59 protein-coding genes (1 of these 59 only partly in view) are annotated in these 53955 nt (G+C 71.0%); 23 read left to right on the top strand and 36 right to left on the bottom strand.

What is annotated here, in order from left to right; translation table 11 throughout:
- Together mqnE and ACGFYQ_RS22800 are read right to left on the bottom strand one after the other, a co-directional pair.
- Positions 1 to 242, bottom strand: partial view of an aminofutalosine synthase MqnE gene (gene mqnE / locus ACGFYQ_RS22805; RefSeq protein ID WP_393746672.1) — the start only. It extends 937 nt beyond the left edge of the window; the window shows 242 of its 1179 coding nt (coding positions 1-242); the start codon lies at positions 240 to 242; its stop codon lies beyond the left edge, outside the window.
- A gap of 52 nt (positions 243 to 294) precedes the next feature.
- On the bottom strand, positions 295 to 750 hold the full coding sequence (locus ACGFYQ_RS22800) for an Lrp/AsnC family transcriptional regulator (protein WP_031145086.1): 456 nt from the start codon (positions 748 to 750) through the stop codon (positions 295 to 297).
- 121 nt (positions 751 to 871) lie between these two features.
- On the opposite strand from ACGFYQ_RS22800, the gene ACGFYQ_RS22795 reads away from it, so the two are divergent.
- Positions 872 to 1006, top strand: coding sequence for a hypothetical protein (locus ACGFYQ_RS22795; protein ID WP_388564679.1), 135 nt, complete (start codon positions 872 to 874; stop codon positions 1004 to 1006).
- Here the strand turns inward: ACGFYQ_RS22795 and ACGFYQ_RS22790 are convergent.
- The gene (locus ACGFYQ_RS22790; RefSeq protein ID WP_393746670.1) at positions 1003 to 1671 is read right to left on the bottom strand and encodes a UbiX family flavin prenyltransferase; all 669 of its coding nucleotides are present in this window, start codon (positions 1669 to 1671) and stop codon (positions 1003 to 1005) included. The two genes, ACGFYQ_RS22795 and ACGFYQ_RS22790, sit on opposite strands and share 4 nt — an antisense overlap.
- A 90-nt stretch (positions 1672 to 1761) precedes the next feature.
- Between ACGFYQ_RS22790 and ACGFYQ_RS22785 the strand changes: the two genes are divergently transcribed.
- The gene (locus tag ACGFYQ_RS22785) at positions 1762 to 2373 is read left to right on the top strand and encodes a rhomboid family intramembrane serine protease (protein ID WP_393746668.1); all 612 of its coding nucleotides are present in this window, start codon (positions 1762 to 1764) and stop codon (positions 2371 to 2373) included.
- Here ACGFYQ_RS22785 and mqnP read toward each other — a convergent pair.
- The 3 genes from mqnP to ACGFYQ_RS22770 are packed head-to-tail and all read right to left on the bottom strand — an operon-like array spanning position 2370 to position 5214.
- Positions 2370 to 3290: a menaquinone biosynthesis prenyltransferase MqnP gene (mqnP, locus tag ACGFYQ_RS22780; protein WP_393747123.1), complete on the bottom strand. Its 921-nt coding sequence runs from the start codon at positions 3288 to 3290 to the stop codon at positions 2370 to 2372. The genes ACGFYQ_RS22785 and mqnP overlap by 4 nt on opposite strands.
- Positions 3290 to 3760, bottom strand: a complete 471-nt coding sequence (locus tag ACGFYQ_RS22775; RefSeq protein WP_393746666.1) for a hypothetical protein — start codon at positions 3758 to 3760, stop codon at positions 3290 to 3292. The genes mqnP and ACGFYQ_RS22775 overlap by 1 nt, the downstream gene beginning before the upstream one ends.
- Complete coding sequence (locus tag ACGFYQ_RS22770) at positions 3757 to 5214, bottom strand: menaquinone biosynthesis decarboxylase (RefSeq protein WP_393746664.1); 1458 nt, start codon at positions 5212 to 5214, stop codon at positions 3757 to 3759. The genes ACGFYQ_RS22775 and ACGFYQ_RS22770 overlap by 4 nt, the downstream gene beginning before the upstream one ends.
- 90 nt (positions 5215 to 5304) lie before the next feature.
- On the opposite strand from ACGFYQ_RS22770, the gene ACGFYQ_RS22765 reads away from it, so the two are divergent.
- Positions 5305 to 5607 carry a PLD nuclease N-terminal domain-containing protein gene (locus ACGFYQ_RS22765; RefSeq protein WP_393746662.1) on the top strand — a complete coding sequence of 101 codons (303 nt, stop codon included), beginning with the start codon at positions 5305 to 5307 and terminating at the stop codon, positions 5605 to 5607.
- A 78-nt stretch (positions 5608 to 5685) separates the two neighbouring features.
- Here ACGFYQ_RS22765 and ACGFYQ_RS22760 read toward each other — a convergent pair whose 3' ends face one another.
- The 8 genes from ACGFYQ_RS22760 to hemL all read right to left on the bottom strand — a co-directional run bounded on the left by ACGFYQ_RS22760 (position 5686) and on the right by hemL (position 13955).
- A complete protein-coding gene (locus tag ACGFYQ_RS22760; RefSeq protein ID WP_393746660.1) occupies positions 5686 to 6225 on the bottom strand; it encodes a hypothetical protein in 540 nt (179 codons plus the stop codon).
- Between the two features lie 25 nt (positions 6226 to 6250).
- The gene (ccsB, locus tag ACGFYQ_RS22755; protein ID WP_393746658.1) at positions 6251 to 7333 is read right to left on the bottom strand and encodes a c-type cytochrome biogenesis protein CcsB; all 1083 of its coding nucleotides are present in this window, start codon (positions 7331 to 7333) and stop codon (positions 6251 to 6253) included.
- Positions 7330 to 9054, bottom strand: a complete 1725-nt coding sequence (locus tag ACGFYQ_RS22750; RefSeq protein ID WP_393746656.1) for a cytochrome c biogenesis protein ResB — start codon at positions 9052 to 9054, stop codon at positions 7330 to 7332. Before ACGFYQ_RS22750 ends, ccsB begins: the two co-directional genes overlap by 4 nt.
- 12 nt (positions 9055 to 9066) lie before the next feature.
- Positions 9067 to 9840, bottom strand: coding sequence for a cytochrome c biogenesis CcdA family protein (locus ACGFYQ_RS22745; RefSeq protein ID WP_393746654.1), 774 nt, complete (start codon positions 9838 to 9840; stop codon positions 9067 to 9069).
- A gap of 4 nt (positions 9841 to 9844) precedes the next feature.
- The gene (locus ACGFYQ_RS22740) at positions 9845 to 10486 is read right to left on the bottom strand and encodes a TlpA family protein disulfide reductase (RefSeq protein WP_393746652.1); all 642 of its coding nucleotides are present in this window, start codon (positions 10484 to 10486) and stop codon (positions 9845 to 9847) included.
- A 66-nt stretch (positions 10487 to 10552) separates the two neighbouring features.
- Positions 10553 to 11797 (bottom strand): hypothetical protein, encoded by a 1245-nt coding sequence (locus ACGFYQ_RS22735; protein WP_393746650.1) that lies wholly within the window; start codon positions 11795 to 11797, stop codon positions 10553 to 10555.
- 158 nt (positions 11798 to 11955) lie between these two features.
- Positions 11956 to 12636, bottom strand: coding sequence for a histidine phosphatase family protein (locus tag ACGFYQ_RS22730; RefSeq protein WP_393746648.1), 681 nt, complete (start codon positions 12634 to 12636; stop codon positions 11956 to 11958).
- The gene (gene hemL / locus ACGFYQ_RS22725; protein ID WP_393746646.1) at positions 12633 to 13955 is read right to left on the bottom strand and encodes a glutamate-1-semialdehyde 2,1-aminomutase; all 1323 of its coding nucleotides are present in this window, start codon (positions 13953 to 13955) and stop codon (positions 12633 to 12635) included. The genes ACGFYQ_RS22730 and hemL overlap by 4 nt, the downstream gene beginning before the upstream one ends.
- A 304-nt stretch (positions 13956 to 14259) precedes the next feature.
- Between hemL and ACGFYQ_RS22720 the strand changes: the two genes are divergently transcribed.
- Positions 14260 to 14697 (top strand): hypothetical protein, encoded by a 438-nt coding sequence (locus ACGFYQ_RS22720; RefSeq protein ID WP_362401995.1) that lies wholly within the window; start codon positions 14260 to 14262, stop codon positions 14695 to 14697.
- 53 nt (positions 14698 to 14750) lie between these two features.
- Here ACGFYQ_RS22720 and ACGFYQ_RS22715 read toward each other — a convergent pair whose 3' ends face one another.
- Complete coding sequence (locus ACGFYQ_RS22715; protein WP_393746644.1) at positions 14751 to 15149, bottom strand: VOC family protein; 399 nt, start codon at positions 15147 to 15149, stop codon at positions 14751 to 14753.
- A gap of 92 nt (positions 15150 to 15241) precedes the next feature.
- Here ACGFYQ_RS22715 and ACGFYQ_RS22710 point away from each other — a divergent pair, with 92 nt between their 5' ends.
- Positions 15242 to 15742, top strand: a complete 501-nt coding sequence (locus tag ACGFYQ_RS22710) for a GNAT family N-acetyltransferase (protein WP_393746642.1) — start codon at positions 15242 to 15244, stop codon at positions 15740 to 15742.
- A 70-nt stretch (positions 15743 to 15812) separates the two neighbouring features.
- Here ACGFYQ_RS22710 and ACGFYQ_RS22705 read toward each other — a convergent pair whose 3' ends face one another.
- Positions 15813 to 16709 (bottom strand): NADP-dependent oxidoreductase, encoded by an 897-nt coding sequence (locus tag ACGFYQ_RS22705; RefSeq protein ID WP_393747121.1) that lies wholly within the window; start codon positions 16707 to 16709, stop codon positions 15813 to 15815.
- Positions 16710 to 16848: 139 nt separating this feature from the next.
- Between ACGFYQ_RS22705 and ACGFYQ_RS22700 the strand changes: the two genes are divergently transcribed.
- The 3 genes from ACGFYQ_RS22700 (at position 16849) to ACGFYQ_RS22690 (ending at position 19732) form a co-directional block, all read left to right on the top strand.
- Entirely contained in the window at positions 16849 to 17265 is a 417-nt protein-coding gene (locus tag ACGFYQ_RS22700) for a winged helix-turn-helix transcriptional regulator (RefSeq protein ID WP_393746640.1), read from the top strand.
- Between the two features lie 109 nt (positions 17266 to 17374).
- Positions 17375 to 18118 carry a Mut7-C RNAse domain-containing protein gene (locus ACGFYQ_RS22695; RefSeq protein WP_393746638.1) on the top strand — a complete coding sequence of 248 codons (744 nt, stop codon included), beginning with the start codon at positions 17375 to 17377 and terminating at the stop codon, positions 18116 to 18118.
- Positions 18119 to 18166: 48 nt separating this feature from the next.
- Positions 18167 to 19732 carry an FAD-dependent oxidoreductase gene (locus tag ACGFYQ_RS22690; RefSeq protein ID WP_393746636.1) on the top strand — a complete coding sequence of 522 codons (1566 nt, stop codon included), beginning with the start codon at positions 18167 to 18169 and terminating at the stop codon, positions 19730 to 19732.
- Here the strand turns inward: ACGFYQ_RS22690 and ACGFYQ_RS22685 are convergent.
- Complete coding sequence (locus tag ACGFYQ_RS22685) at positions 19720 to 20196, bottom strand: hypothetical protein (RefSeq protein ID WP_393746634.1); 477 nt, start codon at positions 20194 to 20196, stop codon at positions 19720 to 19722. The genes ACGFYQ_RS22690 and ACGFYQ_RS22685 overlap by 13 nt on opposite strands.
- A gap of 208 nt (positions 20197 to 20404) precedes the next feature.
- Here ACGFYQ_RS22685 and ACGFYQ_RS22680 point away from each other — a divergent pair, with 208 nt between their 5' ends.
- The 3 genes from ACGFYQ_RS22680 (at position 20405) to ACGFYQ_RS22670 (ending at position 22702) form a co-directional block, all read left to right on the top strand.
- Positions 20405 to 20740 (top strand): YnfA family protein, encoded by a 336-nt coding sequence (locus ACGFYQ_RS22680; RefSeq protein WP_393746632.1) that lies wholly within the window; start codon positions 20405 to 20407, stop codon positions 20738 to 20740.
- Between the two features lie 73 nt (positions 20741 to 20813).
- Positions 20814 to 21584: an SDR family NAD(P)-dependent oxidoreductase gene (locus ACGFYQ_RS22675; RefSeq protein ID WP_393746630.1), complete on the top strand. Its 771-nt coding sequence runs from the start codon at positions 20814 to 20816 to the stop codon at positions 21582 to 21584.
- Positions 21585 to 22117: 533 nt separating this feature from the next.
- Positions 22118 to 22702, top strand: a complete 585-nt coding sequence (locus tag ACGFYQ_RS22670; protein WP_393746628.1) for a Uma2 family endonuclease — start codon at positions 22118 to 22120, stop codon at positions 22700 to 22702.
- A gap of 70 nt (positions 22703 to 22772) precedes the next feature.
- Here ACGFYQ_RS22670 and ACGFYQ_RS22665 read toward each other — a convergent pair whose 3' ends face one another.
- A complete protein-coding gene (locus ACGFYQ_RS22665; RefSeq protein WP_393746626.1) occupies positions 22773 to 23966 on the bottom strand; it encodes an RtcB family protein in 1194 nt (397 codons plus the stop codon).
- 191 nt (positions 23967 to 24157) lie between these two features.
- On the opposite strand from ACGFYQ_RS22665, the gene ACGFYQ_RS22660 reads away from it, so the two are divergent.
- From ACGFYQ_RS22660 to ACGFYQ_RS22650, 3 genes are all read left to right on the top strand, one after another.
- Entirely contained in the window at positions 24158 to 25036 is an 879-nt protein-coding gene (locus ACGFYQ_RS22660; RefSeq protein ID WP_393746624.1) for a DUF3558 domain-containing protein, read from the top strand.
- 114 nt (positions 25037 to 25150) lie between these two features.
- Positions 25151 to 25930 carry a DUF3558 family protein gene (locus tag ACGFYQ_RS22655; RefSeq protein ID WP_393746622.1) on the top strand — a complete coding sequence of 260 codons (780 nt, stop codon included), beginning with the start codon at positions 25151 to 25153 and terminating at the stop codon, positions 25928 to 25930.
- A 167-nt stretch (positions 25931 to 26097) separates the two neighbouring features.
- Positions 26098 to 27372 carry a DUF2637 domain-containing protein gene (locus ACGFYQ_RS22650; protein ID WP_393746620.1) on the top strand — a complete coding sequence of 425 codons (1275 nt, stop codon included), beginning with the start codon at positions 26098 to 26100 and terminating at the stop codon, positions 27370 to 27372.
- 72 nt (positions 27373 to 27444) lie between these two features.
- Here ACGFYQ_RS22650 and lysS read toward each other — a convergent pair whose 3' ends face one another.
- Entirely contained in the window at positions 27445 to 29172 is a 1728-nt protein-coding gene (gene lysS / locus ACGFYQ_RS22645) for a lysine--tRNA ligase (protein ID WP_393746618.1), read from the bottom strand.
- Positions 29173 to 29352: 180 nt separating this feature from the next.
- On the opposite strand from lysS, the gene argS reads away from it, so the two are divergent.
- Positions 29353 to 31113, top strand: a complete 1761-nt coding sequence (gene argS / locus ACGFYQ_RS22640; RefSeq protein WP_393746616.1) for an arginine--tRNA ligase — start codon at positions 29353 to 29355, stop codon at positions 31111 to 31113.
- Between the two features lie 321 nt (positions 31114 to 31434).
- Here argS and ACGFYQ_RS22635 read toward each other — a convergent pair whose 3' ends face one another.
- Positions 31435 to 31818: an ATP-binding protein gene (locus tag ACGFYQ_RS22635; RefSeq protein ID WP_393746614.1), complete on the bottom strand. Its 384-nt coding sequence runs from the start codon at positions 31816 to 31818 to the stop codon at positions 31435 to 31437.
- 152 nt (positions 31819 to 31970) lie between these two features.
- Here ACGFYQ_RS22635 and ACGFYQ_RS22630 point away from each other — a divergent pair, with 152 nt between their 5' ends.
- Together ACGFYQ_RS22630 and ACGFYQ_RS22625 are read left to right on the top strand one after the other, a co-directional pair.
- Entirely contained in the window at positions 31971 to 32756 is a 786-nt protein-coding gene (locus ACGFYQ_RS22630) for a Scr1 family TA system antitoxin-like transcriptional regulator (protein ID WP_393746612.1), read from the top strand.
- On the top strand, positions 32753 to 32932 hold the full coding sequence (locus tag ACGFYQ_RS22625; RefSeq protein ID WP_393746610.1) for a DUF397 domain-containing protein: 180 nt from the start codon (positions 32753 to 32755) through the stop codon (positions 32930 to 32932). Before ACGFYQ_RS22630 ends, ACGFYQ_RS22625 begins: the two co-directional genes overlap by 4 nt.
- Here ACGFYQ_RS22625 and ACGFYQ_RS22620 read toward each other — a convergent pair.
- On the bottom strand, positions 32910 to 33677 hold the full coding sequence (locus ACGFYQ_RS22620; protein WP_393746608.1) for a TetR/AcrR family transcriptional regulator: 768 nt from the start codon (positions 33675 to 33677) through the stop codon (positions 32910 to 32912). The two genes, ACGFYQ_RS22625 and ACGFYQ_RS22620, sit on opposite strands and share 23 nt — an antisense overlap.
- Positions 33678 to 33789: 112 nt before the next feature.
- Here ACGFYQ_RS22620 and ACGFYQ_RS22615 point away from each other — a divergent pair, with 112 nt between their 5' ends.
- Positions 33790 to 34716 (top strand): ATP-binding cassette domain-containing protein, encoded by a 927-nt coding sequence (locus tag ACGFYQ_RS22615; RefSeq protein ID WP_393746606.1) that lies wholly within the window; start codon positions 33790 to 33792, stop codon positions 34714 to 34716.
- Positions 34713 to 35465: an ABC transporter permease gene (locus tag ACGFYQ_RS22610; protein WP_393746604.1), complete on the top strand. Its 753-nt coding sequence runs from the start codon at positions 34713 to 34715 to the stop codon at positions 35463 to 35465. Before ACGFYQ_RS22615 ends, ACGFYQ_RS22610 begins: the two co-directional genes overlap by 4 nt.
- A gap of 132 nt (positions 35466 to 35597) precedes the next feature.
- On the opposite strand, the gene ACGFYQ_RS22605 is transcribed toward ACGFYQ_RS22610, so the two are convergent.
- Complete coding sequence (locus tag ACGFYQ_RS22605; protein WP_393746602.1) at positions 35598 to 35870, bottom strand: DUF1876 domain-containing protein; 273 nt, start codon at positions 35868 to 35870, stop codon at positions 35598 to 35600.
- 175 nt (positions 35871 to 36045) lie between these two features.
- On the opposite strand from ACGFYQ_RS22605, the gene ACGFYQ_RS22600 reads away from it, so the two are divergent.
- Entirely contained in the window at positions 36046 to 36414 is a 369-nt protein-coding gene (locus ACGFYQ_RS22600) for a hypothetical protein (RefSeq protein ID WP_393746600.1), read from the top strand.
- 29 nt (positions 36415 to 36443) lie between these two features.
- On the opposite strand, the gene hemB is transcribed toward ACGFYQ_RS22600, so the two are convergent.
- The 6 genes from hemB to ACGFYQ_RS22570 form a co-directional block, all read right to left on the bottom strand.
- Positions 36444 to 37442, bottom strand: a complete 999-nt coding sequence (gene hemB / locus ACGFYQ_RS22595) for a porphobilinogen synthase (protein ID WP_393746598.1) — start codon at positions 37440 to 37442, stop codon at positions 36444 to 36446.
- Between the two features lie 209 nt (positions 37443 to 37651).
- On the bottom strand, positions 37652 to 39325 hold the full coding sequence (locus tag ACGFYQ_RS22590) for a uroporphyrinogen-III synthase (RefSeq protein WP_393746596.1): 1674 nt from the start codon (positions 39323 to 39325) through the stop codon (positions 37652 to 37654).
- Positions 39322 to 40290 carry a hydroxymethylbilane synthase gene (hemC, locus tag ACGFYQ_RS22585; RefSeq protein WP_393746594.1) on the bottom strand — a complete coding sequence of 323 codons (969 nt, stop codon included), beginning with the start codon at positions 40288 to 40290 and terminating at the stop codon, positions 39322 to 39324. The genes ACGFYQ_RS22590 and hemC overlap by 4 nt, the downstream gene beginning before the upstream one ends.
- Positions 40287 to 41999 carry a glutamyl-tRNA reductase gene (locus ACGFYQ_RS22580; protein WP_393746592.1) on the bottom strand — a complete coding sequence of 571 codons (1713 nt, stop codon included), beginning with the start codon at positions 41997 to 41999 and terminating at the stop codon, positions 40287 to 40289. The genes hemC and ACGFYQ_RS22580 overlap by 4 nt, the downstream gene beginning before the upstream one ends.
- On the bottom strand, positions 41996 to 42805 hold the full coding sequence (locus tag ACGFYQ_RS22575; protein ID WP_393746590.1) for a redox-sensing transcriptional repressor Rex: 810 nt from the start codon (positions 42803 to 42805) through the stop codon (positions 41996 to 41998). The genes ACGFYQ_RS22580 and ACGFYQ_RS22575 overlap by 4 nt, the downstream gene beginning before the upstream one ends.
- Positions 42806 to 43078: 273 nt before the next feature.
- A complete protein-coding gene (locus tag ACGFYQ_RS22570) occupies positions 43079 to 43357 on the bottom strand; it encodes a glutaredoxin family protein (protein WP_393746588.1) in 279 nt (92 codons plus the stop codon).
- Positions 43358 to 43464: 107 nt separating this feature from the next.
- Between ACGFYQ_RS22570 and ACGFYQ_RS22565 the strand changes: the two genes are divergently transcribed.
- From ACGFYQ_RS22565 to ACGFYQ_RS22555, 3 genes are all read left to right on the top strand, one after another.
- The gene (locus ACGFYQ_RS22565) at positions 43465 to 44451 is read left to right on the top strand and encodes an HAD family hydrolase (RefSeq protein WP_393746586.1); all 987 of its coding nucleotides are present in this window, start codon (positions 43465 to 43467) and stop codon (positions 44449 to 44451) included.
- Between the two features lie 361 nt (positions 44452 to 44812).
- On the top strand, positions 44813 to 45631 hold the full coding sequence (locus ACGFYQ_RS22560) for an ECF subfamily RNA polymerase sigma factor, BldN family (protein WP_393746584.1): 819 nt from the start codon (positions 44813 to 44815) through the stop codon (positions 45629 to 45631).
- 235 nt (positions 45632 to 45866) lie between these two features.
- Positions 45867 to 47075, top strand: a complete 1209-nt coding sequence (locus ACGFYQ_RS22555) for a DUF5667 domain-containing protein (RefSeq protein ID WP_393746582.1) — start codon at positions 45867 to 45869, stop codon at positions 47073 to 47075.
- A gap of 81 nt (positions 47076 to 47156) precedes the next feature.
- On the opposite strand, the gene ACGFYQ_RS22550 is transcribed toward ACGFYQ_RS22555, so the two are convergent.
- The 8 genes from ACGFYQ_RS22550 to ACGFYQ_RS22515 all read right to left on the bottom strand — a co-directional run bounded on the left by ACGFYQ_RS22550 (position 47157) and on the right by ACGFYQ_RS22515 (position 53787).
- The gene (locus tag ACGFYQ_RS22550; RefSeq protein ID WP_393746580.1) at positions 47157 to 48131 is read right to left on the bottom strand and encodes a lysophospholipid acyltransferase family protein; all 975 of its coding nucleotides are present in this window, start codon (positions 48129 to 48131) and stop codon (positions 47157 to 47159) included.
- A complete protein-coding gene (locus ACGFYQ_RS22545; RefSeq protein ID WP_393746578.1) occupies positions 48131 to 49201 on the bottom strand; it encodes an NAD-dependent epimerase/dehydratase family protein in 1071 nt (356 codons plus the stop codon). Before ACGFYQ_RS22545 ends, ACGFYQ_RS22550 begins: the two co-directional genes overlap by 1 nt.
- Before the next feature lie 95 nt (positions 49202 to 49296).
- Positions 49297 to 49395, bottom strand: coding sequence for a 30S ribosomal protein bS22 (locus tag ACGFYQ_RS22540; protein ID WP_003948845.1), 99 nt, complete (start codon positions 49393 to 49395; stop codon positions 49297 to 49299).
- A 130-nt stretch (positions 49396 to 49525) separates the two neighbouring features.
- Positions 49526 to 49735 (bottom strand): helix-turn-helix domain-containing protein, encoded by a 210-nt coding sequence (locus ACGFYQ_RS22535; RefSeq protein ID WP_008738568.1) that lies wholly within the window; start codon positions 49733 to 49735, stop codon positions 49526 to 49528.
- Positions 49736 to 49864: 129 nt separating this feature from the next.
- The gene (locus ACGFYQ_RS22530) at positions 49865 to 50680 is read right to left on the bottom strand and encodes a phosphatase (RefSeq protein WP_393746576.1); all 816 of its coding nucleotides are present in this window, start codon (positions 50678 to 50680) and stop codon (positions 49865 to 49867) included.
- Positions 50681 to 50758: 78 nt separating this feature from the next.
- Positions 50759 to 51928 (bottom strand): acetoin utilization protein AcuC, encoded by a 1170-nt coding sequence (locus ACGFYQ_RS22525; protein ID WP_393746574.1) that lies wholly within the window; start codon positions 51926 to 51928, stop codon positions 50759 to 50761.
- Positions 51879 to 53090 carry an MFS transporter gene (locus ACGFYQ_RS22520; protein ID WP_393746572.1) on the bottom strand — a complete coding sequence of 404 codons (1212 nt, stop codon included), beginning with the start codon at positions 53088 to 53090 and terminating at the stop codon, positions 51879 to 51881. Before ACGFYQ_RS22520 ends, ACGFYQ_RS22525 begins: the two co-directional genes overlap by 50 nt.
- A 43-nt stretch (positions 53091 to 53133) precedes the next feature.
- Positions 53134 to 53787: an HAD family hydrolase gene (locus ACGFYQ_RS22515; protein ID WP_393746570.1), complete on the bottom strand. Its 654-nt coding sequence runs from the start codon at positions 53785 to 53787 to the stop codon at positions 53134 to 53136.
- Positions 53788 to 53955: the final 168 nt, after the last annotated feature.

Below are 53955 nucleotides of genomic sequence, written 5' to 3'. Positions count from 1 at the left end.
TGGAACGAGCAGTACGCGCACGACGCGGTGCACACGTTCGTCATGTTGAGGTGGCGGTTGACGTTGAAGTGCACGACGTCGCCGTTCTTGCGCGTCCGCACCTCGTGGGCGAGGCCACCGAGCCAGGCCAGGTCGTCCGACTCGTAGAGGGCGATGCCGTCCTCACGGGTCAGCCGCTCGCCGGAGCGGACCTTCTCCTCCAGCTCGCGCTTGAGCCCTACATCTTTGATAGATGCAGTCATCAGCCGGCCGCCTCCTCTAGATACCTGTCCTGCAACCCGACCAACCGTACTCTCAGCCTTCCTCGGGCAGTTCCCCGACCCGGTTCTCCCACTTGGTGGAGAGCACGATGGTGGTACGGGTCCGCGAGACGCCCTTGGTGCCGGAGAGCTTGCGGATGATCTTCTCCAGGCCGTCCACGTCGCTGGCGCGCACCTTCAGCATGAAGGAGTCGTCACCTGCGATGAACCAGCAGTCCTCGATCTCCGCGAGGTCGCGCAGCCGCCGGGCCACGTCCTCGTGGTCCGCGGCGTCGGAGAGGGAGATGCCGATCAGCGCCGTGACGCCGAGGCCGAGCTCGGCCGCGGCCACCGTCGCGCGGTAGCCGGTGATGACGCCGGCCGTCTCCAGCCGGTTGATGCGGTCGGTGACGCTGGGGCCGGAGAGGCCCACGAGACGGCCCAGCTCCGCGTACGAGGCACGACCGTTCTCGCGAAGTGCCTGGATGAGCTGCCTGTCCACCGTGTCCATTACGTGGAGCCTTCCATTATTCGGCGATCCTGCAAGTTTAGGTATAGAATCTAAGGCACACAGGGTCAACGCCCTGTGAATCTTTCAACAGATCAATGACGATCTTCAGGAGTGGTTCACCGTGTACACGATCGAGATGGCCTACGCACACATGCGACAGCTCCAGGAGCTGGCCAACCGATCCCGTGCCCACCAGCCCGCCGCCGCCCACCGCGTCGACAAGACCCGTAAGCCGGGCCGGACCAAGAAGGCCTAACCCCGAGGGCGAGTACCACCGATCTCCCCCTCCCAACGGCGGTACAGCCGGTGCGGCACCCCTGCCGCGTCCAGCACCCGCCCCGCGACGAAGTCCACCAGGTCCTGGATGTGCGTCGCGCCCGCGTAGAACGCCGGAGAGGCGGGCAGCACGATCGCGCCCGCCTCGTCCAGCGCCACCAGATGCTTCAGCGTCTGCCCGTTCAGCGGGGTCTCCCGCACCGCGACCACCAGCCGGCGCCGCTCCTTGAGCGTCACGCTCGCGACGCGCTGGAGCAGGTCCTTCGACAGCCCGAGCGCCACCCCCGCCACGCAGGCCGTGGACGCGGGGACGATGAGCATCCCCTTGACGGGGTACGAGCCCGAGCTCGGGCCGGCCGCCAGGTCCCCGGCGCCCCAATACCGGACATCGCCCTCGAAGGGCGGGAAGGTCCCCGGCTTGCCGTCGGCGCCGTACGTCAGCCACTGCGTCAGATCGTCGCGCCAGTGCGCGTCGCGGAAGGCGATCCCGGTCTCGTCCAGCAGGGTGAGGCGCGAGGCCCGGCTGACCACCAGGTCGACACTTTCCCCCGCCGCGAGCAGCCCGCGGAGCACCGCCGCCGCGTACGGCGTCCCGGACGCCCCGGAAACCCCGACCACCCACGGGGTGCGCTTGCGCTCAGTCATACCTCCGAGACTATCCGGCCACCACGGGCGGGCACTCGCTATGGTGGCCGGACGTTCCAGGGGGTGGGACGCACGACGAGGGGAACGACCGTGAGCACGGCTCAGGACACCTGGACACAGACCGACCGCGTGAAGGCCGCGGCCAAGCTGATGCTCGGCTGGGTGGCCCTGCTGTGGGTGATCGAGGTCATCGATCTCGCCACCGGGCACGCGCTGGACCCGTACGGGATCACCCCTCGCGATGCCGACGGACTCGGCGGCATCCTCACCGCCCCGTTCCTGCACTTCGGCTTCGCGCACGTGGCGGCCAACAGCGTCCCGCTACTGATCTTCGGCTTCGTCGCCGCCCTCGGCGGCATACGCCACTTCCTGGCCGTCAGCGCCCTCGTCATCCTCGGGGACGGGATCGGCACCTGGCTGATATCCCCCTCGCACACCAACACCGCCGGCGCCTCGGGCCTGGTGTTCGGCCTCTTCGGCTACCTCGTGGTCCGCGGCTTCGTCGAGCGGAAGGGGCTCGGCATCGCGGTGGGAGTGGTGATCGCCGCGATCTGGGGCGGCTCCTTCTTCCTCGGCATCCTGCCGACGGAGACCGCGGTCAGCTGGCAGGGCCACCTCTGCGGCCTCGTCGCGGGCGTGCTGACGGCCCTGTTCTTCCGCCGCCCCGCGGCCCGGGGCCGGGACCGGTTGGCCGCGGCCTAGAAGGTCAGGCCCCGGGCCACCAGGTCCATCAGGGCGCACGCGAACAGGGCGATGCCGATGAAGCCGTTGACCGTGAAGAACGCGCGGTTCAGGCGGGACAGGTCGTGCGGCTTCACGATGGTGTGCTCGTAGCAGAAGGCACAGGCGACGATCACCAGGCCCGACCAGAACAGCACCCCCGCGTCCGTGGCGAGGCCGTACCAGACCAGCAGGGCCGTGGTCACGACGTGCGCACCGCGAGCCCCCCAGAGGGCGGCCGGGACGCCGAAGCGGGCCGGCACGGACTTGACGCCCTCCGCGCGGTCCGCGGCCACGTCCTGGGAGCCGAAGATCAGGTCGAAGCCGCCGATCCACACGCCCACCGCGAGCCCCAGGATCACCGCGTCCCAGGACCACTCGCCGGTGACCGCGAGCCAGGCCCCTACCGGGCCGATCGCCTGGGCCAGGCCCAGGATGGCGTGCGGGAAGTCCGTGAACCGCTTGCCGTACGGGTACACCACCATCGGGACCACCGCGACGGGCGCCAGCGCCAGGCAGAGCGGGTTCAGCAGCGCCGCCGAGCCGAGGAAGACGGCGAGCGCGATCCCGGCCCCGGTCCAGGCGGAGCGGACGGAGACCGCGCCGGTGACCAGCTCGCGGCCGGCCGTACGCGGGTTCCGGGCGTCGATCTCGCGGTCGATGATCCGGTTGGCGGCCATCGCGAAGGTCCGCAGGCCCACCATGCAGACGGTGACGAGCAGCAGCTTGCCCCAGTGCACGTTCCGGTCGAGCTGGAACATGGCGGTGAGCGCGGCGATGTAGGCGAAGGGCAGCGCGAAGACCGAGTGCTCGATCATCACGAGCCGCAGGAAGGCCTTGACCTTGCCGGTGGCCTCCGGCGCGGGGCCGGATCCGATGACTCCGTCGGCGGTGGTCATCATGCGAGGCTCCTGCGGAAGGCTTCCAGGTCGGTCAGCAGGGTGGCGGTGGGGACCGGGGGGATCTCCACGGGCAGGACGTCCGCCTCCTCGGGCTCCGGCGGGGTCACCTGGGCCGAGAAGGCGTAGCCGTCACCCACCGGGCGGGCGTCGAGGCCGAGCACGGCTCCGGCCTCGACCGTGAAGGGCTCGCCGGACCCGAGCGCGGTCACCAGCTGCTCCGAGAAGTGCTCGGCTTCGGCGTCGCGCAGTCCGGGCAGCTCGAAGCCGCCGCCCCCGCCGTCCTCCTGCTCCCACATCACGGCCCAGACGTCGCCCGGGCCCGCGAACTCCTCGGGCGTCACGCCCGCCTGTTCGGCGGCCAGCCGGACACCCGGGTCGGCGGGGTCGATCTGCGGGCGCACGAGGGCCACGTACGCGGTGTCGGTGCCGATGACGAGCTCCGGGCCGCTCACTGCGATCGGGCTCACAGGCCGTACTCCTTCCAGCGTCGGTCCACCAGGGCGGCGGTCGCCGGGTCGCACTCGACCATGTCGGGCCAGCCGCCGTCGCGGGTGTAGCCCTCCTCGGGCAGCTTCTTCGTCGCGTCGATCCCCGCCTTGCCGCCCCAGAACTGCTGGTACGAGGCGTGGTCGAGGTGGTCCACCGGCCCCTCCACGACGGTCAGGTCGCGGGAGTAGTCGGTGTTGCCCAGCGCCCGCCAGGACACCTCGTGCAGGTCGTGGACGTCGCAGTCGGCGTCCACCACGATGATCAGCTTGGTCAGCGACATCATGTGCGCGCCCCAGATGGCGTGCATGACCTTCTGCGCGTGCTTCGGGTACTTCTTGTCGATCGAGACGATCGCGCAGTTGTGGAAGCCGCCCGACTCGGGCAGGTGGTAGTCCACGATGTCCGGCACGATGATCTTGAGCAGCGGGAGGAAGAAACGCTCCGTCGCGCGGCCCAGCGGCCCGTCCTCGGTCGGCGGGCGGCCGACGACGATCGACTGGAGCAGCGGACGCTTGCGCATCGTCACGCAGTCGATCTTCAGCGCGGGGAACGGTTCCTGCGGGGTGTAGAAGCCGGTGTGGTCACCGAACGGCCCCTCCGGGAGCGTCTCCCCGGGCTCCAGCCAGCCCTCGATCACGACCTCCGCGTTGGCCGGGACCTGGAGCGGCACGGTCTTGCAGTCGACCATCTCGATCCGCTTGCCCGCGACGAAGCCGGCGAACAGGTACTCGTCGATGTCGCCGGGCAGCGGCGCGGTCGACGCGTACGTGACCGCGGGCGGGCAGCCGAAGGCGATCGCGACGGGCAGCCGCTCACCGCGCTTGGCGGCGACCGCGTAGTGGTTGCGGCTGTCCTTGTGGATCTGCCAGTGCATGCCGATGGTGCGCTTGTCGTGGCGCTGGAGGCGGTAGAGGCCGAGGTTGCGTACGCCGGTCTCGGGGTGCTTGGTGTGGGTGAGGCCGAGGTTGAAGAAGGAACCGCCGTCCTTGGGCCAGGTGAAGAGGGCCGGAAGCTGGTCCAGGTCCACGTCGTCGCCGGTGAGGACGACCTCCTGGACGGGCGCGGCGTCGCCCTTCACCTTCTTCGGCGGCACGTGCACCATCGAGCCGAGCTTGCCGAAGGCCTCGCGCACACCGATGAAGCCCTGCGGCAGCTCCGGCTTCAGCAGCCCGCCGATCTTCTCGCTGATCTCGCCGTACGACTTCAGGCCGAGGGCCTTCAGCAGCCGGCGGTCGGTACCGAAGACGTTCATGGCCAGCGGCATCGCCGAGCCCTTGACGTTCTCGAAGAGGAGGGCCGGGCCCCCCGCCTTGTTCACTCTGTCGACGATCTCCCCGACCTCCAGGTACGGGTCCACTTCGGCCTTGATGCGCTTGAGGTCGCCCTCCCGCTCCAGAGCCCGGAGCAGCGAGCGGAGATCGTCGTAAGCCATAGGGGCAAGTATCCGTCACCAACTACTCTGGAAGCGTCACCGGGGCCCGTTGTGGGCCCGCCGCCACTGCCCGGGAGTCGGTCCCACACCGTGCTGCGCTATCTGCCGTTCCTGCTGATCCTCGCGCTGACCATCTACACCTTCATCGACTGCCTGAACACGCCGGAGGAAGAGGTCAAGCACCTGCCCAAGGTGGTCTGGGTGATCATCATCCTGCTCTTCTCCATCGTCGGGCCCGTGGTGTGGCTGGCCGCGGGGAAGAAGCGGGCCGCGGTCGGCGGCGGCCGGGCGCGCCGGGCGCAGTGGGTCGCGCCCGACGACAACCCGGAGTTCCTGAAGTCCCTGCGCGACGAGCAGGAGAAGAACAAGGACACGGGCAAGGACAAGGACTAGAAGGACCCATACGAGAACCGGGCGCGCTGCCGGCCCTGCGGCCGGTGTGGTGAGTGAGTGCGTGGGCGGGCGCGCGGCCTACGCCCTGGCCAGGGACGCGTAGTCCTCGCGCAGCTCGTCCCGGCGGGCGCCCGTCCAGGTGATCCAGTCCACCGGCCGCCCGGCCAGCGCGGACTCCAGCAGTTCGAAGTGCTCGTGCCAGACCGCCAGCCGGTCCAGGGCGTCCAGCGAGTCCGCGCGCCCGGCCGCGTCCGGCCCGGCCGGCTCGGTCACGCTCCGCTCGGTCACGAACCGGATCACCGTCGAGTCCGTCCCCACCGCCTCCAGGTGGAAGCGGATCCGCTCGTTCCCGCCCAGCGTGTACTCCACGACCCGCTCGACGTCCCAGGCCGTGACGCGGCCGGTGTCCAGCGTCGGGCTGCCCAGCCGGTGCAGCGTGACCGCCCCGCCGAGCCTGCGCTCCAGGACCTCCGCCTCGGCCAGCCAGCCGCGCAGCCCGTCCCGCGTGGTCAGGGCGGGCCACAGCTCCTCGTACGCGTACGGGAGGTGCAGCTCGAAGCGGATCCGCGGACGGCCGTCGCCGGGGCTCTCGCTGGTGCCATGGCTCACAGGAGGCATGACACCAGCGTCCCACTCCCGCCGGTCAGACGCCCGCGTACGAGTGCTTGCCGTTGAGCAGGATGTTCACGCCGTAGTAGTTCCAGATCCAGCAGGCGAAGGCGAAGAGCGCGAGGTACGCGGCCTTGCGGCCCTTCCAGCCGGCGGTGGCGCGGGCGTGCAGGTAGCAGGCGTACGCCACCCAGGTCACGAAGGACCAGACCTCCTTGGGGTCCCAGCCCCAGTAGCGGCCCCAGGCGTCGCCCGCCCAGATCGCGCCCGCGATGATCGTGAAGGTCCACAGCGGGAAGAAGGCTGCGTTGATCCGGTACGAGAACTTGTCGAGCGTGGCCGCCGCCGGCAGCCGCTCCATGACCGAGGACGCGAACCGGCCCGGCTGCTCGCCGCGCGCCAGCTTGGCCTCGTACGCGTCGCGGAACAGGTACAGGACCGTGCCGGTCGCACCGATGTAGAAGACGGCACCGCAGATGATCGCGGTGGAGACGTGGATCCACAGCCAGTACGAGTGCAGGGCCGGGACCAGCTGGTCGCTGGCGGTGTACAGCCAGGTGGTGGCGATGCCGAGGTCCAGCAGGACGCTGGTGACCAGGATCAGGCCCATCCAGCGGACGTTCTTCTTCAGCGCCAGCAGGGCCAGGTACGCGCCGACGGCCACCGTGGAGAAGGTGAGCGAGAACTCGTACATGTTGCCCCAGGGGGCCCGCTGCACCGACATCGCGCGGGCGACGACACCGGCCGCCTCGATGAGGAAGGCGAGCGCGGTCAGCGAGACCGCGATCCGCCCGTACAGGTCGCCCTGCTCGGTGCCGCCCGCGGCGCCCGGGCCGTCCGGCACGTCGCGGCGGCCCGCGGCGGAGCGGGTGACGACCTTCGGCTTGTCGAGGACGGCGGTGCTCCCCGCCGTGCCGCGCACCTGCACGGCGGGGGCGGCGGCGCCCTCGGCCGCGGTCAGCGCGGAGGCCGTACGGGCCACCTTGCTGCGGCTGCCGAAGGTCCACTCGGCGATGTGTGCGAGGAAGGCGAGCGTGTAGACCGCCATCGACGAATAGACCAGGTAATTGCTGATCTCAGCCAGATTCTCGTTGGCTGCGGCTGCGAGCGGCGTCATCCGCGCTCTCCTTCAGGGGTTTCTTCGACAAGTGGTTCGGCAACTGCGGCAGGTGCGGTCGGCGCCTGCTGGTGCACGTGGTCGGCGAGCTCCGCCAGCTCCTGAGGGAGCCGCGCGGACTCGCTGCGGCCGAGGCCCGCCATCTCGACGACGGTGACGCCGTCCTCGCCGCGCACCGCGCGGACCCACACCCGGCGGCGCTGGATGAACAGCGATCCGGCCAGGCCGGCGATGGCGGCGATCGCGCCCGCCAGGGCGAGGCCGCTGCCGGGCTGGTGGGTGACGGAGAAGGTGGCCCACCGCTCGATGCCCTCGAACTTCACGGTCCCCGCGCCGTTCGGCAGGACCATCGACTCGCCGCTCGCCAGCTTCTGCTTGAACAGCTGGCCCGACTCGTCCTTGAACGACTGCATCTTGGAGGTGTCCAGCTGGTACACGTTCTGCGGCAGGCCCGAGTCCACGCCGAGGCTGCCGTGCCAGGCGCTGAGCATGAGCCGCGGATTACCCAGCTCCGGGAACTGCGAGAACATCATGCCCTGGCCCTCGCCGGCGAACGTCGGCACGAAGACGGCGTTGAAGCCGAGCTGCTCCTTCTTGCCGTCCTTGTCCTTGTAGCCGTCGGTGACCTTGACGGCTCCGGTGGAGGTGAGGTTGCCGTCCTGCGGGAGCATCGGCACGGCGTTCTTGAAGATCACCTTGCCGGTGGGGTCGGTCACCGAGATGACGGGCGCGTAGCCGTGCCCGAGCAGGTAGACCTTGGAGCCGCCGACCTCCAGCGGCTCGTTGACCTGGATCTCGCGCTTCTGCGGCGTGCCGTCGGCGCCGTCGCTGAAGGTGACGTACGCCTTGAAGTCGCGCGGGGTGCCCCTCTGCGGGCCGGACTTCTCGTACGTCGCGTCGAACTTGTCGAGGGTGAAGGAGAAGGGCGGCAGGTCGTCGGGGTCGAAGAGGCTGCCGTACTTGAAGTCGTCGTACTGGGTGAGCGTGTTCGAGAAGCCGCTGCCGCGCAGGACGAGCTTGCCGCCCTCGGACTTGAAGTACTGCCCCCAGGCGAAGGCCACCAGCATCACGATCAGCGCCACGTGGAAGGCCAGGTTCCCGGCCTCGCGCAGGTAGCCCTTCTCCGCGGCGACGGAGTTCCCGGTGCCCGCCTCGGTGCGGAAGCGGCGTCCGCCGAGCAGCGTCCCCGCGTACGCGAGCACCTCGTCCGGGGACTTCTCCGTACGCCACGTCGTGTACGCGGGCAGCCGGTCCAGGCGCTTGGGAGCGCCCGGCGGGCGGCCGCGGAGCTGGCCGACGAACTGCCAGGAGCGCGGCAGGATGCAGCCGATCAGCGAGATGAACAGCAGCAGGTAGATCGCGGAGAACCACACCGAGCTGTAGACGTCGAACAGCTGGAGCTTGTCGGCGACGCCCACCCAGGACGGGTTGTCCCTCTTCCAGACGGCGACCTTCATCGCGTCGACGTTGGTCTGCGGGATGAGGGAGCCCGGGATCGCGCCCAGGGACAGCATGAAGAGCAGGATCAGCGCCACCCGCATGGATGTGAGCTGCCGCCAGAACCAGCGGGCCCAGCCGATCACCCCGATGCCGACGGCCGGCCCGGTGGGGCTGTCCTCCAGCGGGGCGGTGGAGAGCTGGGCGCCGGCCGCGGCCTCGGCGGGGTCGGCCGTGGCGGACTCGTGCGGCGCCTCGGTGGACGCGTTGTCGGTCGTACTCATGTCCGTTAGTCCTCAGATCCCCACCGTGAAGGTTCGGGTCCAGCTCTGCATGTCGCTGACGATGCTGTCCCACATTCCTGTGACGAGCAGCAGACCGGTCAGGATCAGCATGCCGCCGCCGATGCGCATCACCCACGCATAGTGCTTCTTCACCCAGCCGAATGCGCCGAGCGCCTTGCGGAAGGCGATCGCGGCGAGGATGAACGGCAGGCCGAGGCCGAGGCAGTAGGCGACGGTCAGCAGCGCGCCCCGGCCGGCGCTCGCCTGGTCGAGGGAGAGCGTGGTGACGGCCGCGAGGGTCGGGCCCATGCAGGGGGTCCAGCCGACGCCGAAGAGCACGCCGAGCAGCGGGGCGCCGAGCAGGCCTGCCGTCGGCTTCTTGTGGAAGCGGAACTCCCGCATCGTCAGACCCGGGATCGCGCCCATGAAGAAGAGGCCCAGGAGGATCACCAGGCCGCCCAGGACCCGGGAGATGATCTCGTTGTTCTCCCGGAGGGTCTCGCCGAAGTAGCCGAAGAGCGCTCCGGTGGAGACGAAGACGGCGGTGAAGCCGGCGATGAACAGGAGCGCGCCCGCCAGCATCCGACCGCGCCGGGCCTCGGCGAGGTCGGCGCCGCTGACGCCGGTCACGTAGGAGAGGTAGCCGGGGACCAGCGGGAGCACGCAGGGCGAGAAGAAGGAGACCAGCCCGGCGAGGACCGAGATGGGCAGCGCCAGCAGCAGCGCCCCGCTCAGGACGGTGGTGTTCACGCCGGTCGCCTCGGCGGCGAGCACGTACTCGACCACGGGGTCACTTCTCCGCGAGGAGCGGGGCGATCATCGAGCGGAGCTGCTCCTCGCTCACCGCGGACAGGGTGCGGGTGGCGATCCGCCCCTCCTTGTCGAGGATGATCGTGGAGGGGATCGCGTTCGCGTTGAGGGTGCCCTTGGGGAAGCGGAGCATCAGCTTCCCGACGGGGTCGAACAGGCTCGGGTAGGTGATCCCGAAGTCCTGTTCGAAGGAGGCCGCGCTCTGCTTGCTGGTGTCGCGGGTGTTGATGCCGACGAAGGCGACGTCCTTGCCGGCGTCGGCCAGCTCCTTGGAGACCTTCGCGAAGCTGGGGGCCTCGGCCCGGCACGGCGGGCACCAGGAGCCCCAGACGTTGAGGACGACGACCTTGCCCTTGAGGGTGGTGGTGTCGAGGGTCTTGCCGTCGACGGTCTCGCCGTCGAGCTTCGGGGCCTCGTCCCTCTCCCCCCTGGCCACCCTGGAGATGCCGCTCGGGCCGGTGACGTAGTTGCCACCGGAGCCGGTGGCCTTGCCGCCGCCGTCCGAGCCGCCGCAGGACGTCAGGGTCATGACGCCCGCGACGGTCACCGCGGTCAGCAGGGTGGCGCGGCCGCTGGTCGAGCGGCGGCTACATCGACGGACACGGGCGCGGCTGAGGCTCATGTGAAAAGTTTCGCATGAGCATTTTGTGGATCTACCGCACCCCCCGGCGGGGTGTCAACGCCCTGGTCAGGCAGCGGCGAGGTAGGCGGCCCAGCCGACGGCGGGCGATTCGCCGGGGCCGAGGGCGCGGAGCCTGGCGAGCACCTTGGGGTCCTGGACGTCCAGCCAGTCGGCGAACTGCCGGAAGGATACGAGCCGTACGTCCCTTTTGTCCGCCATGCCCTTGAGGGCTTCCTCGACGGCGTCCATGTAGATGCCGCCGTTCCACTCCTCGAAGTGGTTGCCGATGAAGAGGGGCGCGCGGTTGGTCTCGTAGGCCCGCCGGAAGCCGCCGAGGTAGGTGGCGGTGGCCTGGGTGCGCCAGCCCGGGTAGTTGGCGGGCACGCCCCTGGTGGTGTTCTTCGACTGGTTGGCGAGGATGTTGTAGTCCATCGACAGCACCTCGAAGGAGTGCCCGGGGAAGGGCAGGGACTGCAGCGGCAGGTCCCAGACGCCCGACCTCTTCACCGGCCAGACCTGCAGGCCGCCGGGCGAGCTGGAGTCGTAGCGCCAGCCCAGCTTCTGGGCGGTCGGCAGCAGGCCGTCCCGGCCGAGCAGGCACGGGGTGCGGGCGCCGGCCAGTTCCCTGCGGTAGTCGAAGGGCAGGGGTTCGAGGTCGGTGAAGCCGGTGTTCGTACGCCAGTTGGTGACGAACGACACGGCCTGGTCGATCTCGCTCTGCCAGTCGTCCGGAGTCCACTTGCCGACCGAGCCGGAGCCGCCGCAGAAGTGGCCGTTGAAGTGGGTGCCTATCTCGTGCCCGTCGAGCCAGGCCTGGCGGACGTACGTGAGGGTGGAGCGGACGTTCTCGTCCTTGAGGTAGCCGATGTCCGAGGCCCCGACGGGGTTGTTCGGCGGCCGGTAGAGGTCCTTCTTCGACTCGGGCAGCAGGTAGAGGCCGGAGAGGAAGAAGGTCATGGCCGCGCCGTGGTCCTTGGCGAGCTTGAGGAAGCGGGGGAAGAGGCCGTTGCCGACCTCCCCCGCCCCGTCCCAGCTGAACACGACGAACTGCGGTGGGGTCTCGCCCGGCTGGAGGGGCACGGGCTTGGCCGGCTGGTTGGGCTGCGGCCCGGTGTCGGCGGTGGAGCCGTCACCGATGGGCCTGGCCGCGGGCTTCTCCCCTGGCTTGGGGTTCTTGACCGACCCGGGGTTGCCCAGCTCGGCCCGGCTGCCGCCGCCCAGGCCGCAGCCGGTGATCCCGGCCGCGGCCGCGACCGTGGCCGCGGCGCCCAGTCCGAGTCCGAGCACTCCCCTTCGACTGAAGTCGCGCATGTCACCGTCCCGTCGTCAGGCCCAAAGCCCATCTTCCGTTATATAAACGGACAATTAGCCTGAGCTTGTGCGCTGACACGGTGATTCCCGCGCGTCTTGTATTTATTTAGGTAAAGCTGTAACAGATCGTCACAGAAAGTGGATCAACGAGCGGAGGGTCAGGCGCCGAAGGCCTTGGACTTCCCCTTCACCGGCTTCGCCCCGGCCAGCAGATGCGCCGGCACCAGATCCCGGGCCGGCTCGCTGTAACCCACGGACACCAGCTGGTCGCCCTGGAACGTGAAGGACGTCATCGAGGCGAGCGTGCACTGGCGGCGGCGCGGGTCGTGCCACAGCCGGCGCTTCTCCGCGAAGCTGCGCACGATCCAGATCGGCAGCTGGTGGCTGACCGCCACCGCCTCGTGACCGCGGGCCGCGTCACGCGCGGCCTCCAGAGCGCTCATCATCCGGACCACCTGCTCGACGTACGGCTCGCCCCAGGAGGGCTTGAACGGGTTCGTCAGGTGCTTCCAGTTGCCGGGCTTGCGCAGCGCGCCGTCACCGACTCCGAAGGTCTTGCCCTCGAAGACGTTCTCCGCCTCCAGCAGCCGCCGGTCCGTCGCCACGTCCAGGCCGTGGATCTTGGCGATCGGCGCGGCCGTCTCCTGCGCCCGCTCCAGCGGGGAGGACACCACGTACGTGACGTCCCGGTTCTCCAGGTGCTCCGCGACCCGGTCGGCCATCTGCCGGCCCAGCTCGGACAGGTGGTAGCCGTCCCGGCGCCCGTAGAGGACCCCGTCCGGGTTGTGCACCTCCCCGTGGCGCACCAGGTGCACGACGGTGATCTCGCTGCTGCTCATGCGGTGGCCTCCGCGGCGGCCCGGGCGGCGGCGGGCAGGGCCGCCGCGATCCGCTCGACCGCCCGCTCGTCGTGGGCGGTGGACACGAACCAGGACTCGAAGGCGGACGGCGGCAGGTAGACGCCCTGCGCCAGCATCGAGTGGAAGAAGCCGTTGAAGCGGAAGGACTCCTGCTTCTTGGCGTCGTCGTAGTTGCGGACCTCGTCCTCGGTGAAGAAGACGGAGAACATGTTGGACGCGGTCTGCAGCCGGTGCGCCACGCCCTCCTTGGCGAGCGCCGCGGTGACCAGGCCCTGGATCTCCTTCGAGACCGCGTCGACCTTCTCGTACGCGGCCGCGTCCAGCAGGCGCAGCTGCGCGAGGCCCGCGGCGGTGGCGACCGGGTTACCGGACAGCGTGCCCGCCTGGTAGACCGGGCCGGCCGGGGCCAGGTACCCCATGACGTCCGCGCGGCCGCCGAAGGCCGCGGCCGGGAAGCCGCCGCCCATGACCTTGCCGAAGGTCATCAGGTCCGGCTTGACCCCGTCGACGCCGTACCAGCCGGCACGGCTCGTACGGAAGCCCGTCATGACCTCGTCGGAGATGTACAGGGCGCCGTTCTCGCGGCACAGGTCCGCGAGCCCCTGGTTGAAGCCCTCGGCCGGGGTCACGACGCCCATGTTGCCGGGCGCGGCCTCGGTGATCACGCAGGCGATCTCGCCGGGGTGCGCGGCGAAGGCCGTCCGGACCGCGTCGAGGTCGTTGTAGGGCAGGACGATCGTGTCGCCGGCCTGCGCGCCCGTGACGCCGGGGGTGTCCGGCAGCGCGAAGGTCGCGAGTCCGGAACCGGCGGCGGCCAGCAGCGCGTCCACGTGTCCGTGGTAGCAGCCGGCGAACTTCACGACCTTGGCCCGGCCGGTGAAGCCGCGCGCCAGCCGGATCGCCGACATCGTGGCCTCCGTCCCGGAGGAGACGAGCCGCACCTGCTCGACGGGCTCGATCCGCGCGACGATCTCCTCGGCGAGCGCGACCTCGCCCTCGCCGGGCGTGCCGAAGGAGGTGCCGCGGGCGACGGCCGCCTGGACGGCCCCGATCACCTCGGGGTGGGAGTGGCCGAGGATCATCGGGCCCCACGAGCACACGAGGTCGACGTACTCCCGGCCGTCGGCATCGGTGAGGTACGGACCGGTGCCGGACACCATGAACCGGGGCGTACCGCCCACGGCGCGGAAGGCGCGCACCGGAGAGTTCACGCCGCCGGGGGTCACGAGGGAGGCGCGCTCGAAGAGCGTCTGCGAAACTGGGGCTTCATACGGGTACGGGTAGCTCACACCAGCCATGGTCTCAGAGGCCGCGACAGACTTGCGGACGGGCGTTTCACCGCGCCGCCGCGGGGGAGGTCACTGCCATGATGATCAGGCTGCGTGGCGGGGGCCACGGGGCCGGGGCAAGCAATACCAGTCGGGTGGAGATATGCAACGCGGTGGTGGACCGGGCGAGGGTACGGACGGCCTCGATCCGCAGCGCGCCCGCGAAGCCCGCGAAGCACGCCGCCGGGGCAAGCACCGCCGCCGCTCCACCGAGGCGCCGGACGCGATCCCGGAGCCCGTGGAAGCGCCGGACGGCCTGCCCAGGGGCCGCGGCATGGGAGTGACGTACAAGTACTTCGGCGCCCCGGACGGCGCCACCGCGGCCCGGGTCCCGGTCACGATGCGGCCGGAAGAGCTCGGCGGCGACGAACTGGGCATGGGCGGCCTGTTCACCAAGATCAAGCCGGAGACGATGGCCGCGATGGTCCTGACCGGCATCGAGGGCATACCCCTCCACCAGGTGCCCCCGCTGGAACTGGTCGTGCTCCACCCCGACTACGCGGTGGTCAAGCTCCCGATGACCGTGGTCGACCCGCTGCGCGGCATCGGCGAGGAATCGGTGGGCGCGGCCGCGTTCATCTGGTCCACGGTCCCGGACCGCGGCGGCCCGCGCGACGCGTTCAACGTCTACCAGCTGCTCCACGAGTGGCAGGACTTCTCGCACCGCCTCCACGAGGCGGGCCACCAGCCGTACTGCCTGGTCTGGCCCTGACGCGTCCGGCCCTGACCGCGTCCGGCCCTGACCGCGCGGGTCGGCCCCGCGCGTCAGCCCTGCGCGGCGGGGCGGTAGAACTCCAGGGCGATGTTGTCCGGATCCCGGAAGTTGAGATGGAGCCCGGACGGGTCCTCGACGATGCCCGAGTGCGCGATGTCCTGCTCGTCCAGCCGGGACTCCCAGGCCTCCAGCGCGGCACGGTCCGCGACGTGGAACGCGCAGTGGTCGAGGCCGACCCGGGCCGGGTCGAAGACGTCCGCCTGGTTCGTCGCCTCGTGCCTGCGGAAGCCGAGGACGAAGGCCGGGGAAGCGATGGCCACGAACGGGCCGTACTCGTCCTCCACATCGACCACCGTCTGCGTGTCCAGCAGCTGGTTGTAGAACTCCGCGCTGCGTTTCACATCGCTCACCGTCAGGGTCAAGTGCCCGATTCCAAGGGCCTCAGGCATGGACGCCACCTCCTCAGGATGGTGCGCGGTCTCCCTTCCGATGCTACGCCGCGTGCCTTTCAACGGCCGTGGGCGTCTGGCAGCCTGGGCGCATGGAATCCGTACTGCTGACTCCCTGGGCCGAGGGGGACTTCTGGCTGCTGGAGCGCAAGAACGAGCCCGCCATGACCGAGCACCTGGGCGGTCCCGAGCCGGCGGAGAAGCTCGCCGACAGGCAGCGGCGCTACGAGGCCCTGAGCGCGCGGGAGCCGGCGGCGGGGCGGATGTTCCGGGTGAGCGCCGATGGCGCCGATGTCGGCTCGGTCGGCTTCTGGGAACGGGAGTGGCGGGGCGGGCCGGTCTACGAGGCCGGCTGGGGCATCCTGCCGGAGTTCCAGGGCCGCGGCCTGGCGGTGGCCGCGCTGGCCGAACTCCTCGCCCACGTCCGGACCCACGGCACCCGCGACACCGTCCACGCCTTCCCCGGCACGGACCACCCGGCGTCCAACGCGGTCTGCCGCCGGGCGGGCTTCGAGTGCCTGGGCGAGGTCGACTTCGCATACCCGCCCGGGGTCCCCCACCCGAGCTACGACTGGGTCTACCGGATCCGCTAGCCCCCGGACCCGGACCCGGACCCCGGCCCCGCCCCGCCCGGTCAGGCCCCCGCCAGGGACACGGGACACCTCACACGGTCAGGACGATCCGCCCGCGCGTCCCCGGAGTCGCCAGGTGGGCGTGGGCCTTCGGGGCGTCCGCGAGCGGGAACGTGTCCGCCACCCGGAGGGTGAGCGCGCCCGCGTCGACCAGGGACACCAGCCGGGCCAGCTGCTCCCCGTCCGGGGCGACCTCCTGTTCCTCGATCCGGATGCCGCGCTCGGCGGCCGGCGCGGCGCCGGGGATCACGCCCACGTAGACCCCGCCGTCGCGGACGAAGGCCAGCGCGGGCTCCCCCAGGACGGCCGTGTCCAGGACCCCGTCCACCGGCCCGGCCGGAGCCTCGCCGCGCGGGACGAAGGCGGCCGCGCCCAGGGACCGTACGAGCGCCTCGTCCTCCGCGCCCGCCAGGGCCGTCACCACGAGGCCGGCCCGCGCGGCGAGCTGGACCGCGAGGCCGCCGACCACGCCCGCCGCGCCCGTGACGAGCACCGAGGACCCGGGGGCGAGTCCCAGCAGGTCCACCGCCTGGGCGGCGGTGAGCCCGCTCAGCGGGAGCGCCGCCGCGGCCACGGCGTCCCCGCCGGCCGGCGCGGCCGCCACGGCGGAGGCGTCGAGCACCACGTACTCCGCGTGCGTACCCAGCGGCTTGACCGCCCCGTAGTGCAGCCCCACGACCCGGTCGCCCAGGCTCCAGCCGGTCACCCCCGCGCCCGCCTCGGCTATCTCCCCGGCCACGTCCCAGCCGAGCCCGAGCCGCTGCCCGGCGCCGCCGAAGACGCCGGCCCGCACCGCGCCGTCGACCGGGTTGATCCCGGCGGCCCGCACCCGGATCCGGACCTGGCCCGCGGCCGGCCGCGGCACGGGCGCCTCGGCCAGCTCGACCCGCTCCGGCCCGCCGAACTCGTTCACCACGGCCGCCAGCATCGTCGTCTGCTCACTCATGTCGTCTTCTCCCCGTGCGGTTCGTTGGCTCGTTTCCGATGAGCACTAACCTAGGGATAGGTACTCTCTTTTCGTAAGTACGCACTTCGGGGTGCGTACCCGACCCGGAAGTGGGGCACCCATGGCCACCCGCACCGCCGCGGCCCGCCGCGAAGAAGCCCGTTCCGCCTACGACGCCTTCCTCAAGGAGTGCCCCACCGGCCAGCTCCTGGCGCGGATCAGCGACAAGTGGGTCGGCCTCATCGTCAGCGCCCTCGGCCAGGCCGAGGACCGCTCCATGCGCTACAGCGACCTCGGCCGCAAGATCCCCGGCGTCAGCCAGAAGATGCTCACCCAGACCCTCCGCTCCCTCGAACGCGACGGACTGGTCACCCGCACCGTCACCCCCACCGTCCCCGTCCGCGTCGACTACCGGCTCACCGACCTCGGCAGCAGCCTCGGCTGCCTCCTCTCCTCCGTGAAGCTGTGGGCCGAGAACCACTTCGACGAGGTCAGCGCCCACCGCGACAGCTACGACCGGACCACCGCGACCCCCTGACCCGGCCTCCTCGACCTCCTCGATCTCCTGGACGTCCTGGACCTCCTCAACCGCCTCGACCTCCTAAAACCAGCCGCGTCCACCGCCCCGGCAGTGGCATGCTGACAGGGTGAACGGACCCGGCATTCAGCTCACCCTCGCCCCCGAACTGCGCTTGTTCGCCGCGCCCAGCCGGCGCGCCGAACGCGTACCGACCGCGACCGACGGCGCCTCCAGCCTCGGCCACGTCGTCGAATCGGCCGGCGTCCCGCTCACCGAGGTCGGCCGCCTCCTCGTCGACGGCCACGAGGTACCCGTCTCCTACGTCCCCCAAGACGGCCAGTCCGTGGAGGTGTTCGGAGTCGACCGCCCCCAGCAGGTCCCCGGCGCCCCCCTCCGCTTCCTCCTCGACGTCCACCTCGGCACCCTCGCCCGCCGCCTGCGCCTGCTCGGCGTCGACGCCGCCTACGAGAACGAGGACATCGGCGACCCCGCACTCGCCACCCGCTCGGCCGCCGAACAGCGCGTGCTGCTCTCCCGCGACCGCGGACTGCTGCGCCGCCGCGAGCTCTTCGCCGGCGCCTACGTCTACAGCGACAACCCCGACGAGCAACTGCGCGACATCCTCAGCCGGTTCGCGCCCGTCCTCGCACCGTGGACCCGCTGCACCGCCTGCAACGGCCCCCTCCACGAAGCCGACAAGGACAGCGTGGGCGACCGCCTGGAACACGGCACGCACCGCTCCTACGACGTCTTCGCGCAGTGCACCGACTGCGAGCGCGTCTACTGGCGCGGCGCCCACCACGCCCGCCTGGAACGGATCGTCGACGAGGCGCTCGTCGAATTCGGCACCGCCGACTCCGGCACCGTCTGACGCCCGGCTCCTCACCCCGGCGGCCCCCGGCTGGCAGACTGCCGAGGCATGACCCTCGCCAAGGACACAGCGGGCACCGAGGACACCGAGGGCGCAGCGGACAGCATCGACGTCGTCGTGGTCGGCGCCGGCCCCACCGGGCTGCTCCTCGCCGGGGACCTGGCCGCCGCCGGACTCTCCGTCACCCTCATCGAACGCCGCCCCCGCACCGCCGCCAACCTCACCCGCGCCTTCGCCGTGCACGCCCGCACCCTCGAACTGCTCGACGCCCGCGGCCTCGCCGACGAACTGCTCTCCACCGGCCGACGGATCGACCGCGTACGCCCCTTCGGAGGCATGGCTCTCTCCCTTCAACGGCTGAGCACCCGCTACCCGTTCGTGCTCATCACCCCTCAATATGAGACAGAGAAACTCCTGGAGCGCCGCGCGCTGTCCACAGGCGTGGACATCCGATATGACTGTGAGCTCATCGGACTGAGTCAGGACCGCGACACCGTCACCCTCGACGTCAGAACCTCCGGCGGCGCCCGCACCTCAACACTCCACACCCGCCACGCCGTAGGCGCCGACGGCGTCCGCTCCACCGTCCGCACCGCCCTCGGCCTGCCCTTCCCCGGCCAGGCCGTCGTCCGCTCCATGGTCCTCGCCGACGTCCGCCTCGCCACGCCCCCCGAAGCCCTCCTCGCCGTCAACGGCCAGGCCGACGCGTTCGCCTTCCTCGTCCCCTTCGGCGACGGCTGGTACCGCGCCATCGGCTGGCACCGCGACGGCAACGCCGAAGACACCGACCCCGTCGACCTCGACGAGCTGCGCGCCATCGCCCGCACCGCCCTCGGCACCGACCACGGCATGCACGACCCCCGCTGGATCTCCCGCTTCCACAGCGACGAACGCCAGGTGCCCCACTACCGCTCGGGCCGCGTCTTCCTCGCCGGAGACGCCGCCCACGTCCACTCCCCCGCCGGCGGCCTCGGCATGAACACCGGCCTCCAGGACGCCGCCAACCTCTCCTGGAAGCTCGCCGCCGCCCTCCACGGCCACACCCCCGACCCCGAAGCCCTCCTCGACAGCTACCACCGCGAACGCCACCCCGTCGGCCGCCTCGTCCTGCGCATCAGCGGCGCCCTCGTCCGCGCCGTCATGGCCACCGGCCCCGTCCGCCGCACCGCCCGCAGCCTCGGCGCCGCCCTCCTCCCCCGCATCGGCCCCGCCCGGGACCGCGCCCTCGGCCTGGTCTCCGGCATCGGGATCTCCTACCCGCCACCACCCGGCGCCCGCCGCCCCGCCGGCCGCCGCGCCCCCGACCTCGCCCTCGCACCCGGCCCGCACGGACAGCGGCTGTACGAGGCCCTGCGTGCCGGCGGCTTCGTCCTCATCACCCCGCCCGGCCTGGCCACCCCGCCCGGAGCCCCCCTCACGCACCTCCACTGGCGCGCGGACCGGCGCAACGCCTGCGTCCTCGTCCGGCCCGACGGGTACATCGCCTGGAGCGCCCCGTCGGCCACGGACACCGAACTCGCCGCGGCCGTGGCCGCCTGGCTCCTGCCCACCACCCGCGCCACCGGCTCCGGCTCCGGCCCCCGCTCCGACTCCGGCCCCGCTCAGAAGGCGTAGGAGTCGCCCGTGTCCAGCGCCAGCACCACGTGCTCGTTGTTCGCGAGGTTCCGGTCCGTCGCACCGCCGTTCCACCACGTGTCGACCCGCACCACCACCTCCGACACCGGCTCCCACAGCCCCAGCGCCAGCCCGATGTGCCGCCCCCGCCCGTGCAGCGGCAGCGCCCCCGTCTCGCACACCACCTCGCGCAGCCCGGCCCGCGCACAGCCCGCCGCCAGCTCCTGCCGGTCCGCGAGCGGCACCGACAGCCGCAGCCGGACCGTCGCGTTCGGCAACGCCGACGGCCCCTCGTTCTGCGGGACCAGCCAGATCCGCAACTGCGCGTGGGCCAGCGACACCCGGCCGTGGTACGCCACGTCGGCCTCCGGCCCCGCGTCCACGGGGGCCGCCCCCGCGGGCAGACCACCGCCGAGCACCAGCAGCCCGGCCAGCACCACACTCCGTACGGCAACACGGCGCATCGCCACCACCTCCACGCGCGGACGCTAGCCACCACCCGGCCCAACCGGTCGGACCATCACACGAATGAGGGCACGCCGTCCCGCCATTCGCCCGCCCCGCCCCGCTCCGACCCACCTCGCCTCGCTCCGACCCGCCGCGCTCCGACCCGCCTCGCCCCGCCCCGGCGCGCCCCGCCCCGCCCCCGCTCGCCTGCATAGGCTTCCGGCCATGCTGATCGCCCGCTCCGCCGCCCTTTTCGCCCTCGCCGCCCTCCTGGAGATCGGCGGCGCCTGGCTCGTCTGGCAGGGCGTCCGCGAGCACAAGGGCTGGGCCTGGATCGGCGCCGGGGTCATCGCCCTCGGCCTCTACGGCTTCGTCGCCACCCTCCAGCCCCAAGGCGACTTCGCCCGCGTCCTCGCCGCCTACGGCGGGGTCTTCGTCGCCGGATCCCTCGTCTGGGGCATGGTCGCCGACGGCTACCGCCCCGACCGCTGGGACGTGATCGGCGCCCTCGTCTGCCTCGCGGGCATGGCCGTGATCATGTACACCCCGCGCGGCCGCTGAGCCCCGGCAGCCTCGGCGGCCCCACCTATGCTGGCGGGGAATCGCCCGTACGAACGAACCAGGAGCCCCGCACATGAGCACGGCCACCAAGACCGCCGTAGTCACCGGAGCGAGCAGCGGCATCGGCGCCGCCACCGCCCGCCAGCTCGCCGCGGCCGGCTACCACGTCGTCCTCACCGCCCGCCGCAAGGACCGCATCGAAGCCCTCGCCGCCGAGATCACCGCGGCCGGCCACTCCGCCGCCGCCCACGCCCTCGACGTCACCGACCGCCCCGCCGTCGACGCCTTCGCCGCCTCCCTGGAGCGCTACCCCTCGGTCGACGTACTGGTCAACAACGCGGGCGGAGCCATCGGAGCCGAGCCCGTCGCCACCGGCGACCCCGCCGACTGGCGCACGATGTACGAGGTCAACGTCATCGGCACCCTCAACGTGACCCAGGCCCTGCTCCCGGCCCTCACCGCCTCCGGCGACGGCACGGTGGTCGTCCTGTCCTCCACCGCCGGCCACTCCACGTACGAGGGCGGCGCCGGCTACGTCGCCGCCAAGAACGGCGCCCGCGTCCTCGCCGAGACCCTCCGCCTGGAGATCGTCGGCCAGCCCGTCCGCGTCATCGAGATCGCCCCCGGCATGGTCAAGACCGAGGAGTTCGCGACCACCCGCTTCCGCGGCGACACCGAGAAGGCCGAGAAGGTGTACGCGGGCGTCGCCGATCCCCTCTCCGCCGACGACGTGGCCGACACCATCACCTGGGCGGTGACCCGTCCCAGCCACGTCAACATCGACCTCCTGGTGGTCCGCCCCCGCGCCCAGGCCTCGAACACGAAGGTCCACCGCGAGCTGTAGTCCTTACGAGACCGGCCCGCCCGTCCTCGGACGCGGCATCAGGGCCGCCGGCTCCAGCCCGGCGGCCCTCGCCGCACCCAGCGCCCGCCCCCCTACTTGAGAGTGCCGGGCCCGCCGCGTCCCGGCCGACCGGGGCGATCTCCTTGTCCCGCACCTCGAAGTTCCACTTGCCCCAGCTGTCGTCGGGCTTGTCCGACTTCACCGGCTTGTCGAACACCCAGGACGAGGCGGCCGCCTTCCACTCCGCGCCGGACGCTTCCTGGAGGAAGTAGCGCACCACCCCGACCCGCTCGACATCCGGGGACGTGTTCGACCTGCTGACCACGGCGAAGAACACGACCACCGCAACGGCCGGAACCCACACGTGCCGCCGACCGGCCCAGTACCCCGGCGCACCAGAACGTCGCTGACGTAATCACGCCCGCGAACGCCACGCCCCCGCGGGCCGAATATGCCCATACGGGTGAAGTCGAGCCGAATGTCGGCGGGCCCGGTTACGCTCCGAAAGCGTGAGTCACGAAAAGGAGGAAGCTATGGCCGTGATACAGCACGAGACCACGATCGCGGAGGCCGCCGATCGACTCTCCAGGGAGCTTCCCGGGCACCGAGTGGAGATTCTCCAGGGGAGGCTCACCGTGACACCACCTGCGGACGGGTCACACGCGCTCTCGCTGAGCTGGCTCATCGAGAAGTTCTACGACGCCGGCGCCAAAAAGGCGGGCCTGAGGTACGTCCAAGGCATCGGCCTCTGGCTGCCGACCGGCTCCGACGACTACGCCATCCCGGATTTCGCCCTCGTCGAGGCGGATTTCCGGGACCACAAGGTCCAGAAGGGTTGCTACGCACCCGACGTCTTCCGACTGATCGTCGAGGTCACCTCGTCGAACTGGTCGGACGACATCGGCGTCAAGGTCGACAGCTACGCGAAGGCCGACATCCCGGTGTACGTCATCGCCGACCGCCACCATGACGAGGCAGTCCTCTGCTCCGACCCTCGCAACGGTACGTACCGCCTCCGTAGAACGTACAAGCGAGGCACCTCCATCCCGCTCCCCGAGTACATCGGCGTGTCCCTGGAACTCCCGGTAGAGCTCCTCCTCGACGGCGACGAGGGCTGATCACACGCGGAGGGACCCGGACCGTCACCGGTCCGGGCCCCTCCACTCCCCCGACAACTGCGCGCAGGCCTCAGCCCTTGACGCAGATGACCTGCTTGAGCTTGGCCACGACCTGCACGAGGTCCGTCTGCTGGTCGATGACCTGCTCGATCGACTTGTACGCGCCGGGGATCTCGTCCACGACGCCCGAGTCCTTGCGGCACTCCACGCCCTTGGTCTGCTCCGCCAGGTCGCGCGCCGAGAACTTCTTCTTCGCGGCCGTACGGCTCATCTTCCGGCCCGCGCCGTGCGAGGCCGAGTTGAAGGACTTCTCGTTGCCGAGACCCTTCACGATGTACGAGCCCGTGCCCATGGAGCCCGGGATGATCCCGTAGTCACCGCTGCCGGCGCGGATCGCGCCCTTGCGCGTGACCAGCAGGTCCATGCCGTCGTACCGCTCCTCCGCCACGTAGTTGTGGTGGCAGCTGATCTCCCTCTCGAAGGAGACCTTCGCCTTCCGGAACTCCCTGCGGACGACCTCCTTGAACAGGCTCATCATCGCGGCACGGTTGTACTTCGCGTACTCCTGGGCCCAGAAGAGGTCATTGCGGTACGCCTCCATCTCGGGCGTCTCGGCCAGGAACACCGCCAGGTCCCGGTCGACGAGGTTCTGGTTGTGCGCGAGGCCCCGGGCCACGCCGATGTGGTACGCGGCGAGCTCGTTGCCGATGTTCCGGGAGCCGGAGTGCAGCATCAGCCAGACCGCACCTGACTCATCGAGACAGAACTCGATGAAGTGGTTTCCGGATCCGAGCGTTCCGATCTGCTTGGTGGCGCGCTCCTGACGGAATTTGACCGCGTCGGTGAGGTAGTCGAAGCGCTTCCAGAGGTCGTCGTACCCGTCCACCGAGAAGCCGTACAGGCGCGACGGGTCCACGGCCTCCTTGTGCAGGCCCATGCCCACCGGAATCGCCTGCTCGATCTTCGACCGCAGCTTCGACAGGTCCCCCGGCAGGTCGTTCGCCGTCAGGGAGGTCTTCACCGCCGACATGCCGCAGCCGATGTCCACGCCCACCGCCGCCGGGCAGACCGCGTCCTTCATCGCGATCACCGAGCCGACCGTGGCGCCCTTGCCGTAGTGGACGTCCGGCATGACGGCCAGGCCCTTGATCCATGGAAGGGTGGCGACGTTGCGGAGCTGCTGCATCGCGCCGTCCTCGACCGACGCCGGGTCGGTCCACATCCGGATCGGGACATTCGCCCTGGGTACCTCTACATACGACATAAGGTCTTAATCCCCCGAAAACCAAAGAAAAATCCGAATACGCAAAAGCCTCGCTCTTGATCCCAAATGCGACAGAGGACCGGCGCCAGCACCAGCGTGTGCGATAGACATTGTGTCCATCCGCGCCCGAGTCGCGGCAACGCATTTTCCTGACCGTCGGCGGGCCCGCCGGTCGAAGGGAGCCATTGGACGTGCAGCGCAAGGCGGTACGGCGAGCCCTGCCGGGCATCGCGATGCTCACCGCGCTCGTGGCCGGCGCGGCCGGTCTGACCGGGTGCACGAGCGGGAGCGGGACCGGAAGCACCAGCGACTCGAAGGCCGGCGGCAACACGGCCGCGCCCGCCGAACCAGGGAAGTACCGCATCCTGCCCGCGCCCTGCAAGGCTGGCGCCGACAGCAAGCGCCTCAAGGCCATGCTGCCGGCCGCGGACTCGCTCACCCCCGAGCAGCGCGACCAGCTCTACGCGGGCACCGCGGACGCCTCGTACGACGGCGACCGCCGCGTCGGCTGCCGCTGGACCGCGCAGACGCCCGAGGAGACCCGGCTGCTGTCGGTCGGCTTCGAGCGCGTGGTCTCGTACGACCGGGCCGTCGCCAGCGACGACGACAAGGCGCGGCAGGTGTACGTACGCCAGCTCACCGACGCCCACCTGCCCTTCCCCGGCCCCAGCCCGAGCCCCACGCCCAGCGGCGCGCCCGCCGGCACTCCCGCCGGTGCGACCGCCGTTACGCCCGCCTCCACTCCCCCGGCGGCCGGCGCCCCCGCGGCCACGCCCGGCTCCGGATCGCCCTCCCCGGGCGGAAGCCCGTCCGCCCCGCCCGTCGAGCTCGGCTCCCGCGTGCTGGAGGGCCTCGGGAGCGAGGCCTTCATCGACGACAAGCTGAGCCCCGCCGGGGCCACCGCGGCGCAGTCGCGCACGGTGCGGATTGTGTTCCGCACCTCGAATGTCATCGTCACGCTGGAGTACAGCGTGCAGCCCGCGCTGCCCGGCACGGTCCCGTCGAGTGCCGAAACCCAGGACAAGGCACGGCAGTTGGCGCAGGCTCTGGTGGAGCGCCTGGGCGAGTGAACGGGCCGCGCCGCGGCCCGGGGTGACGGCGCGCACAGCACGCCGCCACCCGATCGGGCTACCGTTGCCCGGGTCCCACGTCCGAAGTACACCCATAGACGCACTGAAGGAAACATGCACCGATCAGCCTCGCGCCTCACCCGCGTTCTCGCCTGCGCAGCCGTCCCGGTGATCCTCACCGTCGCCGGGTGCTCGTCCGACTCGGGCAAGGAGTCGGGCTCGGACGGCGGCAAGAAGCCCAACTCCTCCTCATCCTCCAAGCCCAGCGGGAAGCCGTCCGCGACCCTGGAGAAGGCGGCGTTCGCCACGCTGCCCGACCCGTGCAAGGCGGTCCAGGGCGGGACGATAGACACGCTCGTCCCGGAGGCGAAGGACAAGAACGGTTCGGCGACCAAGTCGAACGACCTGGCCAGCCGTGCCAGCTGCTCCTGGAACGGTCTGGACGAGGACGGCCTGAAGGGCTCGCAGTACCGCTGGCTCTCGATCTCCTTCTTCCGCTACGACTCGCACGCCTCCCTCGGCAGCGCGAACAAGCGCGCCGAGGAGCAGTACAACAAGCAGGTCGAGCTGTCGAAGGCGTCCGAGGGCGCGCAGAACGTGAAGGCGGAGGCCGCGGGCGGGATCGGCGACCAGGGGACGTCGGTCGTCTACAGCGTGAAGAAGGACGTCGACTTCTTCAACACGACGATCGTGGCGCGCGCCCAGAACGTGGTCGTCACGCTCGACTACAACGGTGCGGCGTACGAGGGTGCCGGCGCTCCGGACCAGGCGAAGCTGCTCCAGGACGCGATCGCGGCGGCGAAGGAGGCCGTGGCCTCGATCGACGCAGCCAACAAGCAGCAGCCGGAGCAGCCGAAGTCGGAGCAGCCGCAGTCCCCGCAGCCCGCGCAGTAACGGCAGCAGCGGGGAGGGAGTACGGGAGCGACGGGGCTGGCGGAGCACTGACACGGAGTCACCCGTACGCTGTGCCTGCCGCAGCTCGGTAAAGGCTGGGTAAGGTCTCAGTGCTCGGCATGCCATGGGCATGTGCTCGACAAGGGGAGGGGTCGCGGGTGGCCGCGATGGAGCTCACTCGAACGCACCGGATACTCATCGGCGTCGTGGTCGCCGGAGCCGTCGTCATCGCGGCGATCGGTTTCGCGGGCTCGTACTCCGCGGTGCGCGCGCTCGCCCTGCAGAAAGGCTTCGGCAGCTTCTCGCTGGTGTTCCCGATCGGTATCGACGCGGGCATCTGCGTACTGCTCGCGCTGGACCTCCTGCTGACCTGGATCCGGATCCCCTTCCCGCTGCTGCGCCAGACGGCGTGGCTGCTGACGATCGCGACGATCGCCTTCAACGGCGCCGCGGCCTGGCCGGACCCGCTGGGCGTCGGCATGCACGCCGTGATCCCGATCCTGTTCGTGGTGACGGTGGAGGCGGCCCGGCACGCCGTGGGCCGGATCGCGGACATCACCGCGGACCGGCACATGGAGGGCGTGCGCATCACGCGGTGGCTGCTCTCCCCCGTCCCCACCTTCAAACTGTGGCGCCGGATGAAGCTGTGGGAGCTGCGTTCCTACGAGCAGGCCGTCGGCATGGAGCAGGACCGGCTGATCTACCAGGCCCGGCTGCAGGCGCGCTACGGGCGCGCCTGGCGGCGCAAGGCCCCGGTGGAGGCGCTGATGCCGCTGCGGCTGGCCCGGATCGGCGTGCCGCTGTCGCGTACGGCGCCGGAGGCGCTGGCGGTGACGGGCATCGAGCCGCCCGTGCTGCCGCCGCTGGAGCAGCAGGTTCCGCTGGAGCAGCAGGTTCCGGCGGCCGCGGCCCTGGAGGCCCCGGCTCCGGCCGGCCCCGGCGCCCAGCCCCAGGTCCCCGCCCCGGCGGGCGCCACGCACGCCCCGCCGCCCTTCGCCGTGGAGCCGACGGCCATGCCCGCCGCCCACAACAGCGCCTGGTTCGCGGCTCCGCTCGCCCCGCAGGCGGCGTACGAGGGCGGTTACAACCCCCAGTACGTCGAGGGTCTGGAGCCGATCCCGGTCATGCCCCCGTCGGGCCCGGAGGAGCAGCAGGCGCCGCAGCAGGAGCAGTTGCCGATCCCGGCTTCCCGCCACGAGGACCTTCCCGAGGAGCCCCCGGCCCCGGCCATCGACGAGGTGAAGTTCGCGGAGGCCGCGTACGAGGTCTTCCGGGCGTACATCGAGGAGAACGGCAAGGTCCCCAGCCCCGAGCAGGTCGACATATACCTCTCGGACCGCCACGGGATCGTGCACCCGCGCAGCTTCACCACGATCACCCGGCTGATGCCGGACCTGAAGCAGCGCTACCAGCGCGACCTGGAGAACGAACACATCGCCTGAGCGCACCGTACGTGAAAGGGCCCGCACCCCTCGGGGTGCGGGCCCTTCCGCGTCACACGGTGTCCCGGACGCTCAGACCGCGAGCAGCTTGCGCACCCGGTCCGCGCCCACCGCCAGCAGCAGCGTGGGCAGCCGCGGCCCGGTCTCCCGGGTCACCAGGAGCCGGTAGAGCAGCGCGAAGAACGTGCGCTGCGCGACCTTGAGCTCCGGCGTCGGCTTGGCGTCGGGCTCGAGCCCGGCCATGACCTTCGGCACGCCGTAGACCAGCGTGGTCAGCCCGTCCAGCGACCAGTGGGATTCCAGCCCCTCCAGAAGCAGCCGCAGGGACTCGCGCCCCTCGTCGTCCAGGGACGACAGCAGCTCCGCGTCGGGCTCCTCGCGTACGAGGGTCCGCTGGTCGGCGGGGACCTGGGTGGTGATCCAGTTCTCCGCGCGGTCCAGGCGCGGCCGTACCTCGTCGAGCGAGGTGAGCGGCTTCTCCGGCTCCAGGTCGCTCAGGATGCGCAGGGTCTGCTCGTCGTGCCCGGCGGTGATGTCGACGACGGACGCGAGCGTCCGGTACGGCATCGGCCGCGGGGTGCGCGGCAGCTCGGCGGCGGCGGTGCGCACGGCGCGGGTGTGCGCGGCGGCGTCGGCGGGCAGCACGGAGCCGTCGGCGACCTTGGCCTCCAGCTTGTCCCACTCGTCGTAGAGCCGCTGGATCTCCTGGTCGAAGGCGATCTTGAAGGACTGGTTCGGGCGGCGGCGCGCGTACAGCCAGCGCAGCAGCTGCGGCTCCATGATCTTCAGCGCGTCGGCCGGGGTCGGGACCCCGCCCTTGCTGGAGGACATCTTCGCCATGCCGCTGATGCCGACGAACGCGTACATCGGTCCGATCGGCTGCTCGCCGCCGAAGATGTGCACGATCTGGCCGCCGACCTGGAAGGACGAGCCGGGCGAGGAGTGGTCGACGCCGGAGGGCTCGAAGATCACGCCCTCGAATGCCCAGCGCATCGGCCAGTCGACCTTCCAGACGAGCTTGCCGCGGTTGAACTCGCTGAGCTTGACCGTCTCGGTGAACTCGTCCTCGGTGCAGACGTAGGTCATCTCGGTCGTCTCGTCGTCGTACGAGGTGACCTTGGTGAAGTCCTTGCCGCACTCGCCGCAGTACGGCTTGTACGGGAAGTACCCGCCCTCGCCGGTGCTGCCGTCGTCCTCGGCGGCCGCTCCGGAGCCCTCGGCCGCCTCCAGCTCGGCCTCGTCGACCTGCTTCTGCTGGGGCTTCTTGCCGCCCGGCTTCTGCTTGGTGCGGTACTGGTCGAGGACCGCGTCGATGTCGCCGCGGTGCTTCATCGCGAACAGAACCTGCTCGCGGTAGACACCGGTGGTGTACTGCTCGGTCTGGCTGATGGGGTCGTACTCGACACCCATCTCGGCCAGTGCCTCGACGAAGACGGCCTTGAAGTGCTCGGCCCAGTTCGGGTACGCGGAGCCGGCCGGGGCGGGCACGGCGGTCAGCGGGCGCCCGATGTGCTGGGCCCATGACTCGTCGATGCCGGGGACACCCGCCGGCACCTTCCGGTACCGGTCGTAGTCGTCCCACGAGATCAGGTGCCGGACCTCGAAGCCCCGGCGGCGGATCTCGTCCGCGACCAGGTGCGGGGTCATGACCTCGCGGAGGTTGCCCAGGTGGATCGGGCCGGAGGGGGAGAGTCCGGACGCGACGACGACAGGTTTGCCGGGTGCTCGGCGCTCCGCCTCGGCGATGACCTCGTCCGCGAAACGGGAGACCCAGTCGGTCTCGGTGCTGCTCTGAGCCACGACACGTCCTTCTATCTCGAATGCTGGCTTCAGCCATTCTCCCAGACGGAACGGGCCACTCCGGGGTTGCTTTCCCCGCGGCAATCTCCCGAGAAACGAAGGGGCCCCACGTGGGATACTCGGCACTTGTCGGAACAACCAAGTGCATCCACCGGCACAACCTCACAGGAACGGCAGCTCATGGCCTCGGTCCCTTCCCTCGCTTCTTCCGTCAATCAGCGCGTCGCGGACGCCCTCGCCTCGGCCCTGCCGGAGGCCGGTGGCGCCGACCCGCTGCTGCGACGAAGCGACCGGGCCGACTTCCAGGCCAACGGCATCCTGGCGCTCGCGAAGAAGGCGAAGGCCAACCCGCGCGAGCTGGCGACGACCGTGGTCGAGGGCATCCCGACCGGTGACCTGATCCAGGAGATCGAGGTCTCGGGCCCGGGCTTCCTCAACATCACCATCACCGACAAGGCGATCATCGAGACCCTCGCGGCGCGGGCGCTCGACGACCGCCTCGGCGTCCCGCTCGCGCAGAACCCGGGCACGACGGTGATCGACTACGCCCAGCCGAACGTCGCGAAGGAAATGCACGTCGGCCATCTGCGGTCCGCCGTGATCGGCGCGGCGATGGTGGAGATCCTGGAGTTCACGGGCGAGAAGGTGGTCCGTCGCCACCACATCGGCGACTGGGGCACCCAGTTCGGCATGCTCATCCAGTACCTGCTGGAGCACCCGCACGAGCTGGACCACAAGTCCGACGAAGAGGTCTCCGGCGAGGAGGCCATGTCCAACCTGAACCGGCTCTACAAGGCCTCGCGCGCCCTCTTCGACTCCGACGAGGAGTTCAAGACGCGGGCCCGGGCCCGGGTGGTGGACCTCCAGGCCGGCGAGCCCGAGACCCTGGCGCTGTGGCAGCGGTTCGTGGACGAGTCGAAGATCTACTTCTACTCCGTCTTCAACAAGCTGGACATGGACATCCAGGACCCGGACGTGGTCGGCGAGTCGGGCTACAACGACATGCTGGTGGAGACCTGCAAGCTGCTGGAGGAGTCGGGCGTCGCCGTCCGCTCCAACGGCGCGCTCTGCGTGTTCTTCGACGACGTCAAGGGTCCGGACGGCAACCCGACCCCGCTGATCGTGCAGAAGTCGGACGGCGGCTTCGGCTATGCCGCGACCGACCTCTCCGCGATCCGCGACCGCGTCGGCGAGCTGGACGCGACCACCCTGATCTACGTGGTCGACGCGCGGCAGTCCCTGCACTTCAAGATGGTCTTCGAGACCGCGCGCCGGGCGGGCTGGCTGAACGACGAGGTCAAGGCCGTCCAGCTGGCCTTCGGCACGGTCCTCGGCAAGGACGGCAAGCCGTTCAAGACCCGTGAGGGCGAGACGGTGCGGCTGGTGGACCTGCTGGACGAGGCCATTGACCGCGCGGCGGCCGTCGTACGGGAGAAGGCCCAGGACCTGTCCGAGGCCGAGATCGGCGAGCGGGCCGTCCAGGTCGGCATCGGCGCGGTGAAGTACGCGGACCTCTCGACCTCCGCCGCGCGCGACTACAAGTTCGACCTGGACCAGATGGTCTCGCTGACGGGTGACACGTCGGTGTACCTCCAGTACGCGTACGCCCGTATCCAGTCGATCCTGCGCAAGGCCGGGGACGCGAAGCCGGCGGCACACGCGGAGCTGGCACTCGCGCCGGCCGAGCGCGCGCTGGGCCTGCACCTGGACCACTTCGGCGAGCTCATCGCCGAGGCGGCCGCGGAATACGCGCCGCACAAGCTGGCGGCGTACCTCTACCAGGTGGCCTCGCTCTACACGACGTTCTACTCGGAGTGCCCGGTCCTGAAGGCCGAGACCCCCGAGCAGGTCGAGAACCGCCTGTTCCTGTGCGACCTGACCGCCCGCACGCTCACCAAGGGCATGTCCCTCCTCGGGATCCGGACGCCCGAGAAGCTCTGACACCGGCCCGGCCCGCGCGCCATGTGACGGGGCCCACAGGGAATGTCCTCCCTGTGGGCCCCCTCCTTTTCCCCGTGAAGACCCTGACGGGCGCCACCGCCGCCCTCACCCACACCCCGCCGGTCGGCGGCCGCGCGGCGGCAAGGTCATCACCCCCGCCTTCGACATGCCGGTGGGACGCCTGGGCGTCCTGGCCGACCCGCAGGGCGCGCCGTTCGCGGTGATGACGGTGCGCGAACCGGAGCAGCCCGCCTAGTGCTGTGACCGGCAAGGTTCACCGGGTCGCGACGCCCGGCACGGCACTAGCGCTCTCCATACGGGTCAGCGGAACTCGCACCAGACGACCTTGCCGGGCGTGCGGGGCAGCACCCCCCAGTCGTCGGCGAGGGCGGTGACGAGGGTGAGGCCCCGACCGTGCGGCCGGCCGGTGATCCGCGACAGCCCGGGGCCGCTGTCGTGGACCTCGACCCGGACCGTGCCGTCGAAGGTGAGCAGCCGCAGCAGGTAACCCCGGCCGCGCGGGACGCCGTGGCTCAGGGCGTTGGTGGCCAGCTCGCTCACGCAGAGCAACATCTCGTCGTCCCGGTCGGCCACTCCCCAGGCGTGCAAGGTGTCACGTGTGAACTGGCGTGCAGCTGCGATGGTTTGCGGGTTGCGGAGGTAGAGCCGGTCGCGCACGAGGGCGGCTTGAGTATGCAGGTTCACCGGACGATCGTCGCGTTACGTGACTAGCGTGTGGCTGAGCGCCGACCCGTACTCAGTGATGAGTACGGGTCGGCGCGGGGTAAGGCCCGTCCGAGGGTGGGGAGTTCACCGTCATGCCACCGAGGAAACGCGCACGGCCCAATGCGACGACCATGAAGATGGTCGGCACGCAGGTGGCCGCAGCCCGGACCGCCAAGAACATGACCCAGAAGCGGCTCGGCGAACTGGTCCGCCTGGACGCGGAGACGATCGCGTCGATCGAGCAGGGCCGCCGGGCGCTGATGCCGAATGTTGCCGAGCTGATGGATCAGCACCTGGGGCTGCCGGGGTTGTTGACCGTGGCGGCGCTCGGAATGCCCGACAGGGATGCGACCCCCGCCTGGTCCGAGGAATACATGGACCTGGAGCAACGAGCGCTCACGCTCGACTGGTACACCTGCCTCGTCATTCCGGGATTGCTCCAGACCGAGAGCTACATGCGGGCTCTGTTCCGCAGCCGCGTCCCGGCATTCACCCAGGAGGAGATCGACGTCCTGACGTCGCGCCGCTTGGAACGGGCGCAGATCCTGCGCTGCGAGCGTCCTCCGACCCTGTCTTTCATAATCCTGGAAGCAGCGCTCCGTGACCGGATCGGCGGCAACGCCGTCTACGCCGAGCAGGTGCGCCATCTACTGACGTGCACGGAATTCCCGCACGTCACACTCCAGGTACTGCCCCTGGGGCTGGACGCCCACCCAGGCCTGAACGGCTCCTTCACCATGCTGGAAACGCCCGAGCACGAGCATCTCGGCTACTTCGAAGGCCAGCGCGGCAGCAAGCTTGTGACCGACCCTGACGATGTCAGCATCATGACTCAGCGATATGCCATGCTGCGGACCAAGGCCCTCAACCCCGAAGAGACACAGGGCCTGTTGGACCGCATGCTAGGAGAGCTATGAGCATCGCACTGAAGTGGTTCAAGTCCAGTTACAGCGGCGACGACGGTGACCAGTGCGTCGAGGTGGCGACCTGCGCCGACACCGTCCACGTCCGGGACTCCAAGGTCACCGACGGCCCCGTCCTGGACCTCGCCCCGGCGAGCTGGGCCGCCCTTACGGAGTGGACCGCTCGCTGATCAGGCCGGCCAGGCCGTCCAGCAGGCGGCCCAGGCCGAAGCGGAACTGGAAGTCCGGCTCGTCGGACCCCGTGAACGCGGAGGACTCCAGCAGCCGCGTCACCGCTGGGTGGCTCTCCGGGCCGGTCAGCAGCCGCAGCGTGCGTACGTACTGGCCCACCACCTGGTCCGGTGAGACCCCGGACTTCACGATGGCGTCCATCATGTCGGCGGCCATGGTGGCCTCGTTCCGTACGAGCCCGCCGATCAGGATGATCGTCGAGAGCTTCTCGCTCTCCTCCAGGCCCGTGCCGTCCATGGCCGCGAGCCCGCGTTCCATCCAGGCCAGCTGGTTCGGGGTGGCCGGCGGGGCCGTGATCGGGATGCGCAGGATCCAGGGGTTGGCCATCAGCACGGCGCGCTGCGCGTACGCCCAGTCCGACAGCAGCTCCCGCCAGCCCCCCGACCGCGCCTCCGCGGGCAGCGGCGGAGGGGTGCCGACCCCCGCGTCCGACATCAGGATGTAGAGCTCTTCCTTCGCCGTGACGTACCGGTAGAGGGACATCGTCGAGACGCCCAGCTCCTTCGCCACCCGGCCCATGGAGACGGCGTCCATCCCCTCGGTGGCGGCGAGCGCGACGGCCGCGTCCACGATCCGGGGGAGGGTGAGCGTGGGACGCGGCCCCTTGCCGGGACGTTCCCGCAGGCCCCAGGCCATTTCCAGGCTCGCCGGAAGCCCGGTTTCTCCGGCCGGTTCCTTCGCCATCGCCGCCCCTCCTTCCCTCGTGCCCCGCTGAGTCGTTTGACCCACATCCTAGTTCTGTGTATTACTTACACAGAAGCGCGTAACCCATACGCAGAAGGGAGCGTGGTCCCCGATGACCACGAACGACCTCGGTATCCACACCACCGGACTGACCAAGTCCTACGGCGGCCTCCGCGTCCTGGACGGCATCGACCTGGCCGTCCCGCGCGGCAGCGTCATGGCCCTCCTCGGCCCCAACGGCGCCGGCAAGACCACCACCGTCCGCCTGCTCGCCACCCTGACCGCGCCCGACTCCGGCACCGCGCGCGTCGCGGGCCACGACACCGTCGCCGAACGGGCCCTCGTACGCCGCGCCATCAGCCTCACCGGACAGTTCGCGGCCGTCGACGACCTCCAGACCGGCGCCGAGACGCTCCGCATGATGGGCCGCCTGTCCGGGCTCTCCGCACGCGCCGCCCGTACCCGCGCCGACGAGCTGCTCGACCGCTTCGGGCTCACCGAGGCCGCCGGGCGTACGGCGAAGACGTACTCGGGCGGCATGCGGCGGCGCCTCGACCTCGCGGCGAGCCTGGTCTCCCGGCCGGAGGTGATCTTCCTGGACGAGCCGACCACCGGGCTCGACCCGCGCAGCCGCCAGGACCTGTGGGACCTCGTACGGGAACTGCGCGCCGACGGCACGACCGTGCTGCTCACCACGCAGTACCTGGAGGAGGCCGACCGGCTCGCCGACCGCGTCGCCGTCCTGGCCGACGGGCGGATCGCCGCCGAGGGCACCCCCGCCGAGCTCAAGTCCCGCGTCGCGGGGCACCGCCTCGACCTGACCCTCGCCAGCCGGGCCGCCTACGACGCGCTGACCCCGCGCGCGGTCCACCTCGCCCCGGACGAGCTCACCGTCGGCCTGCCGACCGACGGCAGCGCGGCCCACGTCCGCGCGCTGCTCGACGAACTCGACCCGGACCGCACCACCGTGGACCGCTTCGCGGTCCGCAGCGCCACCCTCGACGACGTGTTCCTCACCCTGACGGGAGCCGCTCCGTGAACGTGAACCCCTCCGCCCTCGCCCTCGCCGGCCGCAGCCTGCGCATCAGCAGCCGGCAGCCGGACGCGCTGATCACCGCCCTGATGCTGCCGGTCATGCTGATGCTGATCTTCGTCTACTTCTTCGGCGGGGCGATCGACACGGGAACGGAGTACGTGACGTACGTGGTCCCCGGAGCCATGCTGCTCTGCGCGGGCTTCGGTGCGGCGAGCACCGCCGTCAGCGTCGCGGACGACATGAAGAACGGCGTCATCGACCGCTTCCGCTCCCTGGACATCGGCGGCATCCCGATCCTGGCCGGGCACGTGGCGGCCTCGGTCCTGCGCAACCTGCTGTCCACCGCACTGGTGCTGGCCGTAGCCCTCGCCATCGGCTTCCGCCCCCAGGCCGGTCCTCTCACCTTCCTGGCCGCTGCGGCGCTCCTCGTCACGTACATCACCGCGATCTCGTGGCTGGCGGCCGTACTCGGGCTGCTCGCCAAGTCCCCGGAGGCGGCGGGTGGTTTCACGTTCCTGATGATGTTCCTGCCGTACCCGTCCAGCGCCTTCGTCCCCATCGACACCATGCCCGGCTGGCTCCACGGCTTCGCCGACCACCAGCCCCTGACCCCGGTGATCGAGTCCCTCCGCGCCCTCCTCCTGGACCAGCCCGCGGGCGACGCCCCCTGGGTGGCCCTGACCTGGTGCGCGGCCATCACCACCCTGGCCGTGACCCTGGCGGCAACCCTCTTCAACACCCGAACCCGCTGACGGGCGGCCCAGGGCGCGGCGTCGCCCGGCAGTAGATCAGCACCGGGCCGTTCACGGCCGTTCACCCTGTCCTCGGCCACCGCACCTGTCCAGACGTCGACAGGCCACGGTGGCCGATTCACGGTCCACGGCTCAACGATTGAGGGGGTACGAGTGCCGCCCCGTCGCCTCGTCGATCTCGCTGTGGGCCTTCTGCAGCATCTGCGACGCGAGATCCATGAGCGCGCGAGCGCCCGCGATCTCTTCCCCGACCCTCAGCTGTTCCGGGTCGGAGGGGTGGCGCATGGCGTAGCCGTGCGCTCTGATCTCGGAGCCGTCCCCGAGCCTGACCAGGGCCGCCGCACTGGTGCGGTGGCCCTCCTCGGTGAATTCGAGCTCCACATGCCACCCGACGAGCGTGGACATGGTGCATCACCTCCAGGGGCTCACCCTCCTACCAGGGTGCGCCTACGGGGTGCGGGACGCGAGCGGGGGCGTCCTTCCCGCTGGGCGGGGCTTCCAGGGATGGGCGCCCCGCCCCCACCCCGAACTGAGTACCCGCACTCATGTGCCCACGCCCCCGCACCCGTTGACTGGCGTCATGACCGTGAACCCGACCACCGCCGCCGACCTCGCCCCCTCCCGGGAGCCCCGCGCGTTCCTCGCCACGGGCGTCTCCACGCTGCTCACGCTGCCGCTCACAGCCGTCGCGCTCCTCTGCGTCGGCGTGACGCACGTGGACTGCGCCGGCTGCAAGGGCGCCGTCCTCGACCGGTTCGACACCTCCTACGGCATCGCCTTCACCGTCTTCGCCCTCGGCGTGCTGGTGATCCTCGGCATGCTCGTCGCCGCGTGGACGCTGGCCTGGCAGCGGCGGAACACCGCCGCCAGGCTGTGGCTCGCCGTCATCGCCCCGCCCGCCGTCGTGTTCGACTTCATCGTCTTCTACTGGATCGTCGACTGGCCCTAGCGTCCGGCGTCGACGTCAGGCGTCCGGCGTCAGGCGTTGCGCAGCCAGCCCGCCACCTCGGTCGCCCAGTACGTGAGGATCGTGTCGGCGCCCGCCCGCTTGATGCCCATCAGGGTCTCCAGGATCGCCCGGTCCCGCTCGATCCAGCCCTTCTCCGCCGCCGCCTCGATCATCGCGAACTCGCCGCTGATCTGGTACGCGGCCACCGGCACGTCCACCGCCTGCGCCACCCGGTACAGGATGTCGAGGTAGGGGCCGGCCGGCTTGACCATCACCATGTCGGCGCCCTCCTCCAGGTCCAGCGCCAGCTCCCGCAGGGACTCCCGCGCGTTCGCCGGGTCCTGCTGGTACGTCTTGCGGTCGCCCTGCAGCGAGGACGCCACCGCCTCCCGGAAGGGGCCGTAGAAGGCGGAGGAGTACTTCGCGGTGTAGGCGAGGATCGAGACGTCCTCGTGGCCCGTCTCGTCCAGCGCGTCGCGGATGACGCCGACCTGGCCGTCCATCATCCCGCTCGGGCCCACCACGTGGACGCCCGCGTCGGCCTGGACCTGTGCCATCTCGGCGTACCGCTCCAGCGTCGCGTCGTTGTCGACCCGGCCGTCCGCGTCCAGGACACCGCAGTGCCCGTGGTCCGTGTACTCGTCCAGGCACAGGTCCGACATGATCACCAGGTCGTCCCCGACCTCGGCCTTCACATCGCGGATCGCGACCTGCAGGATCCCGTCCGGCTCGGTACCCGCCGTGCCCAGCGCGTCCTTGTTCTCGTCCGCCGGGACCCCGAACAGCATGATCCCCGAAACCCCGGCCCCGACGGCCTCCACGGCGGCCTTCCGCAGCGTGTCCCGCGTGTGCTGCACGACGCCCGGCATCGCCGAGATCGCCAGGGGCTCACTGATGCCCTCCCGCACGAACGCCGGAAGGATCAGGTCGGAGGGGTGCAGCCGGTTCTCCGCGACCATCCGCCGCATCGCCGGGGTGGTGCGCAGCCGCCGGGGCCGCGAGCCGGGGAAGGATCCGTACGTGCTCATTCGTCAGTCGCCTCTTCGAGCATCGAGAACAGTCGGAACAAGCGTAGGGCCCGACCGCACCGCCTCAAGCCCGCACCCCACCCGCGCCCGCCGAGGCACCGGCGCGCGCGTCCGGCCCGGTGTCCGGCTCCCACCCCGGAGGGGTACCGCACGAGGGCGGGGCCCGGCGCACTCGCGCCGGGCCCCGCCCTCACTTCACTGCCCCACCGCTAGGTGGTACGGCGCCTGCGCGCCCCCGGCCGCCGCTCGCTCGGCCGGAACACCGTCTCGCCGGCCTCCTTGGCCGCCTCGCGGCGCGCCGCGCCGTACTCGGCCAGCGCCTCCGCCAGCTTGCTCACGCTCGGCTCCGGCGACAGCACGTCCACGCGCAGCCCGTGCTCCTCCGCGGTCTTGGCCGTCGCCGGCCCGATACACGCGATGACGGTCACGTTGTGCGGCTTCCCGGCGATGCCGACGAGATTCCGTACGGTGCTCGACGACGTGAACAGCACGGCGTCGAAGCCGCCGCCCTTGATCGCCTCACGCGTGTCCGCCGGCGGCGGCGACGCGCGCACGGTCCGGTAGGCGGTGACGTCGTCGACCTCCCACCCGAGCTCGATCAGCCCGGCGACCAGCGTCTCGGTCGCGATGTCGGCGCGCGGCAGGAAGACGCGGTCGATCGGGTCGAAGACCGGGTCGTACGGGGGCCAGTCCTCCAGCAGCCCGGCCGCGGACTGCTCCCCGCTCGGCACCAGGTCCGGCTTCACACCGAACTCCACGAGCGCGGCCGCGGTCTGCTCGCCCACCGCGGCGACCTTGATCCCGGCGAAGGCACGCGCGTCGAGCCCGTACTCCTCGAACTTCTCCCGGACGGCCTTCACCGCGTTCACGCTGGTGAAAGCGATCCACTCGTAGCGGCCCGTCACCAGGCCCTTCACGGCCCGCTCCATCTGCTGCGGGGTCCGCGGCGGCTCCACGGCGATGGTCGGCACCTCGTGGGGCACCGCGCCGTACGAACGCAGCTGGTCGGAGAGCGAAGCGGCCTGCTCCTTCGTACGCGGTACGAGCACCCGCCAGCCGAACAGCGGCTTCGACTCGAACCAGGCCAGCTCCTCACGCCGCGCGGCGGCGCTGTGCTCACCGACCACGGCTATGACCGGCCGGGCGCCCTCGGGCGACGGGAGCACCTTGCCCTGCTTGAACACCTGGGCGATCGTGCCCAGCGTCGCGTTCCAGGTCCGCTGCCGCGTGGTCGTACCGGCCACGGTCACCGTGAGCGGGGTGTCGGGCTTGCGCCCGGCGCTCACCAGCTCGGTGGCGGCGGCCGAGACCGTCTCCAGCGTCGCGGAGACGACCAGGATCCCGTCGCTCGACCCCACCTCGCTCCAGCAGCGCGCCGACGCGGTCCTCGCGTCCACGAACCGCACACCGTTGTCGTCGCCCCGCTTGTCCCGGAGCGGCACACCCGCGTACGCGGGCACGCCCACGGCGGTGGGGATGCCCGGGACCACCTCGAAGGGGATTCCCTCGGTGGCGCAGACGAGCATCTCCTCGGCCGTGTTCCCGTCGAGGCCGGGGTCACCGGTGACGGCACGCACGACCCGCCTGCCGGAGCGCGCGGCCTCCATGACAAGATTGGCGGCGTCTCGGATCACCGGGACCCCGGCGGCTGCTGACACTTCGTCAGCGACCGTCAGCTGCGGCGTGTCGACTCCCGCGCGGGCATGCGTCCGCACGACGTCGAGCACCTCGGGCTCCGCGATCAGTACGTCCGCGGCGGCCAGCGCCTCCACGGCGCGCAGCGTCAGCAGACCCGGGTCGCCGGGGCCGGCACCGAGGAAGGTGACGTGTCCGTGGGCGGCGACGACCGGAAAAGCGGAGGTGGTCGGACTTGAGGGGTTCAAAGCGATCGCTCCCCCATCAGACCGGCCGCGCCCTTGGCCAGCATCTCGTCCGCGAGTTCGCGGCCGAGCGCCATGGCCTCGTCGTACGACTGGGGCACGGGACCGGTGGTGGACAGCTGCACCAGCGTCGAGCCGTCGAGGGTTCCGACGACGCCGCGCAGGCGCATTTCATTGACAATCTGCCCGTCGGCCAACAGGTCGGCGAACGCGCCCACGGGTGCGCTGCAGCCGGCCTCCAGGGCGGCGAGCAGGGAACGCTCCGCGGTCACGGCGGCCCGGGTGTGCGGGTCGTCGAGCTCGCCGAGCGCGGCGATGAGGTCGGCGTCGGAGGCCAGGCACTCCACGGCCAGGGCTCCCTGGCCGGGGGCCGGCAGGACGCTGTCGACCGACAGCAGGTCGGTCGCCTCGTCACCGCGCCCGATCCGGTTGAGTCCGGCGGCCGCGAGGACGACGGCGTCGAGCTCGCCGTTCCGTACGAAGCCGATCCGGGTGTCGACGTTGCCGCGGATCGGCACCGTCTCGATCCGCTTGCCGAGCGACAGCGCCAGGTGGTTGAGCTGGGCCGTGCGCCGCGGCGAACCGGTACCGATCCGGGCCCCGTCGGGCAGCTGCTCGAAGGTCAGGCCGTCGCGGGCGACGAGCGCGTCCCGCGCGTCCTCGCGCCGCGGCATGGCCGCGATCACGAGGTCGTCGGGCTGCGCGGTCGGCAGGTCCTTCAGCGAGTGCACGGCGAAGTCGACCTCGCCGCGCAGCAGCGCGTCACGCAGGGCGGTGACGAACACGCCCGTCCCGCCGATCTGCGCGAGGTGCTCGCGCGACACGTCGCCGTAGGTCGTGATCTCCACGAGCTCGACGGGACGGCCGGTGACCGCCCGTACCGCCTCGGCGACATGGCCTGACTGGGACATGGCCAGCTTGCTGCGCCGCGTGCCGAGCCGCAGGGGCTGGTCGAGACGTGGGTTCATGATGCCCGTCCTGAGTCGTCGTTCTTGTCTGCCGCGTCGGCCCGGCTGACGGAGGCCACCGTCTGCGGGTCGAGGTCGAAGAGTTCACGCAGCGCCTCGGCGTACCCGGCGCCGCCGGGCTCGCTCGCGAGCTGCTTGACGCGCACGGTCGGCGCGTGCAGGAGTTTGTCGACGACGCGGCGTACGGTCTGGGTGACCTCGGCCCGCTGCCGTTCGTCGAGATCGGGTACCCGCCCGTCGAGGCGCGCCACTTCCATGGCCACGACCTCGGCCGCCATGGCCCGCAGGGCGACGACGGTGGGCGTGATGTGCGCGGCCCGCTGGGCGGCGCCGAAGGCCGCCACTTCCTCGGCCACTATCGCGCGCACGGCGTCGACGTCGGCCGCCATCGGGGCGTCCGCGGACGCCTCCGCGAGCGACTCGATGTCCACGAGCCGTACGCCCGGAATCCGGTGCACGGCGGCGTCGATGTCCCGGGGCATGGCCAGGTCCAGCAGCGCGAGGCGCGCGGTCGCGCCGTCGGTGTGGGTACGGGTGCTGCGCCGGGGCTGCCGCTGTGCGGCGGCCTCGCCCTGGTCGGCCCAGGTCCCGTGCAGCTCCAGCGAGTTGGCGTCGACCCCGGTCAACGCGGCCCGCCCATCGGGCCCCACGGGACACCCGTCGCCCTCCGCGGCAGCCGCAATGGTCCGCGCAGCCCCGGCATCGGCCAACCGCCCACCGTCCCGCGCAGCAGCGGCAAGCCGGGCGACAACATCGGCCGAAACCAGCCCCGCCGGCGATTGAGGCGCGGGGGTCCGGGGGCGGAGCCCCTGGGAGGCCTGGGGCGCAGCCCCGGCCTCTGCCTGCTCCGCCGGCGCAAGCCCATCGGCGGCGCCCCAGGACACGGCGGCGAGCACGTCATCGGCGGTCAGCACCAGCCCGGTGGCACCGGTGCAGGACACCACCACATCGACTCGTGTCAGCTCATCGGCGACACCGGACATCGCAACGGCCGACGCCGCCACCCCGGTGCCCGAGGCAACCAGAATCTCGGCCAACCGCTCCGCCCGCTCGGCGGTCCGGTTCGCAACCACGATCTCGGCGACCCCGACCCGCGCCAGCGTCGCCGCGGCCAGCGAGGACATCGACCCGGCCCCGATCACCAGCGCCCGCTTCCCGGCGGCCCACTCCGCCACCGGCACGTGCACGGCGAGCTGCTCCAGCCCGAACGTCACCAGCGACTGCCCCGCCCGGTCGATCCCGGTCTCGGAGTGCGCCCGCTTGCCGACCCGCAGCGCCTGCTGGAACAGGTCGTTGATCAGCCGCCCGGCGGTGTGCGTCTCCTGCCCCAGCGCCAGCGCGTCCTTGATCTGGCCGAGGATCTGCCCCTCGCCCACGACCATCGAGTCCAGCCCGCACGCCACCGAGAACAGGTGGTGCACCGCCCGGTCCTCGTAGTGCACGTACAGGTAAGGGGTGAGCTCCTCCAGCGCGACCCCGCTGTGCTGCGCGAGCAGCGTGGAGAGCTCCGCGACACCGGCGTGGAACTTGTCCACGTCCGCGTACAGCTCGATCCGGTTGCACGTGGCGAGCACCGCCGCCTCCGCCGCCGGCTCGGCGGCGAGGGTGTCGTGCAGCAGCTTCAGCTTCGCGTCGGCCGACAGCGAGGCACGCTCCAGCACGCTCACGGGCGCACTGCGGTGGCTCAGCCCTACGACGAGCAGACTCATGCCGGCATCACCGCCGGTACGTCACCCTCGGGGTTGCCCTTGCGCGCCTCGGCGGCGGCCCGGCCGGCCGGCGGCACGACGGCCGCGGCGGGGGCGGCGCCGCCCACGGTGGAACCGCCCTCGGCAGCGGCGGCCGCGGCTTCCTCGCCGGCCTTGCGCTGCTCGTGGAACGCCAGGATCTGGAGCTCGATCGACAGGTCGACCTTGCGTACGTCCACGCCCTCGGGCACGGAGAGCACGGTCGGGGCGAAGTTCAGGATGGAGGTGACACCGGCCGCGATCAGCCGCTCGCTGACCTGCTGCGCTGCGCCGGCCGGCGTGGCGATGACGCCGATCGAGACGCCGTTCTCCTCGATGATCTTTTCCAGCTCGTCGGTGTGCTGCACGGGGATCCCGGCCACCGGCTTGCCGGCCATGGCCGGGTCGGCGTCGATCAGCGCGGCCACGCGGAAGCCGCGCGACGCGAAACCGCCGTAGTTGGCGAGGGCGGCGCCGAGGTTGCCGATGCCGACGATGACGACCGGCCAGTCCTGGGTCAGCCCGAGCTCGCGGGAGATCTGGTAGACGAGGTACTCGACGTCGTACCCGACGCCGCGCGTCCCGTAGGAACCGAGGTACGAGAAGTCCTTGCGCAGCTTCGCGGAGTTGACTCCGGCGGCGGCCGCGAGCTCCTCGGAGGACACCGTGGGCACCGATCGCTCGGAGAGCGCGGTGAGGGCGCGCAGGTACAGCGGAAGCCGGGCGACAGTGGCCTCGGGAATACCTCGGCTGCGGGTCGCCGGTCGGTGAGTTCGGCCAGTTGCCACGATGCTCCTGCGGGATGAGCGGGGCTGCAGGCGGTCACTTGTCCCAAGACCGCCCCGTCGACAGCAGGCTATGCCTTTGTGAACGCGTGCACAAAGATTGTGTCCGCTTTGTCCGAGCAAAGTGACCGGGGTCACGCAACTTCGCCACCCGGAGCGGGAACCGGCGGCACGCCGAACCCGTTCAATTCCCAAAGGGGGCAAAACCGTACACACTCCTCACAGATACGCCCCCGAGACCCCATAAATCGCCCACGATGGTAACCGGGAAGCGGGTCAGTCCCCCAACGCCCGCCGCAGCCGGTCAGGGTTCACCCTCCAGAAGGTGTGCTGCTCGCCGTCCACCAGCACCACCGGAATCTGCTCCCAGTACAGCCGGTAGAGCTCCTCGTCCTGCGAGATGTCCTTCTTCTCCCATTGCGCACCGGTCTCCGCGCAGACCTTCTCGATCACCTCCTGTGCGTCATCACACAGATGGCACCCCGGCTTCCCGACGAGCGTCACCATCCGCTCGCCGGGACGCTTCTTTTCCTTGCGGCGCAACAAAGGACTCATGCCCTACATTCTCGCGCGCCCGTACGTAACAGGAGCGCCCCGAAGAGTTCACGCCTCCGCATCCCATCGGTTCGGGAACTCCCGAACACAGTGGCTATGCTCGCGTCATGGCCGCTCTGGGATGGCTCACCCCCCGTAGGCGCTCCGCCACCGCGCGGAGCGTGCTGGCAGGCGAGGCCTCGGCCGAGGCCGCCCGCAAGACCGCGCTGGCCGAAGCCCCACCCCTCACCGGACCCGAAGCGGAACCGGAAGAGGTACGGGGCGAGGCAGCCGAAGAGGCAGTGGAAGAGGCACCGGCCGAGCCGGAGTTCCCCGTGGCGGGCGACGACCTCGCCGCCGCCTTCTTCGACCTCGACAACACCGTCATGCAGGGCGCCGCGATCTTCCACTTCGGCCGCGGCCTCTACAAGCGCGAGTTCTTCCGCCGCCGCGAGCTCGCCCGCTTCGCCTGGCAGCAGGCCTGGTTCCGGCTCGCCGGGGTCGAGGACCCCGAGCACATGCAGGACGCCCGCGACAGCGCCCTGTCCATCGTCAAGGGCCACAAGGTCTGCGAACTGATGGCCATCGGCGAGGAGATCTACGACGAGTACATGGCCGAGCGGATCTGGCCGGGCACCCGCGCCCTGGCCCAGGCCCACCTCGACGCCGGCCAGAAGGTCTGGCTCGTCACCGCCGCCCCCGTCGAGACCGCCACGATCATCGCCCGCCGGCTCGGCCTGACCGGGGCGCTGGGCACCGTCGCCGAATCCGTGGACGGCGTCTACACCGGCCGCCTCGTCGGCGAGCCCCTGCACGGCCCCGCCAAGGCGGAGGCGGTGCGCGCGCTGGCCGCCGCCGAGGGCCTGGATCTGGACCGCTGCGCCGCGTACAGCGATTCGCACAACGACATCCCGATGCTGTCCCTGGTCGGGCATCCGTACGCGATCAATCCCGATACAAAACTGCGCAAGCATGCCCGGACCAACGACTGGCGGCTGCGCGACTATCGGACCGGCCGCAAGGCCGTGAAGGTCGGCGTCCCGGCGGCCGCCGGAGTCGGCGCGATCGCGGGCGGCGCGGCCGCCGCCATCGCCCTGCACCGCCGCCGCAAGTAGCCGCGACAGGCCCCCACCGGCCCCGCCCGCGCCCCGGCCGCCGTACGGCCGGGGCGCGAGGCATTCGCTCACTTCTACCCGCGCCCGCCGCGCGGCACTCCGGCATGCCCGACTCGGTCGCGAGCCCCCGTAGAAGCGTCCATTCCGCGCATGCAAGTGATCAAGAATCGATCACCAACTGCGACTGAATATGCCCTCGACACGCAACAGAAGTGTCGGAACCGGTGATTTGAGCAACTGGGTGTAGCGCTGCCTGTACGAAGCGTTATTCTCCTCAAACGCATGCCACCGCCCATCTGTCGCCACGACGGGTGAACGGTCCCGCACTGCACGTGATGGAAGCTCTGCCTCTGGGAGTCCCGTGTACCCACCTGTCGGGGTTGACGCCTCGGGCCTGGCTACGCTGCGCGCAACGGTCCTCGACCACCTGCGTGGCTTCGTCCCCACCGCGTACGCCGTCCCCGCCTTCGCCGCCGCGGTCCCTGCCGGCCTCGGCCCGGCCGGTCCTTGCTATGCCCTGACCGACGGCGGAGCGACGGTGGGCAGACGAGGCCGCGCGGCCGGGGGCTCCGCCGGCACCGCCGGCACGAGCACCCAGGCCACCACCCACCGCCGCCCCACCGCGGACAGCGACCAGGCCCGCATGATGGACCTGGTCGAACGCGCCCAGGCCGGCGAGGCCGACGCCTTCGGCCGCCTGTACGACCAGTACAGCGACACGGTCTACCGCTACATCTACTACCGCGTCGGCGGCAAGGCGACCGCGGAGGACCTCACCAGCGAGACCTTCCTCCGCGCGCTGCGCCGCATCTCGACCTTCACCTGGCAGGGCCGCGACTTCGGCGCCTGGCTCGTGACGATCGCCCGCAACCTGGTGGCGGACCACTTCAAGTCCAGCCGCTTCCGGCTGGAGGTCACCACCGGCGAGATGCTCGACGCGAACGAGGTCGAGCGCAGCCCCGAGGACTCCGTCCTGGAGTCCCTCTCCAACGCGGCCCTGCTGGAGGCCGTACGCAAACTCAATCCGCAGCAGCAGGAGTGCGTGACCCTGCGCTTCCTGCAGGGCCTCTCGGTCGCCGAGACGGCCCGGGTGATGGGAAAGAACGAGGGCGCCATCAAGACGCTCCAGTACCGGGCGGTCCGCACGCTGGCCCGCCTCCTCCCGGACGACGCCCGCTGACCCGTGCACACCTCAACACAACCTCACATACATCCGGTGACCCCTCGATGACGCTGTGGTCCGATCATCCTTCGTCCGTAACCCAAGTGCCGCGACGCTCGTTGTGCGGAATGCAGGCTCCCTGTGGACACGCCCTGCCTGAAGCCGCTCACTCGAAAGGGTGGATGTGCTCAAGCAAGGCAACCTTCCGGACACCTTGGGGAGTCGATCGTCATGACGAGAGGAGGTGCCGCCAGTGATCGCGAACGTGACTCCGCACCGGCGGGCGAACGCCTTCGCCCAGGCCCTGGAGGATCGGACCCCGTCCGACCCTTCGGAACCGGATCCGGCGGCCGAGCAGTCCGAGGCACCTGCCGAACCTGCCGACCACGACCGGTTGTTGGCCCTGGCGAGCGTGCTCGGCGAACGAATGCCGCGCCCGGTGCTGGACCCACAGGTCAAAGTGGTGCAGCGAGCCCAGCTCGTTGCCGCCATGGAGGCCATGGTGCTGGAGGAGAGGGCCGGGGGCGGTGCCGCCGCGGGCCCTCAAGTGCCCGAACAGCGGACCGGCCGCGGCGCCCACCGGGCGACGTCGCTCCGGAACTTGCGGCCCCGCTCCCGCTGGTCCAAGGGCATTGCAGCGGGCGGCCTCACCGTGGGTGTGGCCGCGGGGGCCTTCAGCGGAGTGGCCGCTGCCAGTTCCGACGCCCTGCCCGGTGACCACCTCTACCCCGTGAAGCGGGGCGTGGAGGACCTGAAGCTCGGGCTGACCGACGACGATTCGGACCGGGGCGAGCTCTATCTCGACCAGGCCTCGAACCGCCTGTCGGAAGCCCGCAGGCTGATGGAGCGCGGCCGGGGCGGAAGCGTGCTGGACCACGAGGTCCTGGGCGAGATCCGCCGAGCACTGGCGGGAATGAAGCACGACGCGGAGGAGGGCCACCGGCTCCTCCAGGCCGCGTACGAACGGGACGGCGAGCTGGGCCCCATCCAGACGCTGTCCTCGTTCTCCCGCTCCCACCGCGACGTGTGGGGCAAGCTCCGGGAGAAGCTCCCCGTGCAGCTCACGGACGTGGGCGGTGAGGTGGAGTCGGTCTTCCAGGCCATAGACGAAGACGTGGCGCCGCTCCAGGGTCTGCTCCCCAAGCCACCGGAACAGCCCCGCGGTACCGGCGCACCCGGCTCCTCGGCCAAGCCGGGCACCCCCGGCGCCAAACAGCAGTCCGCGCCCGCCTCCGGCACCCCGTCGGGCAGCCCCGCGCCGTCGCCCTCGGGCAGCGGCAGCCGGCCGCCGACCACGGGTGGCCTCCTGGGCGGTACGGGCGACCTGCTGAACCCGCCCCAGGGACAGTCCGCCCCGCCCTCCCCGGGCACTCCGGACCTCCCCAAGCCGGACATCACCCTCCCGCCCCTGCTCCCGGGCCTCCTCCCGGGCCTGGGCATCAACGCGGAGGACACCGAGTAGAACGCGCGAACGCCGGCGAGGCACATCAGCCTCGCCGGCGTTTGGGGCGCAGACCTGGGGCAGCGCCCCAGCACTCAACGGTCAGAAGAAGACGGACCGCCGCTGCACCAGCAGCTTGTACAGCGTGTGCTGGATCTGCTCCCGCACCTCGTCCGTCAGGTTGAACATCAGCATCGGATCCTCCGCCGCCTCCGCCGCATAACCCGCGGTGGCGATCGGCTCGCCGAACTGGATCGTCCACTTCGTCGGCAACGGCACCGCCCCCAGCGGCCCCAGCCACGGGAACGTCGGCGTGATCGGGAAGTACGGGATCCCCAGCAGCCGCGCGAGCGTCTTCGCGTTGCCGACCATCGGGTAGATCTCCTCCGCCCCCACGATCGAGCACGGCACGATCGGCGTCCCCGCCCGCAGCGCCGTGGACACGAACCCGCCCCGCCCGAAGCGCTGGAGCTTGTACCGGTCCCCGAACGGCTTCCCTATCCCCTTGAAGCCCTCCGGCATCACACCGACCAGCTCCCCGGCCTCCAGCAGCCGTTGCGCGTCCTCCGCGCACGCCAGGGTGTGACCGGCCTTGCGGGCCAGCTCGTTCACCACCGGCAGCATGAACACCAGGTCCGCCGCCAGCAGTCGCAGGTGCCGCCGCGCCGGGTGGTGGTCGTGCACGGCGACCTGGAGCATCAGCCCGTCCAGCGGCAGGGTCCCCGAGTGGTTCGCCACGATCAGCGCACCGCCCTCCGCCGGGATGTTCTCGATGCCCTTGACCTCGACCCGGAAGTACTTGTCGTACAGCGGCCGCATCAGGGACATCAGGACCTGGTCCGTCAGCTCCTTGTCGTAGCCGAACTCGTCGACCTCGTAGTCCCCGGTGACCCGCCGCCGCAGGAATGCCAGCCCGCCGGCGATGCGCCGGTCCCAGCCGCCGCGGGACTCCGCCCCGGCCGGCTCCGGAGCGACGGGCGGGGCCACCGGATCCGGAGCGGGCACCGCCCGCACCCTGCGGGGCGCCCGTCGGCGCGACCGGTCCTCGTCGAACGGAATGACCTTGGCATCCGCCACTATCGCTTCGCTCCTTCAGCCGCGTCGACGTCGTCGTCCAAGCCGTCTGCCCCCAGCATCGCAGCCACCCGGTCCACGGCCCGCCCCACCCGCTCCGGCGGCAGCAGCCCGCTCCCGCGGCTGCGCGCGAAGTCCGCGAACGTCTCGGCGGTCGTGTACATGGGCTCGAAACCGAGCACTTCCCGCATCTGCGTGGTCTCCACGACCCGCCCGTGCGTGAGGAGCCTTATCTGCTCCGGCGAGAAGTCCGTGACACCCACCGCCCGCAGCGCCGACCCCGCCCACGTCACGGCGGGCAGCAGCAGCGGCAGCGTAGGCCGCCCGAGCCGCCGCGAGCACTGCGACAGCAGCAGTACGCCGTCACCCGCGATGTTGAAGGTCCCGCTGTTCAGCGTCCCGCGCCGCGGCTCCTGCGCCGCCAGCCGCAGCACGTCGAGCACATCGTCCTCGTGGACGAACTGCAGCCGCGGGTCGTAGCCCAGCACGGTCGGCATCACGGGGATCGAGAAGTACTCGGCGAGCGCCGAGTCCGCGAAGGGCCCCAGGATGTTCGCGAACCGCAGTACGCACACCGCGACGTCCGGCCGCCTGCGCGCGAAGCCCCGTACGTACCCTTCGACCTCGGCGGCGTCCTTGGCGAAGCCGCCCGCCGGCAGCGACTTGGGCTGCGTGGTCTCGGTGAAGACGGCCGGATCCCGCGAGGTGCCCCCGTACACGCTGGTACTGGACTTCACCACGAGCCGCCGTACCGTCGGGGACTTCTGGCAGGCCCCGAGGAGCTGCATCGTCCCGATGACGTTCGTTTCCTTGACGGTGCTGTGCGCACCGCCGGTTCTGCCCCCGGTGACCGCCAGGTGGACCACCGTGTCCACGGCGTGCTCGGCCAGCACGCGGGCGATCGCCGACTGTCTGATGTCCGTACGGACGAACTCGGCCGATCCGAGCCGGTGCGGCGGAGTCACCGCGTCGACCGCGATCACCCGCTCGACTTCCGGGTCGCGCTGGATGCGGCGCACGAAGCGGCCCCCCAGCTGCCGGGCAGCCCCGGTGACGAGTACGACCTTGCCCACGTGCTCAGCGCCTCCCTCGAAGAAGTCCCCCGGCTGCACCGCAGCCCCCCCACCAGAATGGTGGAGGGGCTGCGGAAAACACGTACAGCTGCCGTTTACTTCTTGTTACGGCGCTGGACGCGGGTGCGCTTGAGCAGCTTGCGGTGCTTCTTCTTGGCCATCCGCTTGCGCCGCTTCTTGATAACAGAGCCCACGACTACCCTCGCTCACTTCTCTTTACTGGTGCGGGGCGTCTGGGCCCACACGACCTACGTCGGCCTAGCCTACCCGCCCAAGCTCTGAGCTTGTAATCCGAGCCCTTCCAGGGAGTCACGGGCATCAGTCTCAGGCCGACTCCACCCCCACATAGGACTCTCGGAGGTACTCGTGGACCGCATTTTCGGGGACCCGGAAGGACCGGCCCACCCGGATTGCGGGCAGATGACCGTTGTGCACCAGCCGGTACACGGTCATCTTTGACACTCGCATCACCGAGGCGACCTCCGCCACGGTCAGGAACTGAACCTCGCTGAGAGGCCTCTCGCCAGCAGCCATGACACACCTTGACCTTCCGCGCATGACGGGCACCGGCTTCCCCTCCGGTTACTCCTCGTCGTCGCACGCTCACTCCCCAGAGTAGGGGCGCGTGATACGAGTGGGGAAGAGGAGCTACGGCCACTCCTTTCACCCCGACAGACTCGCCCGATTGAGTACATAGCGAGTAAGCGGCCGGTAGTAGTCCGCACGCACCGCGTCATCCAGCGGAACGGCCACCGAGACCCGCCCCTCGGCCTCGCCGACGAACGGCGCGGGATCGTTCGTATCCGCCAGCCCGATCGCGTCCACACCCAGCTGACCTGCACCGCAGACCCACCCGTGGTCCCCCACCACCAGCTCCGGCAGCGGCCCGCCGGCCTCCGCGAGGGCCCCCAGCGCGATCCGAACCGGCAGGGGCGAATGGGAGTGTGCGCCGGTCACACTCCCCGTCGGCCGCACGCCGGGTTCCCGCACCAGTGCGACCCCCCGTACGTAATCGATGCTGTACGTGCGTACGCCGAACCGGGTCGCCATGTCGACACTCGCCCCCTGCGCCGGGGTGAGGACAACACATCCCGCCGCCGACATCGCCTCGGCCAACCCGGCGTAGAACCCCAGGAGCCGATGCGGGTGCCCCGTCCCGAACAGCACCGGGGACCGCGCCCCGGCCGCCACGCGCAGCCGCCCCGCGAAGGCCTCCAGCGCCGCCACCGTCAGCTCCGGATCGATCACGTCCGGCCCGCTGACGTGCGCGGGGTCCGCCGAGACCCCGCACTTGTCCGCCATCAGCCTCAGCAGGTCACCCTCGCCCCAGCCCCACTCCGGATCCAGCCCGAGCAGCACCCGCGGATCGCGCGCCGCGAACAACCGGTAGCTGCGCAGGCTCTCCTCCCGGGAGGTGGCGATCGGCCCGGCCAACCGGGCGGCCAGCAGATGCGCACGCAGCGCGCCGGTGCTCAACACCCTCCGATGCTGCCTCAAAGAACCTGGTGGATCATCAGTTCCGGCGAACAGCCGCACAGTCGGCGTAACGGCACATCGTCAGGTCAGCATTCCGCGCAGCGGGAACACCGCGCGCCGCGTCGCCAGAACGGCTTGATCCGTGCGGTCCGCCGGGTCGTAGCCCGCGTCCCAGTCCCGCCACTCCGGCGTGCGCCCGTCCGTCATCCGGGCCGGCGCCAGCGCGCGCGTCCGCGCGTACACCTCGTCCCGCCACGAGGCCGGGATGGCCGTCTCCGGGTCGACGGGCCGGTGCGCGGCGATCGCCACCAGGTGCGTCCACGACCGCGGCACGACGTCCACCACCGCGTACCCGCCGCCGCCCAGCGCGAGCCACCGCCCGTCCGCGTACTCGTGCGCGAGCCGGTGACAGGCCTCCTGGACGGCCCGCTGGGCGTCCAGGGACACCGCCAGGTGCGCGAGCGGGTCCTCGAAGTGCGTGTCCGCCCCGTGCTGGGTCACCAGCACCTGCGGCCGGAAGTCCGCCAGCAGCTCCGGCACGACTCCGTGGAAGGCCCGCAGCCACCCCTCGTCCCCGGTCCCCGCGGGCAGCGCGATGTTCACCGCCGATCCCTCGGCCGCCGGCCCGCCCGTCTCCTCCGGCCAGCCGGTCTGCGGGAACAGCGTCCGCGGATGCTCGTGCAGGGAAACGGTCAGCACCCGCGGGTCGTCCCAGAACGCCGCCTGTACGCCGTCCCCGTGATGGACGTCCACGTCCACGTACGCGACCCGCTCGGCCCCCAGCTCCAGCAGCCGCGCGACGGCCAGGGCGGCGTCGTTGTACACGCAGAAGCCGGCCGCGCCGCCCGGCATGGCGTGGTGCAGCCCGCCGGCGAAGTTCACGGCGTGCTCGGCCTCACCGCGCCAGATCGCCTCCGCGCCCGCCACCGACTGCCCGGCGATCAGCGCCGAGGCCTCGTGCATGCCGTGGAAGGCCGGATCGTCCATGGTGCCCAGCCCGTACGAACCGTCGGCGACCCCGGGATCCGCCGACACCTCGCGCACCGCGGCGACGTAGTCGTCCCGGTGGACCAGCTTCAGTGTCGAGTCCCCGGCCGCGCGGGCCGACCGTACCTCCATGTCCCGGTCCAGCCCGAAGGCGCGTACCAGGCCCATGGTCAGCGCCAGACGCACCGGATCCATCGGATGGCTGGGCCCGAAGTCATACTTCGTTACCGCCTCGTCCCACATCAACAACCCGCGGCCGCTCATGCCCGACACCGTATCGGGCCTCCCGCGGTCCGAACGAGCGGGCGTAGAACAGAGTGATCAGGACGAGAACCATCGGCACGAGCATCGCGCCCCGGTAGCTCCAGGCGTCCCCGATCCCGCCGACGAGCGGCGACCCGATCAGGAAGCCGACGTAGTTGAAGATGTTCAGCCGGGCGATGGCGGTGTCCGACCCACCCGGGAACAACCTCCCGGCGGCGGCGAAGGTCTGCGGCACGATCACGCACAGCCCGATCCCCAGCAGCGTGAAGCCGAGCATCCCCGCCCACGCGCCCGGAGCGGCGGCCACGACGGCGAAACCGGAGGCAGCGACCACCGTCCCGGCCCGCACGACGGCCGCGGCCCCGAACCGCCGCACGCCCAGGTCCCCGACGGCCCGCCCTAGGAGCGTGGTCACCATGTAGACGTTGTACGGGACGGTCGCCAGCTGCTCGGAGCTCCCCAGCACGTCCTGCAAGTACTTGGCACTCCAGTTCGCCACCGTCGAGTCGCCGATGTACGCGCACGCCATCACCAGGCAGAGCGGCAGCAGCAGCTTGCCGCCGCCGGCGCCCAGCCCCTTCTCCTGGACCGCGCCGGAGGGCGTGTCCACGTAGTCGCGGCTCGCCAGCAGGGCGAGCGGCAGCAGCAGGACCACGGCGGGCAGATAGGAGACGAACAGGTCCAGATGCCAGTGCGCCCCGGCCCACGCGGCCGAGGCACCCAGGATCCCGCCGAGGCTGTACGCGGCGTGGAAGCCCAGCATGATGCTGCGCCCGTACGCCCGCTGCAGGCTGACCCCGAGCATGTTCATCGAGGCGTCCAGCGCACCGACCGACAGACCGAACGCCCCCAGGGCCACGGCCACATGCCACATCTGGCTGCCGGCGCCGACCCCCAGCAGGGACAGCAGCACCAGCGGCTGCGCCCACCTGAGCACCGCGCTGGGCGCCACCCGCTTCACGAGGTGCTCGGTGGCGACGCTCGACGCGCCCGCGAGGACCGGCACGGCGGCGAGGAAGGCGGGCAGCAGCCCGTCGGATATCCCGTACCGGTCCTGAATGGCCGGAATCCGGGTCACGAGCAGGGCGAAGGCGACACCCTGCGCGAAGAAGCTGAACCCCAGAGCGCTACGCCCGCGCCGCAGCCGCACATCAACCGTCATGGCGGGTCAGCGTAGGCCCCGGGGCTACCGGTGGGTAGAGCGATCACATGGGCAGTTGCAGGAGCCCCGGGAGCTGCTTCATGTCACCGAAGTACGCGGTGGCCCCGCCGAGCTGCTCGGCGGGCACCATCGAGGTGAACGCGAACACGTCCATGCCCGCGGCCAGTGCGGCCTGCACGCCGAGCGGGCTGTCCTCGACGACGACGCACCGCGCGGGCTCCACACCCATCGACCGGGCCGCGTGCAGGAACAGCTCGGGCTCCAGCTTCCCCTGGCCGACGTCCTCGGAGCTGAAGATCCACTCCTCCTCGAACCACCCGTCGAGCCCGGCCGCCCGGTGCCCGACCCGGATCCGCTCGTGGCTCGAGGAGGAGGCCAGGCAGTACCCGACGCCGTTCGCGGTGAGCGCCCCGAGCACTTCCTCCACACCGGGGACGGGCTTCAGGTCCCGCTCGAACGCGGCGAAGGTGCGCGCGTACAGCGTCTCGTCGAAGTCGGCCGGCAGCCTCTCCCCGGTCCGCTCCAGGACGAGGTCGTGCACCCGGTGCACGGCTGCCCCCATGTAGTCGCGGAGCGACTCCTCGTAGGAGGTCGGGTGACCCAGCTCGGTCAGGTACCCGGCGAGGATGCTGTTGGCGAGCGGCTCACTGTCCACCAGCACGCCGTCGTTGTCGAAGATGACGAGGTCATAGCCCATACCCCAACCCTACGAGCCGTCAGCTCGGAACCCACCCGACCCCATGCCGGGCATCCGACGGATTTCTGCCCCTGAACGCAGAAAAGCCCCGCACCGGACCCCGAAGGGTCTGGTGCGGGGCTTCCGCAATGATTGTTCGGCGGCGTCCTACTCTCCCACAGGGTCCCC

It is taken from the genome of Streptomyces sp. NPDC048258 (assembly GCF_043201995.1).
Lineage (GTDB): Bacteria > Actinomycetota > Actinomycetes > Streptomycetales > Streptomycetaceae > Streptomyces.
This window is presented reverse-complemented; position numbering and strand designations above follow the sequence as displayed.

Bases quoted from the DNA above. Each gene is read 5' to 3' on its own strand.
- ACGFYQ_RS22710 (WP_393746642.1), top strand. From the start codon at position 15,242: ATGGAATCCGTACTGCTGACTCCCTGGGCCGAGGGGGACTTCTGGCTG.
- ACGFYQ_RS22565 (WP_393746586.1), top strand. From the start codon at position 43,465: ATGGCCGCTCTGGGATGGCTCACCCCCCGTAGGCGCTCCGCCACCGCG.
- ACGFYQ_RS22600 (WP_393746600.1), top strand. From the start codon at position 36,046: ATGACCGTGAACCCGACCACCGCCGCCGACCTCGCCCCCTCCCGGGAG.
- ACGFYQ_RS22770 (WP_393746664.1), bottom strand. From the start codon at position 5,214: ATGGCTTACGACGATCTCCGCTCGCTGCTCCGGGCTCTGGAGCGGGAG.
- ACGFYQ_RS22760 (WP_393746660.1), bottom strand. From the start codon at position 6,225: ATGCCTCCTGTGAGCCATGGCACCAGCGAGAGCCCCGGCGACGGCCGT.
- ACGFYQ_RS22690 (WP_393746636.1), top strand. From the start codon at position 18,167: ATGACCCTCGCCAAGGACACAGCGGGCACCGAGGACACCGAGGGCGCA.
- ACGFYQ_RS22670 (WP_393746628.1), top strand. From the start codon at position 22,118: ATGGCCGTGATACAGCACGAGACCACGATCGCGGAGGCCGCCGATCGA.
- ACGFYQ_RS22515 (WP_393746570.1), bottom strand. From the start codon at position 53,787: ATGGGCTATGACCTCGTCATCTTCGACAACGACGGCGTGCTGGTGGAC.
- ACGFYQ_RS22655 (WP_393746622.1), top strand. From the start codon at position 25,151: ATGCACCGATCAGCCTCGCGCCTCACCCGCGTTCTCGCCTGCGCAGCC.
- ACGFYQ_RS22615 (WP_393746606.1), top strand. From the start codon at position 33,790: ATGACCACGAACGACCTCGGTATCCACACCACCGGACTGACCAAGTCC.
- ACGFYQ_RS22705 (WP_393747121.1), bottom strand. From the start codon at position 16,709: ATGCTGGCGGCCGTGGTGAACGAGTTCGGCGGGCCGGAGCGGGTCGAG.
- hemC (WP_393746594.1), bottom strand. From the start codon at position 40,290: ATGAACCCACGTCTCGACCAGCCCCTGCGGCTCGGCACGCGGCGCAGC.
- hemL (WP_393746646.1), bottom strand. From the start codon at position 13,955: ATGGCTGGTGTGAGCTACCCGTACCCGTATGAAGCCCCAGTTTCGCAG.
- ACGFYQ_RS22800 (WP_031145086.1), bottom strand. From the start codon at position 750: ATGGACACGGTGGACAGGCAGCTCATCCAGGCACTTCGCGAGAACGGT.
- ACGFYQ_RS22790 (WP_393746670.1), bottom strand. From the start codon at position 1,671: ATGACTGAGCGCAAGCGCACCCCGTGGGTGGTCGGGGTTTCCGGGGCG.
- ACGFYQ_RS22605 (WP_393746602.1), bottom strand. From the start codon at position 35,870: ATGTCCACGCTCGTCGGGTGGCATGTGGAGCTCGAATTCACCGAGGAG.
- ACGFYQ_RS22535 (WP_008738568.1), bottom strand. From the start codon at position 49,735: ATGGCTGCTGGCGAGAGGCCTCTCAGCGAGGTTCAGTTCCTGACCGTG.
- ACGFYQ_RS22750 (WP_393746656.1), bottom strand. From the start codon at position 9,054: ATGAGTACGACCGACAACGCGTCCACCGAGGCGCCGCACGAGTCCGCC.
- ACGFYQ_RS22625 (WP_393746610.1), top strand. From the start codon at position 32,753: ATGAGCATCGCACTGAAGTGGTTCAAGTCCAGTTACAGCGGCGACGAC.
- ACGFYQ_RS22735 (WP_393746650.1), bottom strand. From the start codon at position 11,797: ATGCGCGACTTCAGTCGAAGGGGAGTGCTCGGACTCGGACTGGGCGCC.
- mqnP (WP_393747123.1), bottom strand. From the start codon at position 3,290: ATGACCACCGCCGACGGAGTCATCGGATCCGGCCCCGCGCCGGAGGCC.
- ACGFYQ_RS22680 (WP_393746632.1), top strand. From the start codon at position 20,405: ATGCTGATCGCCCGCTCCGCCGCCCTTTTCGCCCTCGCCGCCCTCCTG.
- ACGFYQ_RS22730 (WP_393746648.1), bottom strand. From the start codon at position 12,636: ATGAGCAGCAGCGAGATCACCGTCGTGCACCTGGTGCGCCACGGGGAG.
- ACGFYQ_RS22525 (WP_393746574.1), bottom strand. From the start codon at position 51,928: ATGAGCGGCCGCGGGTTGTTGATGTGGGACGAGGCGGTAACGAAGTAT.
- ACGFYQ_RS22650 (WP_393746620.1), top strand. From the start codon at position 26,098: ATGGAGCTCACTCGAACGCACCGGATACTCATCGGCGTCGTGGTCGCC.
- ccsB (WP_393746658.1), bottom strand. From the start codon at position 7,333: ATGACGCCGCTCGCAGCCGCAGCCAACGAGAATCTGGCTGAGATCAGC.
- ACGFYQ_RS22620 (WP_393746608.1), bottom strand. From the start codon at position 33,677: ATGGCGAAGGAACCGGCCGGAGAAACCGGGCTTCCGGCGAGCCTGGAA.
- ACGFYQ_RS22665 (WP_393746626.1), bottom strand. From the start codon at position 23,966: ATGTCGTATGTAGAGGTACCCAGGGCGAATGTCCCGATCCGGATGTGG.
- ACGFYQ_RS22675 (WP_393746630.1), top strand. From the start codon at position 20,814: ATGAGCACGGCCACCAAGACCGCCGTAGTCACCGGAGCGAGCAGCGGC.
- ACGFYQ_RS22580 (WP_393746592.1), bottom strand. From the start codon at position 41,999: ATGAGTCTGCTCGTCGTAGGGCTGAGCCACCGCAGTGCGCCCGTGAGC.
- ACGFYQ_RS22570 (WP_393746588.1), bottom strand. From the start codon at position 43,357: ATGAGTCCTTTGTTGCGCCGCAAGGAAAAGAAGCGTCCCGGCGAGCGG.
- ACGFYQ_RS22630 (WP_393746612.1), top strand. From the start codon at position 31,971: ATGAAGATGGTCGGCACGCAGGTGGCCGCAGCCCGGACCGCCAAGAAC.
- ACGFYQ_RS22715 (WP_393746644.1), bottom strand. From the start codon at position 15,149: ATGCCTGAGGCCCTTGGAATCGGGCACTTGACCCTGACGGTGAGCGAT.
- ACGFYQ_RS22685 (WP_393746634.1), bottom strand. From the start codon at position 20,196: ATGCGCCGTGTTGCCGTACGGAGTGTGGTGCTGGCCGGGCTGCTGGTG.
- hemB (WP_393746598.1), bottom strand. From the start codon at position 37,442: ATGAGCACGTACGGATCCTTCCCCGGCTCGCGGCCCCGGCGGCTGCGC.
- ACGFYQ_RS22720 (WP_362401995.1), top strand. From the start codon at position 14,260: ATGGGAGTGACGTACAAGTACTTCGGCGCCCCGGACGGCGCCACCGCG.
- argS (WP_393746616.1), top strand. From the start codon at position 29,353: ATGGCCTCGGTCCCTTCCCTCGCTTCTTCCGTCAATCAGCGCGTCGCG.
- ACGFYQ_RS22700 (WP_393746640.1), top strand. From the start codon at position 16,849: ATGGCCACCCGCACCGCCGCGGCCCGCCGCGAAGAAGCCCGTTCCGCC.
- ACGFYQ_RS22740 (WP_393746652.1), bottom strand. From the start codon at position 10,486: ATGAGCCTCAGCCGCGCCCGTGTCCGTCGATGTAGCCGCCGCTCGACC.
- ACGFYQ_RS22520 (WP_393746572.1), bottom strand. From the start codon at position 53,090: ATGACGGTTGATGTGCGGCTGCGGCGCGGGCGTAGCGCTCTGGGGTTC.